This window comes from Nocardioides sp. REDSEA-S30_B4, assembly GCF_001627265.1.
In the GTDB taxonomy this organism is placed as follows: Bacteria; Actinomycetota; Actinomycetes; order Propionibacteriales; family Nocardioidaceae; genus Nocardioides.
The window spans coordinates 1-45,291 of record NZ_LUPI01000007.1 but is presented as its reverse complement, the minus strand read 5'-3'; the positions used below and the strand labels follow the sequence as shown (position 1 = coordinate 45,291).

Annotated in this window: 43 protein-coding genes and 1 pseudogene; 15 read left to right on the top strand and 29 right to left on the bottom strand. The window is 72.2% G+C overall.

Annotated elements, in window-relative coordinates; translation table 11 throughout:
- Nucleotides 1-266: 266 nt before the first annotated feature.
- The 4 genes from A6R01_RS01510 to A6R01_RS01495 all read right to left on the bottom strand — a co-directional run bounded on the left by A6R01_RS01510 (nt 267) and on the right by A6R01_RS01495 (nt 6,131).
- A complete protein-coding gene (locus tag A6R01_RS01510) occupies nt 267-3,143 on the bottom strand; it encodes a vitamin B12-dependent ribonucleotide reductase (protein WP_292602837.1) in 2,877 nt (958 codons plus the stop codon).
- 164 nt (nt 3,144-3,307) lie between these two features.
- The gene (nrdR, locus tag A6R01_RS01505) at nt 3,308-3,829 is read right to left on the bottom strand and encodes a transcriptional regulator NrdR (protein ID WP_292602834.1); all 522 of its coding nucleotides are present in this window, start codon (nt 3,827-3,829) and stop codon (nt 3,308-3,310) included.
- A gap of 370 nt (nt 3,830-4,199) precedes the next feature.
- A complete protein-coding gene (locus A6R01_RS01500) occupies nt 4,200-5,075 on the bottom strand; it encodes a bile acid:sodium symporter family protein (RefSeq protein WP_292602831.1) in 876 nt (291 codons plus the stop codon).
- Between the two features lie 90 nt (nt 5,076-5,165).
- A complete protein-coding gene (locus A6R01_RS01495) occupies nt 5,166-6,131 on the bottom strand; it encodes an ATP-binding protein (protein WP_292602828.1) in 966 nt (321 codons plus the stop codon).
- Between the two features lie 173 nt (nt 6,132-6,304).
- Between A6R01_RS01495 and A6R01_RS01490 the strand changes: the two genes are divergently transcribed.
- Nucleotides 6,305-6,652: a hypothetical protein gene (locus A6R01_RS01490; RefSeq protein WP_292602825.1), complete on the top strand. Its 348-nt coding sequence runs from the start codon at nt 6,305-6,307 to the stop codon at nt 6,650-6,652.
- Between the two features lie 257 nt (nt 6,653-6,909).
- Here A6R01_RS01490 and A6R01_RS01485 read toward each other — a convergent pair whose 3' ends face one another.
- Both A6R01_RS01485 and A6R01_RS01480 read right to left on the bottom strand, forming a co-directional pair.
- Nucleotides 6,910-7,272 (bottom strand): LysM peptidoglycan-binding domain-containing protein, encoded by a 363-nt coding sequence (locus A6R01_RS01485; protein WP_292602822.1) that lies wholly within the window; start codon nt 7,270-7,272, stop codon nt 6,910-6,912.
- A 211-nt stretch (nt 7,273-7,483) separates the two neighbouring features.
- On the bottom strand, nt 7,484-8,308 hold the full coding sequence (locus tag A6R01_RS01480; protein ID WP_292602819.1) for an SDR family oxidoreductase: 825 nt from the start codon (nt 8,306-8,308) through the stop codon (nt 7,484-7,486).
- A gap of 136 nt (nt 8,309-8,444) precedes the next feature.
- On the opposite strand from A6R01_RS01480, the gene lexA reads away from it, so the two are divergent.
- The 3 genes from lexA (at nt 8,445) to A6R01_RS01465 (ending at nt 12,388) form a co-directional block, all read left to right on the top strand.
- Entirely contained in the window at nt 8,445-9,176 is a 732-nt protein-coding gene (gene lexA / locus A6R01_RS01475) for a transcriptional repressor LexA (protein ID WP_292602816.1), read from the top strand.
- A 147-nt stretch (nt 9,177-9,323) separates the two neighbouring features.
- On the top strand, nt 9,324-11,078 hold the full coding sequence (locus A6R01_RS01470) for an alkaline phosphatase D family protein (protein ID WP_292602813.1): 1,755 nt from the start codon (nt 9,324-9,326) through the stop codon (nt 11,076-11,078).
- Nucleotides 11,078-12,388 carry an alkaline phosphatase family protein gene (locus A6R01_RS01465; RefSeq protein WP_292602810.1) on the top strand — a complete coding sequence of 437 codons (1,311 nt, stop codon included), beginning with the start codon at nt 11,078-11,080 and terminating at the stop codon, nt 12,386-12,388. The genes A6R01_RS01470 and A6R01_RS01465 overlap by 1 nt, the downstream gene beginning before the upstream one ends.
- A 220-nt stretch (nt 12,389-12,608) precedes the next feature.
- On the opposite strand, the gene A6R01_RS01460 is transcribed toward A6R01_RS01465, so the two are convergent.
- From A6R01_RS01460 to hflX, 3 genes are all read right to left on the bottom strand, one after another.
- On the bottom strand, nt 12,609-14,516 hold the full coding sequence (locus tag A6R01_RS01460; RefSeq protein ID WP_292602844.1) for an ATP-dependent DNA helicase: 1,908 nt from the start codon (nt 14,514-14,516) through the stop codon (nt 12,609-12,611).
- 131 nt (nt 14,517-14,647) lie between these two features.
- Nucleotides 14,648-15,373: an SGNH/GDSL hydrolase family protein gene (locus A6R01_RS01455; RefSeq protein ID WP_292602807.1), complete on the bottom strand. Its 726-nt coding sequence runs from the start codon at nt 15,371-15,373 to the stop codon at nt 14,648-14,650.
- Nucleotides 15,374-15,483: 110 nt separating this feature from the next.
- Complete coding sequence (gene hflX / locus A6R01_RS01450; RefSeq protein ID WP_292602841.1) at nt 15,484-16,845, bottom strand: GTPase HflX; 1,362 nt, start codon at nt 16,843-16,845, stop codon at nt 15,484-15,486.
- Nucleotides 16,846-17,096: 251 nt separating this feature from the next.
- Here hflX and A6R01_RS01445 point away from each other — a divergent pair, with 251 nt between their 5' ends.
- A complete protein-coding gene (locus A6R01_RS01445; protein WP_292602804.1) occupies nt 17,097-17,678 on the top strand; it encodes a nucleoside/nucleotide kinase family protein in 582 nt (193 codons plus the stop codon).
- Nucleotides 17,679-17,756: 78 nt separating this feature from the next.
- Here the strand turns inward: A6R01_RS01445 and A6R01_RS01440 are convergent, their stop codons facing one another.
- The 5 genes from A6R01_RS01440 to miaA form a co-directional block, all read right to left on the bottom strand.
- Complete coding sequence (locus A6R01_RS01440) at nt 17,757-18,533, bottom strand: SDR family NAD(P)-dependent oxidoreductase (RefSeq protein WP_292602801.1); 777 nt, start codon at nt 18,531-18,533, stop codon at nt 17,757-17,759.
- 187 nt (nt 18,534-18,720) lie between these two features.
- Nucleotides 18,721-19,548 (bottom strand): diaminopimelate epimerase, encoded by an 828-nt coding sequence (gene dapF, locus A6R01_RS01435; RefSeq protein WP_292602798.1) that lies wholly within the window; start codon nt 19,546-19,548, stop codon nt 18,721-18,723.
- Nucleotides 19,548-22,031, bottom strand: a complete 2,484-nt coding sequence (ggt, locus tag A6R01_RS01430) for a gamma-glutamyltransferase (RefSeq protein WP_292602795.1) — start codon at nt 22,029-22,031, stop codon at nt 19,548-19,550. The genes dapF and ggt overlap by 1 nt, the downstream gene beginning before the upstream one ends.
- 35 nt (nt 22,032-22,066) lie before the next feature.
- Nucleotides 22,067-22,642, bottom strand: coding sequence for a dihydrofolate reductase family protein (locus A6R01_RS01425; protein WP_292602792.1), 576 nt, complete (start codon nt 22,640-22,642; stop codon nt 22,067-22,069).
- Nucleotides 22,639-23,562 carry a tRNA (adenosine(37)-N6)-dimethylallyltransferase MiaA gene (gene miaA, locus A6R01_RS01420; protein WP_292602789.1) on the bottom strand — a complete coding sequence of 308 codons (924 nt, stop codon included), beginning with the start codon at nt 23,560-23,562 and terminating at the stop codon, nt 22,639-22,641. Before miaA ends, A6R01_RS01425 begins: the two co-directional genes overlap by 4 nt.
- 47 nt (nt 23,563-23,609) lie before the next feature.
- Here miaA and A6R01_RS01415 point away from each other — a divergent pair, with 47 nt between their 5' ends.
- From A6R01_RS01415 to A6R01_RS01400, 4 genes are read left to right on the top strand one after another with little or no spacing between them, the layout of a single operon-like run.
- Nucleotides 23,610-23,822 (top strand): antitoxin, encoded by a 213-nt coding sequence (locus A6R01_RS01415; RefSeq protein WP_292602786.1) that lies wholly within the window; start codon nt 23,610-23,612, stop codon nt 23,820-23,822.
- Nucleotides 23,819-23,989, top strand: coding sequence for a hypothetical protein (locus A6R01_RS01410; RefSeq protein ID WP_292602784.1), 171 nt, complete (start codon nt 23,819-23,821; stop codon nt 23,987-23,989). Before A6R01_RS01415 ends, A6R01_RS01410 begins: the two co-directional genes overlap by 4 nt.
- On the top strand, nt 23,986-24,465 hold the full coding sequence (locus tag A6R01_RS01405; protein WP_292602781.1) for an NUDIX domain-containing protein: 480 nt from the start codon (nt 23,986-23,988) through the stop codon (nt 24,463-24,465). Before A6R01_RS01410 ends, A6R01_RS01405 begins: the two co-directional genes overlap by 4 nt.
- 52 nt (nt 24,466-24,517) lie before the next feature.
- Complete coding sequence (locus A6R01_RS01400; protein ID WP_292602778.1) at nt 24,518-24,787, top strand: hypothetical protein; 270 nt, start codon at nt 24,518-24,520, stop codon at nt 24,785-24,787.
- A gap of 260 nt (nt 24,788-25,047) precedes the next feature.
- On the opposite strand, the gene A6R01_RS01395 is transcribed toward A6R01_RS01400, so the two are convergent.
- The 3 genes and pseudogenes from A6R01_RS01395 to miaB all read right to left on the bottom strand — a co-directional run bounded on the left by A6R01_RS01395 (nt 25,048) and on the right by miaB (nt 28,420).
- The gene (locus tag A6R01_RS01395) at nt 25,048-25,941 is read right to left on the bottom strand and encodes a DUF559 domain-containing protein (protein WP_292602775.1); all 894 of its coding nucleotides are present in this window, start codon (nt 25,939-25,941) and stop codon (nt 25,048-25,050) included.
- A 144-nt stretch (nt 25,942-26,085) separates the two neighbouring features.
- Nucleotides 26,086-26,811, bottom strand: a complete 726-nt coding sequence (locus A6R01_RS01390; protein WP_292602772.1) for a peptidase E — start codon at nt 26,809-26,811, stop codon at nt 26,086-26,088.
- Between the two features lie 27 nt (nt 26,812-26,838).
- A pseudogene (gene miaB / locus A6R01_RS01385) lies at nt 26,839-28,420 on the bottom strand (tRNA (N6-isopentenyl adenosine(37)-C2)-methylthiotransferase MiaB).
- A gap of 68 nt (nt 28,421-28,488) precedes the next feature.
- Between miaB and A6R01_RS01380 the strand changes: the two are divergent.
- From A6R01_RS01380 to A6R01_RS01360, 5 genes are all read left to right on the top strand, one after another.
- A complete protein-coding gene (locus tag A6R01_RS01380) occupies nt 28,489-30,039 on the top strand; it encodes a CehA/McbA family metallohydrolase (RefSeq protein ID WP_292602769.1) in 1,551 nt (516 codons plus the stop codon).
- A gap of 66 nt (nt 30,040-30,105) precedes the next feature.
- Nucleotides 30,106-30,879 (top strand): amino acid ABC transporter ATP-binding protein, encoded by a 774-nt coding sequence (locus A6R01_RS01375; RefSeq protein WP_292602766.1) that lies wholly within the window; start codon nt 30,106-30,108, stop codon nt 30,877-30,879.
- Nucleotides 30,880-30,970: 91 nt separating this feature from the next.
- Nucleotides 30,971-31,864, top strand: coding sequence for a glutamate ABC transporter substrate-binding protein (locus tag A6R01_RS01370; protein ID WP_292602763.1), 894 nt, complete (start codon nt 30,971-30,973; stop codon nt 31,862-31,864).
- A gap of 102 nt (nt 31,865-31,966) precedes the next feature.
- The gene (locus A6R01_RS01365) at nt 31,967-32,653 is read left to right on the top strand and encodes an ABC transporter permease subunit (protein ID WP_292602760.1); all 687 of its coding nucleotides are present in this window, start codon (nt 31,967-31,969) and stop codon (nt 32,651-32,653) included.
- Entirely contained in the window at nt 32,650-33,513 is an 864-nt protein-coding gene (locus A6R01_RS01360; protein WP_292602757.1) for an amino acid ABC transporter permease, read from the top strand. The genes A6R01_RS01365 and A6R01_RS01360 overlap by 4 nt, the downstream gene beginning before the upstream one ends.
- A 15-nt stretch (nt 33,514-33,528) precedes the next feature.
- Here A6R01_RS01360 and A6R01_RS01355 read toward each other — a convergent pair whose 3' ends face one another.
- The 5 genes from A6R01_RS01355 to A6R01_RS01335 form a co-directional block, all read right to left on the bottom strand.
- Nucleotides 33,529-34,014 carry a hotdog fold domain-containing protein gene (locus tag A6R01_RS01355; RefSeq protein WP_292602754.1) on the bottom strand — a complete coding sequence of 162 codons (486 nt, stop codon included), beginning with the start codon at nt 34,012-34,014 and terminating at the stop codon, nt 33,529-33,531.
- Nucleotides 34,015-34,056: 42 nt separating this feature from the next.
- Nucleotides 34,057-34,317, bottom strand: coding sequence for a metal-sensitive transcriptional regulator (locus A6R01_RS01350; protein ID WP_292602751.1), 261 nt, complete (start codon nt 34,315-34,317; stop codon nt 34,057-34,059).
- 149 nt (nt 34,318-34,466) lie between these two features.
- Nucleotides 34,467-34,844, bottom strand: coding sequence for a VOC family protein (locus A6R01_RS01345; RefSeq protein ID WP_292602839.1), 378 nt, complete (start codon nt 34,842-34,844; stop codon nt 34,467-34,469).
- Nucleotides 34,844-35,674: a methyltransferase domain-containing protein gene (locus tag A6R01_RS01340; protein ID WP_292602747.1), complete on the bottom strand. Its 831-nt coding sequence runs from the start codon at nt 35,672-35,674 to the stop codon at nt 34,844-34,846. Before A6R01_RS01340 ends, A6R01_RS01345 begins: the two co-directional genes overlap by 1 nt.
- 60 nt (nt 35,675-35,734) lie before the next feature.
- The gene (locus tag A6R01_RS01335; RefSeq protein WP_292602744.1) at nt 35,735-36,643 is read right to left on the bottom strand and encodes an alpha/beta hydrolase; all 909 of its coding nucleotides are present in this window, start codon (nt 36,641-36,643) and stop codon (nt 35,735-35,737) included.
- A gap of 116 nt (nt 36,644-36,759) precedes the next feature.
- Between A6R01_RS01335 and A6R01_RS01330 the strand changes: the two genes are divergently transcribed.
- The gene (locus A6R01_RS01330) at nt 36,760-37,248 is read left to right on the top strand and encodes a MarR family transcriptional regulator (RefSeq protein WP_292602741.1); all 489 of its coding nucleotides are present in this window, start codon (nt 36,760-36,762) and stop codon (nt 37,246-37,248) included.
- 4 nt (nt 37,249-37,252) lie between these two features.
- On the opposite strand, the gene A6R01_RS01325 is transcribed toward A6R01_RS01330, so the two are convergent.
- The 7 genes from A6R01_RS01325 to A6R01_RS01295 form a co-directional block, all read right to left on the bottom strand.
- Nucleotides 37,253-38,089 (bottom strand): patatin-like phospholipase family protein, encoded by an 837-nt coding sequence (locus A6R01_RS01325; protein WP_292602738.1) that lies wholly within the window; start codon nt 38,087-38,089, stop codon nt 37,253-37,255.
- Nucleotides 38,090-38,265: 176 nt separating this feature from the next.
- The gene (locus A6R01_RS01320) at nt 38,266-40,104 is read right to left on the bottom strand and encodes an ABC-F family ATP-binding cassette domain-containing protein (RefSeq protein WP_292602736.1); all 1,839 of its coding nucleotides are present in this window, start codon (nt 40,102-40,104) and stop codon (nt 38,266-38,268) included.
- Nucleotides 40,105-40,108: 4 nt separating this feature from the next.
- Complete coding sequence (locus tag A6R01_RS01315) at nt 40,109-41,092, bottom strand: 4-(cytidine 5'-diphospho)-2-C-methyl-D-erythritol kinase (protein ID WP_292602732.1); 984 nt, start codon at nt 41,090-41,092, stop codon at nt 40,109-40,111.
- A complete protein-coding gene (gene rsmA / locus A6R01_RS01310; RefSeq protein WP_292602729.1) occupies nt 41,089-42,012 on the bottom strand; it encodes a 16S rRNA (adenine(1518)-N(6)/adenine(1519)-N(6))-dimethyltransferase RsmA in 924 nt (307 codons plus the stop codon). The genes A6R01_RS01315 and rsmA overlap by 4 nt, the downstream gene beginning before the upstream one ends.
- 51 nt (nt 42,013-42,063) lie before the next feature.
- Nucleotides 42,064-43,191 (bottom strand): resuscitation-promoting factor, encoded by a 1,128-nt coding sequence (locus tag A6R01_RS01305; protein ID WP_292602726.1) that lies wholly within the window; start codon nt 43,189-43,191, stop codon nt 42,064-42,066.
- Between the two features lie 335 nt (nt 43,192-43,526).
- Nucleotides 43,527-44,453 (bottom strand): TatD family hydrolase, encoded by a 927-nt coding sequence (locus tag A6R01_RS01300; RefSeq protein WP_292602723.1) that lies wholly within the window; start codon nt 44,451-44,453, stop codon nt 43,527-43,529.
- Nucleotides 44,450-45,291: alpha/beta fold hydrolase (locus A6R01_RS01295; RefSeq protein ID WP_292602721.1), on the bottom strand; the 842-nt coding region annotated here is incomplete at its 5' end. The genes A6R01_RS01300 and A6R01_RS01295, both read right to left, overlap by 4 nt.

The window sequence follows — 45,291 nt, the reverse complement described above, 5'->3', positions numbered from 1 at the left end:
CAACCTCAACACCGGCTCTTCGGATCGGCCACTCCGGGGCCCGTCACGCCCCAGCCTAGAACGCCCCTGCCAGCCGTGTCTTGACACAGAGGGGAGCCAGAAGCGGACACTGGAGAAGCGACAGAGGGACCGGTGGCCTAGTGGCCTCCGGTCCCTCTGCTTGCAGTCTGCTAGCGGTGTCGCACCTTAATGAGAATCCGTCGCACTCTCGTGAGAATCCGTCTCAATGAAGTGAGAATGCTGTCGCATCCTGATGAGAACTGACATCAGCTGCAGCCGGAGGTGCTGCCGCAACCCTCACAGACGTAGCAGGAGCCGGCCGGGCGCATCTTGGTGCCGCAGGTGAAGCAGAGCGGGCTGTCGACCGCGGTGCCGGTCAGCTTCTCCATGAGCTCGGCGGAGGTATGGGCCTGCTTGACCTCGGCCTCGGGGGCCTGCTCGACCGCCGGTGCGGCCTTCTCCTCGATGGTGATGTCCACCGGGGCGCCCTTGTCGATCGGGGCGGACTCCACCAGCTCGGCGGCCGAGCCGGTCTCCTCGGTGGGCTCGTAGGAGCCGGTCTCGAGGTAGCGCTGGCGCTCCTCGGCCGAGTAGATGCCCAGGGCCTGGCGGGACTCGAAGGGCAGGTAGTCCAACGCGAGGCGACGGAACACGTAGTCCATCAGCGACTGGGCCATCCGCACGTCAGCGTCGTCGGTGAGACCGGCCGGCTCGAAGCGCAGGTTGGTGAACTTCGAGACGTAGGTCTCCAGCGGCACGCCGTACTGCAGGCCGATGCTGACCGCGATCGAGAACGCGTCCATCACGCCGGCCAGGGTCGAGCCCTGCTTGCCGAGCTTGAGGAAGATCTCGCCCAGCTCGCCGTCGTCGTGGGCACCGGAGGTCATGTAGCCCTCGGCGCCACCCACGGTGAAGGAGGTGGTGCGCGAGATGCGCGACTTCGGCAGGCGCTTGCGGGTCGGGGCGTAGACGACCTTCTCCACGATCTTCTCGACGACCTCGGCCTCGGCGTCCGCAGCGGCGTCGCTCTTCTTCGCCTTCGCGTCCGAGAGCGGCTGGCCGACCTTCGCGTTGTCGCGGTAGATGGCCGTGGCCTTCAGACCCAGCTTCCAGGACTGGAAGTAGATGTCCTCGACGTCCTCGATCGACGCGCTCTCGGGGAGGTTGACGGTCTTGGAGATGGCGCCGGAGAGGAACGGCTGGGCAGCCGCCATCATCCGCACGTGACCCATCGGCTTGAGGGCACGCACACCCATCGCGGTGTCGAAGATCTCGTAGTGCTCGGTCTTCAGACCGGGGGCGTCGACGACGTGGCCGTGCTCGGCGATGTAGTCGACGATCGCCTCGACCTGCTCGGGCTGGTAGCCGAGCTTCTTCAGCGCCCGCGGGATGGTCTGGTTGACGATCTGCATCGAGCCGCCGCCGACGAGCTTCTTGAACTTCACCAGGGAGAAGTCGGGCTCGATGCCGGTGGTGTCGCAGTCCATCATGAAGCCGATGGTGCCGGTGGGCGCGAGCACCGAGGCCTGCGCGTTGCGGAAGCCGTTGGTCTCACCCAGCGCGATCACGTCGGCCCACGCGGCCGTCGCCAGCTTGTGGGTCGCGGTGTCGTTGACGTGCAGGGTGCGCACCGAGTCGTTGGCGGCCTGGTGCTTGCGCATGACGCGCTTGTGGGCCTCGGCGTTGCGGGCGTATCCGTTGTAGGGACCGACCACGCCGGCGAGCTCGGCCGAGCGCTTGTAGGAGGTGCCGGTCATCAGCGAGGTGATGGTCGCGGCCATCGCACGGCCACCCTCGGAGTCGTAGCCCAGGCCCATGGCCATCAGCAGGGCGCCGAGGTTGGCGTAGCCGATGCCGAGCTGGCGGTAGTCGACGGTGGTCTGGCCGATCGACTCGGTCGGGAAGTCGGCGAAGCAGATGGAGATGTCCATCGCGGTGATGATGAACTCCACCGCCTTCGCGAACAGCTCGGCGTCGAAGGTGTCGTCGTCCTTGAGGAACTTCAGGAGGTTCAGCGAGGCGAGGTTGCACGAGGAGTTGTCCAGCGACATGTACTCCGAGCACGGGTTGGACGCGGTGATCCGCCCGGTCTCGGGGTTGGTGTGCCAGTCGTTGATCGTGTCGTCGTACTGCAGGCCCGGGTCGGCGCACTCCCACGCGGCGGTGGCGATCTTGCGCCACAGGTCGCGGGCGTCGACGGTCTCGATGACCTCGCCGGTCTTGCGGGCGCGCAGACCGAAGTCGGTGCCCTCCTCGACCGCGCGCATGAACTCGTCGCTGACGCGCACGGAGTTGTTGGCGTTCTGGTACTGGACCGAGGTGATGTCGTTGCCGCCGAGGTCCATGTCGAACCCGGCGTCACGCAGAACGCGGATCTTGTCCTCCTCGCGGGCCTTGGTCTGCACGAACTCCTCGATGTCGGGGTGGTCGACGTCGAGGACGACCATCTTCGCCGCGCGACGCGTGGCGCCACCGGACTTGATGGTGCCCGCGGAGGCGTCGGCACCACGCATGAAGGAGACCGGGCCCGAGGCGGTGCCGCCGGAGGAGAGGAGCTCCTTGGAGGAGCGGATGCGGGAAAGGTTGAGGCCGGCACCGGAGCCGCCCTTGAAGATGAAGCCCTCCTCCTTGTACCAGTTCAGGATCGAGTCCATCGAGTCGTCGACGGAGAGGATGAAGCAGGCCGAGACCTGCTGCGGGCTCGGGGTGCCCACGTTGAACCAGACCGGGGAGTTGAAGGAGAAGTACTGGTTGACCAGCAGCCAGGTCAGCTCGTGCTCGAAGAGCTCGGCGTCGGCGTCGGTGGCGAAGTAGCCGTGGTCGATGCCGGCCTTGGTGTAGGTCTTCACCACGCGGTCGATGAGCTGCTTGAGGCTCCACTCCCGCGCCTCGCTGCCCACCGCGCCGCGGAAGTACTTGGTCGTGACGATGGTCGAGGCGTTGACCGACCAGGTGGAGGGGAACTCCACGCCCTTCTGCTCGAAGACGGTCTCGCCGGTCTTCCAGTTGGTCTGGACGACGTCGCGGCGCTCCCAGGTCAGCTCGTCGTAGGGGTGGGTACCCTCGGTGCTGAAGACGCGCTCGATGACGAGGCCTGCTCCGGCCTTCGCCTGCGATCCTGCGCCGCTCACCGTCTCGGTCATGGTGGTGCTCCTCTGTTCCCGGTCTGAGGGGTGGGGTGGTGGGTCGTCGGTGGCCAGTCTCGGTCCGGCCACCGACAGTCGTGCTGCGCTGGTGCGCGGGTGGTGGGGAGAGGGATTGGTGCGCCCGGCAGGCAGCTTCCCCACTACCTGCCGGGCGGTCTGTGTCAGCCCGTGGGCTGAGGGGCGGGCTCGGGGTCTCGAGACGGTCGCGGGGCGACCTCCTCGACCGCCGAGGCCACGTCGCCGGTCTCGCGCAGCATCGCGATCTCGGCCTCGAAGTCCGCCGCGGAGCTGAAGGCCCGGTAGACGGAGGCGAAGCGGAGGTAGGCGACCTCGTCGAGGCGGCGCAGCGGGCCCAGGATGGCCAGCCCGACCTCGTGGGCGGGGATCTCGGCGGCGCCGGCGTTGCGCAGCGCGTCCTCGACCTCCTGGCCCAGGCAGGCGAGCTGGTCCTCGGAGACCGGTCGGCCCTTGCAGGCCTTGCGGACACCGGAGACAGCCTTCTCGCGGACGAACGGCTCGGTGGCGCCCGAGCGCTTGACCACGGTCAGCTGCATCAGCTCGACGGTGGTGAACCGTCGCTCGCACGTGGAGCAGGTACGCCGGCGGCGGATCGACCCGCCGTCCTCGGCGACCCGCGAGTCGAGCACCCGGGTGTCGGTGGCTCGGCAGTACGGGCAGTGCACAGCGAGGCTCCTTCACGTGATCGGATGGTCGAAACGGGTCGCGGGCGCGGCAGCGACACCCCTGGCTCAGGGGTGTGCAGTCGATGTGGAGATCGGGGCTCTCCCTGTGGAGAACCACGAGGGAGATGTGAGTCTTCCACCCCGGCTCTGTGAACTAGATGTGGATAACTACATCCGTGTAAGTACTAGATGTAGTGGGAACCGTACGCCTCGATCACTAGGCACGCAAGTGGACCGACGAGATTGACGTCATCTGGATCACACCCGTCGCAAAGCCGCAGGTCAGCGCCCTGTCGGCGCATCGAGTCACCGCCAGGACGGGCGTGTCGCGACCTTCACGGGAGGGCCGCAGACCGGCCAGGGGCGAGGGTCAGACACCCACCCGGTCGGCTCCGCGGACCCCGCGGGTGATGAGGAACCCGAACGCCGTCGCGAGGACGTACATGAGGATCGAGTAGACCGCGGCGGGGATCGCCACCTCGGTGCTGTCGAGCACCGAGAGGGCGATGGTCAGCGCCACGGTGGTGTTGTGGATGCCGACCTCCATCGAGCTGGCCACGGCCTGCGGCTGCTCGAGGCGAGCCAGCCGCGCGCCGGCGTACCCGAGGCTGAGGCTGAGCACGCACAGCAGGCCGGTGACCAGGCCCACCTGCCGCAGGTAGTCCCCGAGGTTCTCCCGCTCCCCCAGCAACGCACCCACGGCGACGGCCACGAGCACCACGATCGAGAAGACCCGCACCGGCTTGTCGGCACGCGCGGCGAACTCCCGCGACCAGCGGCGCACCAGCATCCCGACAGCCACGGGGACCAGCACGATGGCGATGACCTGCACGACCTTCGACCACTGCAGCCCCAGGTCGCCGTCGGTGTCGAAGTAGCCGATGGCCAGGTTGGTGACCAGGGGGATCGTCACGGCCGCCAGGACGGAGTTGATCGCCGTCAGCGTGATGTTGAGCGCGACGTCGCCGCGGAAGAGGTGGCTGAACAGGTTGGCGGTCGTGCCGCCCGGTGAGGCCGCGAGCAGCATCACGCCCACCGCCAGCAACGGGTCGAGGTCGAAGGCGACCACCAGGCCGAAGGCGATGACGGGCAGGACCAGCACCTGCAGCCCCAGGGCGACCACCACCGCGCGCGGGGTGCGCGCCACCCGTCGGAAGTCACCGACCTCCAGGGAGAGGCCGAGCCCGAACATGATGATCGCCAAGGCGATCGGGAGACCCACGCTGATCAGCACCGAGTCGTTCATCAAGACCTCCGCACGTGTGACTGGCGCCACAGTGAAGCACGGCCGGCGGCAGCGGGCCTCGCGACTCGACGGAGTCGGGCCTGCGGGTCGTCAGGGCGCGGAGTCCTCCGCGAGGTCGATGGAGAACCACACCGTCGTGCCGCCGGCGTCGTGCTCGGAGCCCCACCGGTCGGTCATCGCCTCCACCAGCATCAGGCCCCGGCCGTAGACCACCAACGGGTCCTCGCCATCCAGCGGGGCCACCACGTCGGCGCCCGCCCCGAAGTCGCGCACGACCACGGTCAGGACGGCCTCCTCGACCGAGATGCGCAGGTCCGCGACGGTCCGGGCATGGTGGACGGCGTTGGTGACGACCTCGGACAGGCACAGCTGGGCGGTCTCGACGATGTCGTCGTCGACGCCCCAGTGGCGCAGCTCCGCCGCCAGGAACGCCCGGGCCTCGCGCGGCGCGGTGGGCTCGGGCAGCAGGCGCAGGCTGGCGGTGCGTCCGGCGTGCTCCACCGCCGACCCGCCGTCCAGCACCTCCTCGAGCGCGTCGTCGGCGTGACCGGAGCGGCGGGCGCTCACCTCGTGCAGCGCCGCCGAGGTACGCCGGGCCAGGCCCTCGAGCTGCTCACGCTGCTCGGGTCCGAACTCCTGCGGCCGGTCGTAGAGCAGGAACAGCCCTCCGAGCCGGGCGCTCGCGCCCAGCAACGGGACGACCGCGGCCGCGACGTTGCCCGCCGCTGTCTCCTGCTCGGCCAGCCAGGGCCAGCGCTCCTCCAGCGTGGTGAGCGCGGCCAGGATCGGGCGGCCTGTGCGGACCACATCGTTGAGCGGCACATCGTCGTAGGCGTCGATGTGGCACCAGTCCAGCTCGGTCGGCGGCCCCTCGCCGCGGCGGACCGAGCAGAAGCGCAGCCGCCGCCCGCCACCCTCGGTCAGCGCCACCGCCACCCGCGCGACGTCCGGGAGGGCCACCAGGTCTGCCACCACTGCGCGCACCACGTCGTGGACGACGACGGCACGCTCGACCTCGACCTCGAGGTGGGCCATCGGGGCCTCGGCGTCGGACACGGCGCCAGGCTAGCCACGCGCACCATCCCCCCGACAGGGTCCTCCAGCCCGTCCAGCGGGCCGTTCGTCCCCCTCGCGCGCCCGTCGCGAACCCCCCGAGAACCCGGCCGTGAACCCGGCCGCCCCGGCGGTTCGGCCGCGTGACTCCTGGGGCCATCGGGAACAATGGCGCGGTGGCCGGGAGCACGGGGAAGCACGGATCGCACAGCGGCCCGCGCCCGGACCAGCCACACCGGACCCGGCGACTTCTCGTCCACGCCGTCGGCGTCACCGCGCTGGTCGTCGCCTGGGGATACCTCGTGTGGGCCGCCATCGACTTCGGCACCACCGCCCGCGAGGGCAGGGCCGCCGCCTGGTGGTTCCTGGCGCTCGCCTCCCTCGGCGCGATGGCCTGCCTCTTCGCCGGACTGATGCTCGCGGCTCGCCTGCTGCGCATCCTGGGGCTCGTGGCGCCCGCGGCCGCCCCGGGCGAGGACCCGGCGCCGCCACGACCCAAGGGGGGCAAGCGGGCCGCCCGCTGAGCATGTCGTCGCCCCTGCAGACGACGGGCGCCGGAAGGGTCTGACTGACGTCAGTCCCACCGTGAGGATCGCGGTCGAAGGTTCGAGCGCGAACCCGAAGGTCTGACTGACATCGGTCAGACCTTGCAACCCCAGACACCACCGAGGGGCGGGCCCGCCGTGGGCCCGCCCCTCGTCTTCCCCGTGGTTTCGCCGGCCGGGGTCGAATCGACCGGCGAAGTCTGGTGGCTGCCTGTGCTGCCGAAACGCTCGGTCGCTCAGCCGGCGGCCGGCACCCGCAGGCGCTGACCGGCGACGAGCATGCCGCTGTCGAGGTGGTTGAGCTGCTGGATCGTCGACATCATGTCGCGCACGTCGCCGCCCTCGGCCCGCGCCGAGGCGATGTCCCACAGCGTCACACCGGTGCCGACGACGATCGTGTCGGTGGGCACGGGCTCGCCCTTCTCCGAGGTCGCGACAGAGCCGCCGGCGAAGGCGACCGCGATCGCCACGGCCACCAGCAGGCCGACCACGAAGACGGCCAGGCGACCGCGGCGGGTCAGTCGGACGTGTCCGGCCGTCGAGGGCCCAGCGCCGAGGCGGGTCGAGGTGTGGACTGCGGGAAGGACCATGGTGCTCATCGGGATCTCCTGGGGAAGTCGGAGTGGGTCTGCGAACCGATGTCTACCGACGACCACCGACAGTCCCGATCAGGGAGGACCGGGAGGGCCTGGGGCCGACGGCTCGACCACCAGTTCGATCGAACACGTGTACGAGACTAGATCAGGTGTTCGAACGAGATCAAGGGGTCGAGCGAACAAATGTTCGACCCCCTCCGACGAGCAGCGCGGGTCAGCCCCGCCGCAGCGCCCGACGCCCCTGCGCCGCGAAGAGCGCGGTGCCCTTGGCGGCGACCCCTGGCGCCAGGGAGATCGTGCGCATCAGGGCGCCACGCCAGACCGGCACCGTGCGGACGACCCGGCCGGTGCCCACCAGTCCCACGGCCAGCTCGGCGATCTCCTCGACGGTCAGGATGCGACCACCGGAGTGGACCAGGGCCGCTCCGAGCCCCTCGGGGTCCTGCTCGTCGAGCATCGCCGTCTGCACCCCGTCGGGGCAGATCGCGTGGACCCGCACCCGGCGCGGCGACTCGGCCGCCACGGACATCGTGGCCGACACGGTGGCGGCCTTCGTCGCGGCGTACACGCTGTAGCCCGGCACCGGACCGAGCCCGGACAGCGAGGCGGTGTTGACGATGTCCCCGGAGCCGTCGCCGCCGGGGCCGGCGAAGGCCTCCAGCGCGGCGCGCATCCCCCACAGCACACCCAGGAGGTTGACCTCGACCAGGCGTCGCACCTGGTCCTCGGAGAGCTCGGAGAGGCGGCCGTCGTCACCGACCCCCGCGTTGTTGAACCACGCCGCCAGCCGACCGTGCCCGGCCGCTACCTCTGCGACATGGCGGTGTGCCGCCGGGTCGCGCACGTCGTGGGCCAGCCCGGCGACCGCCCCGATCTCGGCCGCGGTCGCCTGGACGGCGGCCGCGTCGACGTCGGTGACGACGACGGCGTACCCCTGTGAGACGAGGCGCTCGGCGATGCCACGACCGATGCCGCGTGCCGCGCCGGTCACCACCGCGCTGCGTCCGGTCGGGGCGGTGGGGACGGTAGGAGGCGTCATGGCCCGAGTGTGCTCGACACGCCGATTCGAACACATGTTTGATCACGGGATGGATCAGTCATAGCGTGGGCACACCACGACGCAGGCCGTGCCGCCGGGACCCGCTCCCCCGGTGGCCGTGACGAGGAGGACCCCCATGGCGACCAGCCACGACGACGCCGCCCCCGGCGTGAGCGCGCTCCCCGACGGCCCGCCCGACGCCAGCGGCCTCACCCCGCGCCAGACCAAGGTGCTCGAGACGATCCGCGACTCGGTGGCTCACCGCGGCTACCCGCCCAGCATGCGCGAGATCGGACAGGCCGTCGGCCTGACCAGCACCTCTTCGGTGGCCCACCAGCTCAAGGTGCTCGAGGAGAAGGGCTTCATCAAGCGCGACGGCAGCCGCCCGCGCGCCCTGGAGGTCTTCCTGCCCGAGTCGATGGCCGCCCGCCGTGCGATCTCCTCGGCCGGCGAGAGCTCTTTCGACGAGACCGGCGTCGGCGACACCCTGCCCGCCGCGTCCTACGTGCCGATGCTCGGCCGGATCGCCGCCGGCGCGCCGATCCTCGCCGAGGAGCAGGTCGAGGACGTCTTCCCGCTGCCCAAGCAGCTCGTCGGTGACGGCCAGCTCTTCCTCCTCGAGGTGCGCGGTGAGTCGATGATCGACGCCGCGATCTGCGACGGCGACTACGTCGTGATCCGCCAGGCCAACACCGCCGAGAACGGTCAGATGGTCGCCGCCATGATCGACGGCGAGGCGACGGTCAAGACCTTCTCCCGCAAGAACGGGCAGGTCTGGCTGATGCCGCACAACGAGGCGTTCGAGCCCATCGACGGCACCCACGCCACGATCCTCGGCATCGTCACCGCGGTCCTGCGCAAGGTCTGAGGGGTACGCCGGCGGCGGGTGGGTCTCGACGCCCGCTCGTCGCTGGCGCGCCTCGCACCTCGACCATCTCGCGACCCCCGGGTGAACGGACGGTGCTCACACCGTCGAAACCGTCACGAAACACCGGGCTGTGTCGTTGGATGGGGCGTGACCTCGACGAAGACCACGCCGACCACCCCCACCACGGCTCCCCCCGCCTCGTCCTCGCTCCCCCGCCGCACCGTCCTCGCGACCGGCGCCGCGGGAGCCGCCGCCGTCGGCGTGCTCGGCACCGGCGTACGCGCGGCCGACGCCGAGGAGTCCGGGCAGACCGGCGCCGCCGATCGCGGGAAGGCCGGTCACGAGGTCTTCCAGCACGGTGTCGCCTCCGGCGACCCGCTGCCGCGGCGCGTGGTCATCTGGACCCGCGTCACCCCCACGCCCTCGGCGACCCCCGGCTCGGGCAAGGGCAAGCCGGTCACGGTGACCTGGCAGGTCGCGAAGGACGCGAGGTTCAACAAGATCGTCCGCAAGGGCAGGTTCCGCACCAGCGCGGGTCGCGACCACACCGTCAAGCTCGACGCCAAGGGCCTCAAGCCAGGCAAGGAGTACCACTACCGGTTCATCGCCCTGGGCCAGAAGAGCCCCGTCGGGCGACTGCGCACCGCACCCCGCAAGCGGGCCGCACTGGACAACCTGCGCTTCGGTGTCGTGTCCTGCTCCAACCTCGAGGCCGGGTTCTTCACGCCCTACCGCGCCCTCGCAGCGCGCCAGGACCTGCACGCGATCCTGCACCTGGGCGACTACCTCTACGAGTACCCCACCAGCGGCTACGGCATGGGCCAGGACAACGTCGTGGTCCGCCCGCACGACCCGCCGCACGAGATGGTGAGCCTGGAGGACTACCGCCGCCGGCACGCCAGCTACAAGCTCGACCCCGACCTGCAGGCCCTGCACGCGCGCTACTCCTGGATCCTCACCTGGGACGACCACGAGGTCACCAACGACCAGTGGAAGGCCGGCGCGGAGAACCACGACGAGTCCGAGGGCGACTACAAGAAGCGGCGCGCCCGCGCCCACCGCGCGTACGACGAGTGGATGCCGGTCCGCATGGACGGCACCGCCGCGCTGGGCGACGGCACCCGTTTCTACCGCCGGATGCGCTTCGGCCAGCTCGCCGAGGTCTCCATGCTCGACCTGCGCACCTACCGCGACGAGCAGGCCGCCCTGCCCGGCGTCGACGCCACCGTCAGCGACCCGTCCCGCTCGATCACCGGCAAGAAGCAGATGGCGTGGCTCAAGGAGTCGCTGACGCGCGGCGACCACGCCCCGCAGTGGAAGGTGATCGGCAACCCGGTGATGATCGCGCCGGTCACCTTCGGCGACCTGCCCAACGACCTCATCGACCCGATCAACGACGTGACCGGCATCCTCCCCGCCGACGGGGCGCCCTACAACGTCGACCAGTGGGACGGCTACACCGCCGATCGGCGCGAGGTGCTCGGCCACATCCGCGACCACCAGGTCAAGGACGTCCTGTTCGTCACCGGCGACATCCACTCCGGCTGGGCCTGCGAGCTGCCGATGGACACCTCCACGCAGCCGCTCTACGGGGACTCCTACGGCGTGGAGTTCGTGTGCTCCTCGGTCACGTCCAACAACCTCAAGGACATCACCGGCGCCCCGCAGCTGACGCCGCTGGTGGAGACGGCGATCCTGGCCAACAACCGGCACATCAAGTACCTCGACTTCGACAACCACGGGTACTCCGTCCTCGACATCACCCCCGAGCGGGCGCAGATGGACTGGTACGTCATCGGCGCCCGGGACGACGCGAACACCTCGATCGAGTGGTCGACGTCGTACGAGACGATCGCCGGGACCGGCCGGGTCACCGCCGTCGACGCCCCCTTGGAGGCGTGATGTGCCAGGACGCCCCCCTCACCGGCTCCCCCGAGCGCGCCGCCCGGCGGCTCGAGGAGATCCGCGCCAGCCGTCGGACCGTCCTCACCGCCGCCGCGTCCGGCCTGGCGTTCTCCAGCGCTCTCGGCGCGGCTGCCCCGGCCGACGCCGCGAGCCCGAGGACCAAGAAGCGCTGCTACGTGCTGGTCACCGACGGCTGCCGCCCCGACGAGATCGAGCCGACCCTCACGCCCAACCTGCACGCGCTGCGCGAGGGCGGGATGTGGTGGCCGCGGGCGACCTCCATGCCGGTCATGGAGACGATCCCCAACCACGTGATGATGATGACCGGCGTGCGGCCCGACCGCTCGGGCGTGCCGGCCAACTCCTTCTACGACCGCGAGCTCGGCGAGATCCGCGACATGGACCAGCCCAGCGACATCCGGGTCAAGACGATCATCGAGCGGCTCAACAGGCGTGGCTTCACCACCGGCACGGTGCTGAGCAAGGAGTACCTCGTCGGCGTCTTCGGCGAGCGGGCCACCCACCGCTGGGAGCCCGAGCTCTACATCCCTGTCTCCGGTCACGCACCGGACCTGCTGACCTACAACGCGCTCACCTCGATGGTCGAGGAGCTCGACCCGCACCTGGTCTTCGTCAACCTCGGCGACATCGACCGGGTCGGCCACACCGACTTCACCGGCACCAACCTGCGGCTGCTGCGGCAGGCGGCGCTGCTCGACACCGACCTGCTCGTCGGGCAGTTCATCGACGGGCTGAAGTCCAGCGGTGCGTGGGAGCACTCGATGGTCATCGTCCTCGCCGACCACTCGATGGACTGGTCGATCCCCACCAACGTGATCACGCTGCAGGGCGCGATGGACGAGGACCCGCTGCTGGCAGGCAACGTCGTCATCGCCGACAACGGCGGCGCCGACCTCGTCTACTGGACCGGCCCAAAGGGCAAGCTCGACAAGGCGGTCAAGCGCATCCAGCAGATCGCCGAGGCGACATCGGGCGTGCTGAAGGCCTGGGACCGGCGTACGCCGTGGCTGCGGCTGGGCCCGGAGTCCGGCGACGTCGTGGTGTTCTGCCAGGCCGGCTGGCGCTTCTCCGACCCCAACCCGGTCACGAACAACCCGATCCCCGGCAACCACGGCCACCCCGCGACCCGGTCGATCCCGTTCTTCATCGGCGGCGGGCACCCCGCGGTCAAGGCCGGCAAGGTCTCCTCCGCCCACGCCCGCACCGTCGACGTGGCGCCCACCGTGGCGAAGTTCTTCGGGATGCGCACGCCGAAGAAGAGGTACGACGGCAAGCCCCGGATCTGAGGTCGACCACAGGAGCGGTGAGCCACCAACCGACCGGTCTCGGGGGTCGGTTGCCCACGCACCGCCCCACCACGGCCGCACCGGGAGCGGTGAGGCATCAACGGACCGACGGGCGCGGACGGTTGACCACGCACCGCCGCTCGATCATGACGTTCTGCAGGCCAGATAGCCGTTTCTCCTGCAGAACGTCGTGATCCCGGGCCCGCTGGCACCCCGCGGCTCAGCCGGCGGAGGCGGCGAGCCGCGTGAGGGCCTGGCGTACGACGGCGGGGTCGGTGGTCGTCCACATGGGCGGCAGGCTCGCCTTGAGGAAGGAGCCGTAGCGGGCCGTCGCGAGCCGCGGGTCGAGCACGGCGACGACGCCGCGGTCGGTGGTGGTGCGGATCAGGCGGCCGGCGCCCTGGGCCATCAGCAGCGCGGCGTGGGCGGCCGCGACCTGCATGAAGCCGTTGCCGCCGGCCTTGTCGGCGGCCTTCTGCCGCGCACTCATCAGTGGGTCGTCGGGGCGCGGGAAGGGGATGCGGTCGATGAGCACCAGCTGGCAGGTGTCGCCGGGGACGTCGAGGCCCTGCCACAGCGAGAGGGTGCCGAACAGGACGGTGTGGTGGTCCTCGACGAACTGCTTCGCCAGCTCGGGCAGCTGGGCGTCGCCCTGGGCCAGGGTCGTCAGGTGCGGCAGCCGTTCGCGGACCGCCTCGGCCGCCGCTTCCGCGGCCCGGCGCGAGGAGAACAGCCCCAGCGTGCGGCCGTCGGCGGCGTCGACGAGCTCGGCGATCTCGTCGAGCTGGGCCTTCACGAGGCCGTCGCGGCCCGGCGGCGGGAGGTGCCGGGCGACGTAGAGGATGCCCTGGCGGCCATAGTCGAAGGGCGAGCCCACGTCGACCCCGCGCCACGGCAGGACCCCGTCGCCCTCAGGGACCGACCCTCCGTCGACGACCCGCTCCGAGGGCTTGAGCCCCACGGAGGTGGCGACCGAGGAGAAGTCACCGCCGAGCATCAGCGTCGCCGAGGTCATCACGACGGTCTTGTCGGTGAGCAGCTTGTCGCGCATCTGGCCCCACACCTGCAGCGGCGCCACGCACAGCCGCGGCGCGGAGCGCTCCCCGCCCTCGGAGAGCCACAGCACGTCGGACTCCAGGTCGGCGGCCATCCGCTCGGCGACGGCGAAGACGTCCTGCACCGAGCCCTTGGCCTGCTGGCGCCCGGGGTCTCCGTCGCCCTCCCCCGGCTTCTCCTTCGGGAACGCCGAGACGCACGCACGGGCCGCGTCGCGCACCAGCTGCAGGGCGTCGCCGAGCTGCTCGGGCAGCACCTCGAACCGCCCCGGCGAGGCGGTCGTGATCGCGTCGCGCAGCGCCTCACCCGCGTCAGCGAGGTCGTCGGCGGGGTTGCTCGCGCCCTCCGCGGAGACGTGCTTGCGCGCGCGTCGCGCCGCCCGCTCCACGTCGGGGGCCGTGAGCTCGTCGGTGGCCGCCTGGGTCACCCGGGCGACGAGCTCGTGCGCCTCGTCGATCACGACGGCGTCGTACTCCGGGATCATCGGGACGCCCTCGATGGCGTCGATGGCCAGCAGCGAGTGGTTGGTGATGATCAGGTGCGAGCGGTGCGCCTTCTCCCGCGCGAGCTCGGCGAAGCACTCCTGGCCGAACGGGCAGCGCTGCGCGCCCAGGCAGTCACGATGGCCGACGGAGACCTGGCGCCACTCCCGCTCGGTGTGGCGAGGGGCGTTGTCGCGCTCGCCGGACCCGCCGTTCTCGGCGTCCTCCTCGGCCCACGCGCGCAGCTCGAGGACCTTCTGCCCCATCGACCCCTCGGGCAGCTGGACGAGCGCCCCCTGGTCGTCGGGCACGCCCTCGCGCACGCGGTGGAGGCAGGCGTAGTTGGAGCGACCCTTGAGCACGGCGTAGGAGGTGTCGACACCGTCCTGGCCCTTCATCGCCTCCATCAGCCGCGGCACGTCACGCTCGACGAGCTGGTGCTGCAGCGCGAGCGTCGCGGTCGCCACGACCACCCGCTTGTCGTGCAGCAGGGAGGGCACGAGGTAGGCCAACGACTTGCCGGTGCCGGTGCCGGCCTGGACGAGCAGGTGCTGGTCGTCGGCCAGCGCCCGACCGACCTCCTCGGCCATCTGCACCTGGCCCTCACGGGTGGCACCGCCGAGGGCGGTCACGGCCGTCTCCAGCACGGCGCTGACGCTGGTCCTCGGCTCACTCACGCCGAGCACCCTAGTCGCGGCCGGGGACGTTCCCCGCCTCGCCGTCAGGCGTCTGTGGACAACCTCACGGCCACCGCGTCACCGAACGCGGCGTGACCGGCCGGGGTGAGGTGCAGCAGGTCCGGGAGGTAGTCCAGCGACAGGTCGCTCACCGCCACGAACCGCACACCGTGCTCCGCGCAGAGCCGCTCGAGCACGCCCTCGACCCGCGGGACGTACGCCGACCGCGCCGGCGCGGCCGCGGGCCCGACGACGGTCAGCGGGTGGCCGTCGAGCTGGCCGAGGAGCCGCTCGAACCCTGCGGTGATCTCCGCCGCGGACATGTCCCAGTCGTTGAGGCCGCCCGCCACGACCACCGGCGTACCCGCGGGCAGCGGACGCAGCGCCGCCCTCGCCCGCGCCGCGAACGACACCTGCGGGCCGCAGCCCGAGGCGCCGGCGCTGAACCCGGAGCCGGAGAAGCCGGCGGTGTGCACGCGCCCGGGCAGCCGGACGGTCCAGGACCGGGTCGGCTCGTCGAGACCGAGACCGGCGGTCCAGGAGTCGCCGATGACCAGCAGGTCCTCCCCCGCCCCGGACACCGCGCCCGCGCGGGCCGCCGAGTCGGCGGCGAACGTCTCGCACCGGGTCGGCCCGGAGCCGGTCGCGCGGCCGGTCACGACGACCACCGACAGGGCCACGAGCACCGCGGCGAGCGCCACGACCGAAAGACGACGGTGCGGTCGCCCGCTCTGCTCCGCCGGCTCACGCCGCGCCCCCCGGAAGGCCATGGCCCCATGGTGCGGCCCGGGGCCGCCCCGGCGCAGCCGAAGACGGCGATCAGCGCCGAACCGTGACCGGATCGTGGCTGATGGCCGGGACTGGTGCTCAGGACTGGCGCTCAGGACTGGGGCGCGACGGCGTACTGCGCCAGCTCCCCGGCCAGCGACTCGCCCGCGCGACCACGGACCAGCGAGCCGTCCGCGGTGTGCTCGATCGACTCGATCTCGCCGGCGCGGTGGATCTTGTCGACGAGGTCGCCGCGGCTGTAGGGCAGCAGCACCTCGAACTCGATCGCCGGGCGCGGCAGCTCGGCCTCGACCCGGGCCAGCGCCTCGGCGATGCCCTGACCGGTCTTCGCCGACACCACGACGGTGTGCGGCTCGCGGGCCTGGAGGCGCGCGATGACCATCGGGTCGGCGGCGTCGGCCTTGTTGATGACGATCAGCTCGCGCACGTCGGTGGCGTCGATGTCGGCGAGCACCTCGCGGACCGCCGCGATCTGGCCCTCGGGGTCGGGGTGCGAGCCGTCGACCACGTGCAGCAGCAGGTCGGCGTCGGCGACCTCCTCCAGCGTCGAGCGGAACGCCTCGACCAGCTGGTGGGGCAGGTGCCGCACGAAGCCGACGGTGTCGCTCATCGTGTAGACGCGGCCGTCGGCGGTGGTGGTGCGCCGGGTGGTCGGGTCGAGGGTCGCGAACAGCGCGTCCTCGACGAGCACCCCGGCGGTGGTCAGCCGGTTGAGCAGGCTGGACTTGCCGGCGTTGGTGTAGCCGGCGATGGCCACGCTCGGGACCTGGTTGGCCTGCCGCTGGCTGCGCTTGGCGTCGCGGGTGACCTTCATGCCCTTGAGCTCGCGCCGGAGCTTGGCGATGCGGTCGTTGATGCGGCGGCGGTCGGTCTCGATCTTGGTCTCACCGGGGCCACGACCACCGATGCCGTCACCGCCGGCGGCACGGCCACCGGCCTGGCGGGAGAGGTTGCCACCCCAGCCGCGCAGGCGCTGCTTCATGTACTGCAGCTGCGCCAGCTCGACCTGGGCCTGGCCCTCCTTGGACTTCGCGTGCTGGGCGAAGATGTCGAGGATCAGCGCGGTCCGGTCGACGACCTTGACCTTGAGCCGGTCCTCGAGGTTCCTCAGCTGGCTGGGCGCGAGCTCGCCGTCGCAGATGACGGTGTCGGCGCCGGTCGCCCGGACGATCTCGCCGATCGCCTCGACCTTGCCGCGGCCGACGTACGTCGCCGGGTCGGGGCTCTGCCGGCGCTGGTAGATCGCCTCGAGCACCTCCGAGCCGGCGGTCTCGGCGAGCAGCGCGAGCTCGGCCATCGAGTTCTCGGCGTCCTGCGTGGTGCCCTCGGTCCAGACGCCCACGAGGACGACCCGCTCGAGCCGGAGCTGGCGGTACTCGACCTCGGTGATGTCCTCGAGCTCGGTGCGCAGTCCGGCGACGCGGCGCAGCTGGTGGCGCTCGGCGAGCTCCATCGCGCCGACCGTCGGCTCCTCGGGGTCGGGCTCGTCGGCGTACCCCGACTCGAACCCGTCGGCCCCGGCAGCGTCCTCGTCGGCGGGATCGTCCTCCCAGGCGTCGGTCTCCTCCAGCTCGTCGGCGAGCGAGAAGCCGTCGGAGAGGTCCGGGGCGGTGTCACGTGCGTTGCTCATATACCTCCAGAGTAGGTCTGTTCCAACGCCGCGGCGAACGGGTTTAGTCCCGCCTGCTCTGGCAGCCTGAGCAGATGGATCTCGACGCGCTGCGTGCCGGCTTCGACGGGCGGCTGCTCGGGCTGACCGGCGCTCCGGGCGTCGGGAAGTCGACGCTCGCGGCGCGGCTGGCGTCGGCGTGGGGCGCGGTCGTGGTGCCGATGGACGGCTTCCACATCGCCGACGTCGAGCTCGCGCGGCGCGGGCTGCTGGATCGCAAGGGGGCGCCGGAGACCTTCGACGCCGAGGGGTACGCCGCCCTGCTGGCCCGCGTGCGCGGCCGCGAGCCGCTGGTGATGGCTCCGAGCTTCGAGCGCGACCTGGAGCAGCCGATCGCCGGCGCGCTGCCGGTGCCGGGATCGGCGCCGGTCGTCGTGACCGAGGGCAACTACCTGCTGCTCGACGAGCCGCGGTGGCAGGCGGTGCGGGCCCAGCTGGACGCGGTGTGGCACCTGCGCGTCGATCCGGCGCTGCGCCGATCGCGCCTGGTGGACCGGCACGTGGCGTTCGGCAAGAGCCCGGACGAGGCCGAGGCCTGGGTGCGGGCCGTGGACGACCCGAACGCGGCGCTGGTCGAGGCGGCCGCCGAGCGGACGGACCTGGTCATCGACCTGTGACGGGCCCCGCACATGGGTCGTGCCCCTGAGCGGGCGCCATGGCGCGCGCTCAGGGGCACGACTCGGGTGCTCAGGAGCTCACTTGGGAGGCATCCGGATGCCGCCGTCGACGCGGATGACCTCGGCGTTCATGTAGGAGTTGATGATGGTCTCCACGACCATGCTCGCGAGCTCCTCGGGCTCGCCGAGGCGCTTGGGGAACAGCACGCTCTCGCCGAGCTTGGCCTTGAACGCCTCCGCCTGCTCGCCCTCGCCGTAGATCGGGGTGTCGATCAGGCCCGGGGCGATGGTGTTGAGGCGGATGCCGGCCGAGGACAGGTCGCGCGCGACCGGCAGGGTCATGCCGACGACGCCGCCCTTGGAGGAGGAGTACGCCGCCTGGCCGATCTGGCCGTCGAACGCGGCCACGCTCGTCAGGTTGGCGATGGCGCCACGGCAGCCGTCGGCGTCGGGCTCGTTGCGGCTCATGGCGGTCGCGGCGAGGCGGGTCACGTCGAAGGTGCCGATCAGGTTGATCGCGATCACCTTGCGGTAGGCCTCGAGGTCGTGGGCGGAGTCGAACTCGCCGTCGCGGCCGATGGTGCGCTGGGCCCAGCCGATGCCGGCGGAGTTCACGACCGCGCGCAGCGGGGCGATCGCGGTGGCGGCGTCGACCGCGGCCTTGATCTGGTCGGTGTTGGTCACGTCGACCTGCGCGAAGACGCCCTTGATCTCCTCGGCCAGGGCCTCGCCCTTGTCGGCCTGGAGGTCGGCGATGACGACGGTGGCACCCTTGGCGGCCAGCTGGCGGGCCGCGGCCGCGCCGATGCCCGAGGCGCCGCCGGTGACGATGGCGGTGGATCCGGTGATGTCCATGGCTCGGAACCTAGCGGGTGCCGAGACCTGCGTCACCCGCGGGTTGGCGATCGAGACAGTTCCACTGTCACGGTCCCTGGGGGTCGGGGGGTGGAAGGTTCGACTGATGACGGTCAGACCTTCGCGATCGCGGTCGAAGGTTCGACCGCACCATGCAAGGTCGGACTGACGTCAGTCAGACCTTCCCCTACAGATCGGTCTCCCCACGCGCCACGATCACGCCCGGCCCGGTCATCAGGATGCGCCCGGCCTCGGTCCACTCGATGCGAAGGGTGCCGCCGGGCAGGTCGACGGTGTACGCCGACCCGGGCCCGGTCCCCTCGCGACCCGCTCCGTCGCGCAACGCGGCGGCGACCGCGACCGCGCAGGCACCGGTGCCGCAGGAGCGGGTCTCGCCGGAGCCGCGCTCGTGGACGCGCATGGCGACGTGACCGGGGGCCACCGCCACGACCAGCTCGACGTTGACCCCGTGCGGGTAGACCGCGGGGTCGTGCTCCGGTGCGGTCAGCAGCGTCCCCACGGGCCCGGCAGGGTCGAGCGACTCCACGAACGCCACCGCGTGCGGGTTGCCCATGTCGACATGGGTGGCCGCCCAGGTGGCGCGGCCGATCGACACCGACGTCTGGCCGAGCACCTGCGGCTCGCCCATGTCGACGGTGATGTCCTCGCCGTCCACGACGATCGTCTTCACGCCGTCGCGCGTCTGCACCGGGATCGGCTCGTCGCCGGGCACGAGGCCCTCGGCGACCAGGTGCCGCGCGAAGACCCGGATGCCGTTGCCGCACATCTCCGAGACCGACCCGTCGGCGTTCCAGTAGTCCATGAACCAGTGGCCGTCCTCGCCGCGCACCACCCGCAGCACCCCGTCGCCCCCGATGCCGGCTCGCCGGTCGCACAGCGCGCGCACCCGCGCCGACCACGCCTCGGGCGAGAGCCCGCCGTGGACGGTGCCGTCGTGGTCGGGCAGCAGCACGAAGTCGTTCTCGGTGCCGTGCCCCTTGAGGAAGGGGTACATCAGTAGAGGCCCTCCGCGTAGGACGGGCCGTAGTAGGCGTCGAGCTCCTCGACGGGGCCGGCGCCCTCGACCTGCGAGGCGATCACCGCTCGCCGGGGCACCCGCGCCTCCGGCTCCCAGGTCTCGGGCTGCCAGAGCCCCGAGCGCAGGAACGCCTTCGCGCAGTGGAAGAAGACCTCCTCCACGTCGACGACCACGGCCAGCACCGGCCGGGCGCCGCGCACGGCCATCTCGTCGAAGAACGGCGCGTCGGTCACCAGCCGCGCACGACCGTTGACGCGCAGGGTGTCGCCGCGGCCGGGGATCATGAAGAGCAGCCCGACGTGCGGGTTCTGCAGGATGTTGCGGTAGCCGTCGGCCCGCCGGTTGCCCGGTCGCTCGGCGATCGCGACGGTCCGCTCGTCCAGGACGTGCACCAGCATCCCGGCCGGGTCGCCCTTGGGCGAGGAGTCGCACCGGCCGGTCGCGTCCGAGGTCGACAGCACGCAGAACGGCGCCGCCGCCAGCCACTCGCGGTCCACGTCGAGGAGGCGGTCGCGACCCTTGTCGCGAGCACGCGCGGTGGGCTCGCCGAGGAGCGCCACGAGCGCGTCGACGGAGTCCAGGGTCCGCCAGTCGGCGGTGACCCGGTCGGGGGCGGGAAGGGCGCTGCTCACCGTCCCACGGTACGCCGCTGGGCGGCCGCGCCCGGCACCAGCGCCGCCCCGTGGGCGACCGGCCGGGTCGCCTCCGGAGCGTCGGAACTCGATGCCGGTGGCGGCACCGATCTCCCCGCCGGGCAGGGTGGTCTCGCGCAGCAGGTGACCGAAGGGCTCGAGGTCGCCGCTCCACGTCTCCAGCCACGCCGGCTCGGCCTCGACCCAGACGGTGTTGCGCTGCGTGGCGCGCGGGGCCGCGATCGCGTCCTCGAGCGTCTCGCCGCGGTCGATGAAGTCGACGAGCAGCCCCAGCACCGTGGTGATGATGGTCGAGCCGCCCGGGGAGCCGAGGGCCACCAGCGGCTTGTCCTTCTCCGTCACGATCGTGGGCGCCATCGAGCTGCGCGGGCGCTTGCCCGGCTCGACGCGGTTGGGGTCGCGACGCTTCCAGGTGAGGCTGAAGTCGGTGAGCTCGTTGTTGAGCAGGAAGCCACGACCGGGCACCACGATGCCCGACCCGCCGGTCTGCTCGATGGTCAGCGTGTAGGACACGACCGTGCCCCAGCGGTCGGCGACGACCAGGTGCGTGGTCTCGGTGTTCTCGTGGTCCTCGGCCTCGACCGCGGCGCGCTCGCCCTCGCCGGCCGGCTCGCACCGGCCGTCGTAGAGGCTGACGTCGCCGGGCTCGAGCGGCTTGGGCGTGGCCTGGGCCATCGACACCGCGCAGAGCCGCTCGTCGGCGTACTCCTTGTCGAGCAGCGCCTCGTCGGGCACCTTCACGAAGTCGCGGTCGCCGACGTGGGCGTTGCGGTCGGCGAACGCCAGCGCCCCGGCCTCGAGGACCGCGTGCTGGACGCGGTCGTCGGTCCAGCTCGACAGGGGCAGCCGCTCGAGGATCGCCAGCGCCTGGCCGACGGTGCTGCCGCCGCTGGAGGAGGAGCCCATGCCGTGGACCTTGAAGCCGCGGTAGTCGAGGGTGATCGGCTTGCGCACGCGCACGTCGTAGGTCTTGAGGTCCTTCCCGCGCAGGTGGCCCGGCGGCACCGGGAGGTCGCCCTCGAGGACCGGCGGCGCCTTGACGGTCCGCACGATGTTGCGGGCGACGCTGCCGCGGTAGAAGAGCTTGCCGCCCTGCCGACCCAGCTTGTCGTAGGTCTTGCCCAGGCCCGGGTTGCGGAAGGTCGAGCCGACCGCGGGGACCTCGCCGTCGGGCAGGAAGAGCGCGGCGGTGGAGCGGACCTGCGCGAACCGCTCGGCGTTGGCCTCGACCTGGTCGGCGAAGGTCTGGTCGACCTCGAAGCCGTCGCGGGCCAGCTCGGCCGCCGGGCGGAGCAGCGAGCGCAGCGACCGGCTGCCCCAGCGGTCCAGGGCCTCCTCCCAGGTGGCGACGGTGCCGGGGGTGCCGACGGACAGCCCGCTGGTGACGAGCTCCTCGAACGGGTAGGGGTCGCCGGTCGCCGGGTCGAGGAACATCGTGCGCTCGGGCGACGTCAGCGGCGCGGTCTCGCGTCCGTCGACGGTCAGCACCTTGCCGGTCCTGCCGTCGAGGCGCACGAGGTAGCCGCCCCCGCCGACGCCCGCGCTGAACGGCTCGGTCACGCCCAGCGCTGCCGCCGTCGCGACCGCCGCGTCGACGGCGTTGCCGCCCTGCTCGAGGACCTTCAGCCCGATCCGGGTCGCCTCGGGGTCCACCGACGTCACGGCCCGGGCGGCGGTCTTCGACGGCGCAGTCTCGGACGGCGCGCTCTCGGACGCAACGGCCGGGTCGGCGACCGCCAGCGGCGCCAGGCAGAGCGAGGCGAGAGCCGGGACGAGGACCAGGGGGGCGCGACGCGGGATGCGCATGGGGAGCCTTTCGGGCGGGCGGCGTACGGCCGACCCTAGGCTCCGCGCGGGCCCACCACGTCGTAGGTCGCGCAGACGAACACACCGTGTGGGGCCAGCTCGACCAGCCTCAGGTCGAACGGTCGCGGGAACAACGGCCGACCCGCCCCCAGGGTCACGGGCGCGATCGAGAGCATCAGCCGGTCGAGGTGCCCGGCCTCGGCGAAGTCGGCAGCAAGGCCTCCCCCGCCGACCACCCAGACGTCCTTGCCGTCCGCCGCGGCGACCATCTCCTGCCACACCGGCTCCACGTCACCCTGCACGAAGCGCACGTCGGCACCCTCGATCGCGGGCAGGTCGCGGTGGGTGAACACCCAGGTGGGCTGGGAGTAGGGCCACGCGCCGGGGTCGCCGCCCGAGGGCTCGCCGCCACCGCCGGACTCCAGGTGTGCCCGCACCCACTCGTAGGTCGTCGCACCCATCGCCAGCGCACCGATGCCCTCGATGAACGTGGCGTAGTCCAGCGGCCCGCCCTCCTCGTGCTCCTGGCTGAGGAGCCACTCCAGCGAGTCGTGCTCGTCGGCGATGAACCCGTCGAGCGTGGTGGCGGTGTAGAAGTGCGCGCGCGTCATGCCCCCATCACAGCGGAGACCTCCGACAGTGCGCGAGCGACGCGGTCGGGATCGTCGAAGCGCACCCAGCGGATGCGCGGGTCCTTGCGGAACCACGCGTCCTGGCGCCGCGCGAAGCGCCGGGTCGCGACGACGGTCCGCTCGCGCGCCTCGTCCAACGACAGCTCCCCGGCCAGGTGGGCGGCGACCTCGGGGTAGCCGATGGCACGGCCCGCGGTACGCCCCTGCGCGAGCCCCCGCTCCAGCAGCCGCGCCACCTCCGCGACGAAGCCGGCCGCGAACATCTCCTCGACGCGTTGCGCGATGCGGGCGTCCAGGGTGGGCCGGTCGATGTCGACGCCCACCTGGACGGTGCGCGGGTCGACGTACTCCAGGCGCGGCAGCGTGGCACTGAACGGGCGGCCGGTGAGCTCGAGGACCTCGAGGGCGCGCACGACGCGGCGACCGTTCTCGACCAGGATGCGCGCTGCCGACTCGGGGTCCACCTCGGCCAGCCGGGCGTGCAGCGCCGCCGACCCCACCTCGGCCAGCTCGGCCTCCAGCCGCGCCCTCACCTCGGGATCGGTGCCGGGGAACTCGAACTCGTCGAGCACCGCCCGCGTGTAGAGCGCCGACCCGCCCACCAGCACCGGCGTGGCGCCGCGGCCGCGCAGCTCGGCGATCACCGCACGCGCCTGTCCCTGGAACTCCGCCACCGTCGCCGGCTCGGTCACCTCGAGGGTGTCCAGGAGGTGGTGCGGGATGCCCCGCCGCTCGTCGGGGGGCAGCTTGGCGGTGCCGACGTCCATGCCCCGGTAGAGCTGCATCGCGTCGGTGTTGACGACCTCGCCACCCAGCGCCTCTGCCAGGTCGAGGGAGAGCCCGGTCTTGCCCGCGGCGGTGGCCCCGACCACCGCGACCACCGGAGGGAGAGGGCTCATGTGGCTAGTGTGGCAACAGGTTCCGATCCCGAGCACCGGAGGTGGCCATGGGCTTCCTGGACAAGGCGAAGAAGCAGCTGACCGACGCGGTCGACAAGCACGGCGACAAGATCGGCGACGGTCTCGACAAGGTCGCCGCCGAGGCCGACAAGCGCACCGGCGGCAAGCACACCGACAAGATCGAGCAGGGCGTGGCCAAGGCCAAGGACGGCCTCGACAGGCTCGACGGCCGCAACGACGACATCGCGGACGACAAGTGACCGCGCCGATCCCCGAGGAGCGCGACGGCGAGCCGCTGCCCACGCAGGGCACCCCGCCCGGCGAGCACGACTCCGACCTCCCCGACGGCTCGCCCGCCCCCGACTCCCCCGTGGAGGAGGAGCAGGAGCGCAACGCCGAGACCACCGAGGACCAGCCCTCCCAGTGACCGGCATCGAGGACAGGTTCGTCGTCGTGCCGGCGGCCTACGTGCTGCTGCTACGAGGTGAGGGACCCGGGACCGAGGTGCTCCTCCAGCTGCGGCAGGGGGTCGACTTCATGGACGGCCACTGGGCCTCTGGCGCAGCCGGTCACGTGGAACGCGGCGAGACGGCGTACGACGCGGCGAGGCGGGAGGCCCGCGAGGAGCTCGGCATCGGGGGGCTCGAGCTGGAGCACGTGACCTCGATGCAGCGCACCGCCGGCGGCGAGCCGATCGACGAGCGCATCGACTTCTTCTTCACCTCCCGCACCTGGAGCGGCGAGCCGCGGGTGACCGAGCCGGAGAAGTCCGGCGGCATCCGCTGGGTGCGCCTCGACGACCTCGACTCGCTGCCCGGTCCCGTCGTCCCCCACGAGCGGGTGGTGCTGGATGGCCTGCGGACGGGCAGCCTGGGGGCGTACTCGACGCACGGCTTCGACTGACCCACCCGAGGGACCGGTCGCGGCCCGCGGCCGGACGACGCAGGAGGGACCCATGACCGAGCAGGAGAACACGGAGACCGAGGAGGACCTCGGCCCGATGCCCGAGCCGGAGGCCGAGTCGCCCCAGCTCCACCCGGGCGGCACCGACGCGGTGCTGGACCGGGTCGAGGCACCGCTGGTGCCCGACCTCTCCGCTGAGGACAACCCCGCCACCGAGGCGAGCCCGAGCGAGACCCGTGAGGGCGAGGACACCAGCACCAAGGCCACGCGCAGCGAGGAGGACGCCGGCGACGGCAACCACCCCGAGGAGTCCCCGGCATGAGCAGCGAGCGACGCATCGACCCCGCCACCGGCCGGGAGCCCGACGACCCCCGACACTCCGCTACACCGGCCCCGGCGAGGCTCCCGGCGACGCCCCGCCCGAGCAGTCCGCCGGCGGCGAGGAGACCAACCCCGAGGGCGTCGCCCCCAAGGCCGGCTACCCGTCGAAGGATCCGCGCTCGGACGAGAAGCCCTACGAGCCCGGGCACTGAGCCCCGCCGACGTAGCCGGACGGACCGAACGGTCCGTCGCCGCAGCGGATCAGGCGGCGCGGCATCCCGCGCACAGCTGCTCGGTCCGTGCGGCTACGACCGCCTCCAGGACGGCCCTGACCCGCTCGGGGTGGAACATGACCTCCTCCCAGGAGAACCGCAGCACCAGCCACCCGGCGGCGACCAGGGCGTTGTAGCGGTTGGCGTCGCGGTGCAGCGCCGCACGGTCGCCGTGCCACTCGAAGGAGTCGGCCTCCAGCACCACCTTGAGCCGCACGTCGGTCAGGTCGGGGCGGCCGAGGAGGTGCGGGTCCCGAATGGTCACCTGCGGCTCGACGTCGAGGCCGACCACCTCCAGGCAGATCGCCCGCAGCGCCGACTCGAACGGGTTGGCGGCCCGGCCGTCGGCGAGCGCCGCCGTCCGACGCGCTCGGGCCGCCCCGGGCCCGCGCAGGTCGCGCGTCAACGCCTGCAGGCGCGCCGGCGGATAGCCCTCGCGGAGCGCCGAGTCGGCGACCGCGAGCGCCTCGGCGAACGGCAGCGTCCGCAGGCAGTCGGCCAGCGTGCGGTCGGGGCTGGTGCGGTCCCCGTCGACGTCGTCGGGGCCGAGGTCGGTGCGGTGCATCGTGATCGATGCGCGCCGTTCGGCACTGAGCCGGCGGTCCTTGGGGAGCGTGACGTCCGGCCGCTCGGGGTCTGAGAGGACACCCCAGCCCCAGGCCTGGGCGGCGGTGCGATGCGAGAGCACGCCGCTGACCGCCGCGGCTGCGGCTCGCGAGGCGTCGAGTGCGGGCCCGGCGTAGGTCCCGCGAGCCAGGACGACGAGCCGACCAGCGGTCAGCGCGGCATCGACAGCAGCGCGACCGCACGCAGCGATGAGCTTCTCCCGCCTCGCGACCCCACCGAGCCGGGCGAGAGCCTCTTCGACGGTCGGCTCGTGCACCCGCACACCATGCACCGCTCCAGCCTCGGGCACGGCTGTCTCTCCACAGGCACGTAGACGGACGGACCGAAGCGCGCGGTGGGACCAGCGGACAGCCTCAACGGATCCGCGGAAGCCGCGTACGGTCCGTCCGGCTACGCATTCTCAAAGGCGGACGACGTCCAGCTCGGTCTCGACGGCCCGGTCCCCGTCCCGCTCGACGAGGTAGGCCCCGGCGCCGGCGCGCTCGGTGTAGGCGCCGACCATCTCGGTGCCCTGGTACAGCACGCCCGCCCCGTCGTCGGTGGCGTAGCCGGTGGGCAGGGTGCCGTCGGCGACGAGGGACTGGAACAGCGGGCGGCGCTGCTCCTCGGAGTCGTAGTGGACGCCGTTGGAGAACGGCAGCAGGCCCAGCCCGTCGGTGATCGGGCGCAGCGTCGGGCCGAAGGAGTCGGTGGTGCCGCCGGCGTGCCAGCAGATGGAGCCGGCGGAGACGCCGGTGAGCACCACGCCGGCCTCCCACGCGGCGCGCATCGCCTCGTCGACGCCGTGCAGCCGCCACATCGCCAGCAGCCCGGCGACCGAGCCGCCCCAGACCCACACCACGTCCTGCTCGAGCAGGTGGGCGGTGATGTCCTCGACGTTGGGCATCGTGAACAGCTGCAGGTGGCTGCCGTGGAACCCGCGCGCCTGGGCGGCGGCGTAGAAGTCACGCACCAACGCCGGCGAGTCGCCGCAGGCCGTGCCGAGGAAGCACACCTTCGGCGCGCGGCCCTCGACGCCGGACAGGTCGACGGCGAGGTCGGTCAGCGGACCGACGCCCCAGCTGATCCGGTCGGCGGCGCCGACGCCGCCGGAGGTGGCCAGGATGGTGGGCTGGTCGGCAGGCACGCCGGGGACTTTACGTTGGCCGGTCCCTCAGCGGCGGGCGGGTGCGTCCGGCAGCGGAGCGGGCACGCCGACCGACGGCATCCCCAGCCCGACGCCGGTCTGCTGCGGGCCCTCGGTGCGGGCCTGCCACGCGTCCCCGGAGCGGGTACGACGCACCGACAGCACGCGGTCGGCCACCAGGTGGTGCGGCGCGGCGTAGGTGATCTCGACGGTCACCATGTCGCCGGGACGGGGTTTCGAGACGCTCGCTGGCGCTCGCTCCTCAACCGCCGACCCGCCACTCGCTGGCGCTCGCTCCTCAACCGCCGACCCGCCACTCACCGGCGTCAGCTCCTCGACCGCCGTGTCGTCCCAGGCGAAGTGGACCAGCCGGTTGTCGGGGGCCCGCCCCGAGAGCCGCTGGGTCTCGGTGTCCTTGCGGCCCTCGCCCTCGGCGACCATCAGCTCGACGGTGCGACCGACGAGCTGCTTGTTCTCCTCCCAGGCGATCTCGTTGACGAGGTCGACCAGGCGGCCGTAGCGGTCCTTCACCACCTCGGGAGGGACCTGGTCGGGCAGCTCGGCGGCGGGGGTGCCGGGGCGCTTGGAGTACTGGAAGGTGAAGGCGCTGGCGAAGCGCGACTCCCGCACCACCCGCATCGTCTCGAGGAAGTCCTCCTCGGTCTCGCCGGGGAAGCCGACGATGATGTCGGTGGTGATGGCGGCGCGCGGGATCTGCTCGCGGACGCGCTCGAGGATGCCGAGGTACTTCGCCGAGCGGTAGGAGCGGCGCATGTCCTTGAGCACCTTGTCCGAGCCCGACTGCAGCGGCATGTGCAGGCTCGGCATGACGTTGGGCGTCTCGGCCATCGCGTCGATGACGTCGTCGGTGAACTCCGCCGGGTGGGGACTGGTGAAGCGCACCCGCTCCAGGCCCTCGATCTCCCCGCACGCGCGCAACAGCTTGGAGAAGGCCTGCCGGTCACCGAACTCCACGCCGTAGGCGTTGACGTTCTGACCGAGCAGCGTGATCTCGGAGACGCCCTCGGCGACCAGCGCCTCGATCTCGGCGAGGATCTCACCGGGGCGGCGGTCCTTCTCCTTGCCGCGCAGCGCGGGCACGATGCAGAAGGTGCAGGTGTTGTTGCAGCCCACCGACACCGAGACCCACGCGGCGTACGCCGACTCGCGCTTGGTCGGCAACGTGGAGGGGAAGACGTCGAGGCTCTCCAGGATCTCGACCTGGGCCTCCTGCTGCACCCGGGCGCGCTCCAGCAGCACCGGCAGCGAGCCGATGTTGTGGGGTGCCGAAGACGACGTCGACGTACGGCGCCTTGCGGGTGATCGTGTCGCGGTCCTTCTGCGCAAGGCAGCCGCCGACGGCGATCTGCATGCCGGGGTGCTCGGCCTTGACCGGCGCGAGGTGGCCGAGGTTGCCGTAGAGCTTGTTGTCGGCGTTCTCGCGGACCGCGCAGGTGTTGAAGACGACGACGTCGGCCTGCTCGCCGGCGGGGACGCGCGCGTAGCCCGCGTCCTCCAGCAGCCCGGAGAGGCGCTCGGAGTCGTGGACGTTCATCTGGCACCCGTAGGTCTTGACCTCGTAGGTGCGGGGCTGCGCGACGGTGCTCATGACAGTCCACAAGGGTACGGCGGGTGGCCCGGGCGTCCCGAATCCCGCGCTGCCTCGTTGGGCACTGCGTGTGCACCTGTCCCCTGACCCGTCGCGGTCTGCTGGCCGGCTCCACCGGGGTCGTGACGACCGCGGCCGTGGCGCGCTTCGAGCCGGCGGCGGCCGGGCAGAGCCGCACCGAGACGTTCACCGGCACCTTCACCGGCGTGGGCACGCCGGACTGGCACTACCTGCCGGTCGAGGTGCCGCGCGGCGTCCGCGAGATCGAGGTGTCCTACGCCTACGAGAAGACCGACACCGGCCTGGGCTTCAGCGCCAACGTGATCGACCTCGGGATCTTCGACCCCAGCGGGCACGACCTCGGCGACGCGAGCGGCTTCCGCGGCTGGTCGGGAGGGGCGCGGGACCGGTTCCGCATCAGTCGCCGCCGGGCGACCCCGGGCTACCTCGCCGGGCCGATCACCCCCGGCACCTGGCACGTCGTCCTGGGTCCCTTCGCGGTGGTGCCGCCGGGCGTCGACTACGAGGTGACGGTGACGCTGCACTTCGGCCGTGACCGCCGTCGGTTCAAGCCCGAGCCCGCGCCGCGACGCGTGAAGGGCTCCGGGCCCGGGTGGTACCGCGGCGACTGCCACCTGCACACCGTCCACTCCGACGGCCGCCACACCCAGCGCTCGCTGCTGGCGCTGGCCCGCGAGGCCGGCCTGGACTTCATCGGCTCGACCGAGCACAACACCTCCTCCGCCCAGCTCACCTGGGGCCGGCACGTTCCCGACGACTTCCTGGTCATCCCTGGCGAGGAGGTCACCACCCGCGCCGGGCACTGGCTCGCGCTGGGCCTGCCGGCGGGCACCTGGATCGACTGGCGCTTCCGCCCCGAGGACGACGAGCTCGCGACGTTCACCGAGCGGGTGCGCGGCGTCGGCGGGCTCGCAGTCACGGCCCACCCCTTCTCCCCCGGCCCGGGTTCGACGTGGGGCTTCGACCCGACGTACGCCGACATGGACCTCGTCGAGATCTGGAACGGTCCCTGGACCCTCGACGACCAGACGGCCGTCGCGGCGTGGCACGCGATGCTGGTGGCCGGCCGCTACGTGCCGGTGATGGGCAACAGCGACTCCCACCACGAGGGCCAGACCGTCGGGCTGCCGCAGACCGTCGTCCGCGCGGCGTCGCTGTCGACCAACGCGGTGGTGCGCGGGCTCCGCGGCGGGCACGCGTGGATCGCCGAGTCCAGCGCGGTGGACCTGGCGCTCGAGGCGAGCCTGGGCGACCGGACCGCCGGCTGCGGGGAGGCCCTCGGCGCCGGTCCGACCGACCTCGTCGACGTACGCCTCGCGGTGAGCGGGGCGCCCGGGTGCCTCGCCCAGGTGATCGGCCCGGTCACGCCGCTGGCCGGCGCGCTGACCGACGAGGACGGCGCCGCCGAGGTCGCCGTGCAGGTGCCGGCCGGGCTCGCGCCCTTCGTCCGCGCGGAGGTACGCCGCACGGACGGTGAGCCCGAGCTGAACCCACTCGCCGGGGTGCCCGGCCTGGCCATGGTCGCCCTGACCAACCCGGTGTTCCTGGGGGCGGTCCCCGGGGCCGCGACCCGGGACCGGCCGCTGATCGTGACCTGATCGCGACCCCAGGTCGCGCCCGCAGGCGTGGCAGCGGCCCAGAACTTGTGGCTAGGGTGCTGGACCATGACGCAGTCCGATGCGGCGGGCAGCACGGCCGCCGGTGATCCCCTCGTCGTCCTCGACCACGTCGACAAATGGTTCGGCGACCTCCACGTCCTGCAGGACATCGAGCTCACGATCCACCGCGGCGAGGTGGTCGTGGTCATCGGCCCGTCCGGCTCCGGCAAGTCCACCCTGTGCCGCACGATCAACCGGCTCGAGACGATCGACAAGGGCTCGATCAGCCTCGACGGGCAGCCGCTGCCCGCGGAGGGCAAGGAGCTCGCGAAGCTGCGTGCCGAGGTCGGCATGGTCTTCCAGAGCTTCAACCTCTTCGCCCACAAGACCATCCTCGAGAACGTCACGCTCGGCCCGATGAAGGTCCGGGGCGTGAAGAAGGCCGACGCCGAGAAGCGCGGCCTCGAGCTGCTCGACCGCGTGGGCATCGCCCACCAGGCGCAGAAGTACCCCGCCCAGCTCTCCGGCGGCCAACAGCAGCGCGTCGCGATCGCCCGCGCCCTCGCGATGGACCCGAAGGTGATGCTCTTCGACGAGCCGACCTCCGCCCTGGACCCCGAGATGATCAAGGAGGTCCTCGACGTGATGGTGGACCTCGCCAAGCAGGGCATGACGATGGTCGTGGTCACCCACGAGATGGGCTTCGCCCGCACCGCCGGCGACCGCGTGGTCTTCATGGCCGACGGCGCGATCGTCGAGGAGAACACCCCCGAGGAGTTCTTCACCAACCCGCAGTCCGATCGCGCCAAGGACTTCCTCGGCAAGATCCTGAAGCACTGACCCAGCACTTCCGGGCGGGCCCGTCCCACCCACCAGCGACGTACGACTGACTCGACACCCGTCGACTCGGAGAACGAAAGGGAGAGAAGGAATGCGCGTACTCAGGTTCCGCGCCGCGGCTGCGGCGCTCCTGCTGGCCGGAGGTCTCGCGGCCTGCGGCGATGCCGGCAGCGACACCGAAGGCCGGGACGTCCAGGCCGAGGAGGTCGACGCGAGCAAGTTCGAGGAGGGCTCGCGGATGGCGGAGATCGCCGAAGCGGGCACCATCAACGTCGGCGTAAAGTACGACCAGCCCGGCTTGGGCTTCAAGGGTGCCGGAGACGACATCCCCAGCGGATTCGACGTCGAGATCGCCAAGATCCTCATCGCGGACCTCGGTATCGATCCCAGCGACACCAGCAAGGTGAACTGGGTCGAGACCATCTCCGACAACCGTGAGCCGTTCCTGCAGTCGGGCAAGGTCGACCTGGTGCTGGCGTCGTACTCGATCACCGACGACCGTCGCAAGGTCGTCGGTCAGACCGGGCCGTACTTCATCACCGGCCAGCAGGTGCTCGTCCCGGCCGACTCCGACGTGGAGTCCATCGACGACCTGAAGGGCGAGGAGGTCTGCTCGGTGACCGGCTCGACCTCGATCGATCGCATCAACGAGGCCGGGGCCAAGGGCGTCGGCTACGACTCCTACAGCGAGTGCGTCCAGAAGGTCCTCGACGGCACCGTGTCGGCGATGTCGACAGACGGATCGATCCTGGCCGGCTTCGCCGCTCAGAACGAGGGTGAGCTGAAGGTCGTCGGCGACGAGTTCTCCGAGGAGCGCATCGGTGTCGGCTACTCCCAGGACGAGCCGGAGATGTGCGAGTGGATCAACGGCGTGCTCTCCGAGGCGTTCGACGACGGCTCGTGGGCCGAGGCCTTCGAGCTGACGCTGGGCCCCTCGGGCGTCGAGACCCCGGAGCCGCCGGCCCTGGACGACTGCCCCGCCTGACCCGGCTCGGGCAGTTGAGCAGAACCATCGCGTCGTAGCCGGTCGGCGGGGGTCCTCGCCCCCCGCCGGCCGCTCGACCACCTCAGAGAAGGAGCGGACCTGGTGGCCGTCCTCGACAACTTCGACCTCTATCTGCGGGCTTTCGGCTACACGTTCTTCCTGTTCGTGGTCGCCGGGCTGCTCTCGCTGCTGTTGGGGACCGTTCTCGTGGCCATGCGTGTGGGTCCGATCGCGGTCCTGCGCTGGGCGGCGACGACGTACGTCACCCTCGCGCGGAACACACCGCTGGTGATCGTCTTCGCCTTCTTCTCCTTCGCCGCCCCCGTCCTGGGCATCACCTTCAACTGGCTGGATGTCCACATCGGACGCTTCGACTTCACCGCCTTCTTCGGCGCCGCCGTCGTGTCCCTCACCCTCTACACCTCCTCCTTCGTGTGCGAAGCGCTCCGGTCAGGCGTCAACGCCGTGCCGCTGGGCCAGGCAGAGGCCGCCCGAGCGATCGGCCTGCCCTTCGGCGGGGTGATGACCCAGGTGGTGCTCCCCCAGGCGTTCCGCGCCTCGATCCCGCCCCTGGCCAGCGTCCAGATCGCCCTCATCAAGAACACCTCAGTGGCCGCCGTCTTCGGCGTTGCCGAGGCAACCGCACAGATGCGGGCCTTCACCAACGACTTCGCTTCGGAGAGGACCGCGATCTTCATCGCCTTCGCGCTCGGCTACATCGTCATCGTCGAGCTCTTCTCAGCACTCTCGCTCCTGCTGGAGCGGCGCTACCGGGCGGCTGCGGCATGAGCGCCGGAGTGCTCTTCGACGCCCCCGGGCCGCGGACCATCCGTCGGCACCGCATCTACACCGTGGTCGCCGGCCTAGCCGTGCTCGCGGTCCTGGCCTGGATCGTGGGGTCCCTCTACGACGACGGGCAGTTCGCCTACGACAAGTGGGAGGTCTTCCTGACCCCCAAGTACCTCCAGGTGCTCCTGGTCGACGGCCTGCTCAACACCTTGAAGATGGCGGCGCTGGCGATCCTGTTCGCCGCGGTCGTCGGCTTCGCCCTGGGTGTGGGCAAGATGTCCGAGCACCGCTTCGTGCGCTGGCCCTCCTGGCTGGTCGTGGAGTTCTTCCGTGCCATCCCGGTGCTGCTGCTGATGGTCTTCGCCTGGTACTTCATCGGGATCAACAGCGAGAGCGCCTCCTTCTGGGCCGTCGTCATCGCCCTGGCGCTCTACAACGGTGCGGTGCTGGCCGAGGTGCTGCGCGCCGGCGTCAACGCCGTCCCGAAGGGGCAGCGCGAGGCGGCCTACGCCGTGGGACTGCGCAAGACGCAGGTGATGAACATCGTGCTGCTGCCGCAGGCGGTCAAGATCATGCTGCCCTCGATCATCAGCCAGTGCATCGTCGCCTTGAAGGACACCGCACTCGGGCAGTACGTGCTGGCACCGGGCCTGACCCGCGTCTACAAGCAGATCTACCTCGAGTTCGACAACCGCATCCCGACGATGATCGTCGTGGCGGGCCTCTACATCGCGGTGAACCTCTTGCTGACCATCCTTGCCACCTACGCCCAGAAGAAGTTCGTGGGCGAGAAGAACCCGATCGACCTCACGCGCGCCGGCAACATGGACGGCGGCCAGAACACGGGTGGCGCAGCCTGACCGGTGGGGCAGGACCTACTTCTTCGGGCTGATCCAGAGGTTGATGGTGCCCTCGACGACGGTGGTGCCGTCGTCACGGACGCCCTTGACGCGCACGGGGAGGTCGTAGCCGGCGCCGAGGTCGGCGGTCCACTGCTCGGGGTCGGTCTCCGCGACGCAGGTGATGTCGCTGGTGGCCTTGGCGGTGTAGCCGACCTCCATGCCCTTGGGGATCCAGCGCCGGTCGCTCGGGATGGTTGCCTCGGCGAGCGCACCCATGGCGGCCTCGAGTCCGTTGCACAAGGCGATGGCGTGGACGGTGCCGATGTGGTTCTGGACCGCACGGCGCTTGGGGATGACCAGCTCGGCGTGGTTGGGCTCGAGCACGGTGAAGCGCGGGCGGATCGAGGAGAAGTACGGCGCCTTCTGGCCGAAGACGAGGCTGAAGACGCGGGTGCCGACGCTGCTGCCGACCACCGGGAGGGTGCTGGCGGTGCGCCACATGGAGAGGACCTGGCTCATGACCGGGATGCTACCGGTCGGTAACCCTGGCCGCCACGGGTCTCAGGACAGCGACAGGAAGTGCTTCTCGTAGGCGTCGAGGTCGGCCTCGCTGACGGCACCTCCAGTGACGAGCGCCTGGCGCAGGTCCTGGGTGACCAGGGCGAAGCCGGCGCGGTCCAGCGCCTTGGAGACGGCCTTGAGCTGGTTGAGGACGTCGTCGAGCTCGCGGCCCTCCTCGATCATCCGCAGCACGCCGGCCAGCTGGCCCTGGGCGCGCTTGATGCGGTTGACGACGGGGGCGAGGTCGCGGGCGTGGTCCATGCTCGGAGGCCGGCCTTTCGGGGGGATGCTGGCGACCTCGTGGGTCGCCGTGACGTGTGACGCGTCGCCCGGCCCGGCCTCCGAGTGTGGCCCGGCGTGGTCACGCCGTGGCAGGTCGACACCGGTAGAACGCCCGACACCCCAGGGGGTTACGCCCCCCGGGGGATGGCGAGCAGCTCGACCCGGTTCCCGTGCGCGTCGTGGGCGTGGCAGCGCTCGTGGCCGGGGAAGGTCGCCCGATCGGTCCAGTCCACCTCGAAACCGAGGTCTCGGAGCCTCTCGGCCGTGCGGGCGAGCTCCTCCGGGTCGTCCAGCAGCAGCGCCGGGTGCGCGCGGCGCGCCGGGACGAACGGCTCCTCGACCCCCACGTGCACCTCGACCGCTCCCCCGCGGAACCACGCCCCGCCCCGGGCCGCCAGCACCGACGGCTTGGCCACCTCGACCAGCCCCATGCCCTCCACCCAGAACCTCCGCGCACCCTCCTCGCCACCGGCCGGGCACGAGAGCTGCACGTGGTGCAGCCGCATCACGCCGGCACCCGCGCGACCGCGAACGCCCGCCGGAAGGGCAGCACGACCCGCCCGTCCCGGGGTGGGTACGCCGCCCGCAACCGCCTGCGCAGCTCGCCGGCGAACTCCTCGCGCGACCCGGCCGGCAGCGCCTGCAGCGTCGGGCGCGCGCCGGTGCCGGAGATCCACTCGAAGACCGCATCCTCGCCCTCCAGGACGTGCAGGTAGGTCGTCTCCCACGCGTCGACCTCGCACCCGAGGTCGGTCAGCGCCTCCAGGTAGGCCATCGCCCCTGGCGACCACGGCGAGGCCACCCCGGCCGTGTGCGCCGCGTAGGGCGCCTCGGCGGCCAGCTCGCGGCGCAGCACGTGGCTGGGCTCGTCGAAGTTCGCCGGGACCCCGATCGCCAGGACGCCGCCCGGCGCGACCCTCCCGACCATCGCGGGGAGCAGGTCCAGCGGGTCGGGGAGCCACTGCAGCGTGGCGTTGGTGACCAGCACGTCCGACCTCTCCCCCGCCCTGGACCCCGGCCACTCCGGCGCCGCCAGCCAGTCGCGCAGGTCCGCGACCTCGTAGGTCTCTCCGGCGCCCTCCGAGCCATCCCCGGGCCCGCCGACCCGGTCGCGCGCGGACGCGATCATCTCGGTGCTCGCATCGACCCCGTGGAGCCTGGCGCCGGGCCAGCGCCGGGCAAGCAGCCCGGTCAGGTGGCCGGGGCCGCAGCCGAGGTCGACGACGCTCGCCACCGCCCGCCCGTGGGGGTCGGGCACCCGCGCGAGCAGCTCGACGAACGGGCGCGTGCGCTCGTCGGCGTACGAGAGGTAGGTGGTGGGGTCCCAGGTGTGCACGGCGCCTCCAGATATCTTGACGTCAAGACATCTTCAGCGTGCGCCGGAAGTGTCTTGATGTCAAGAGACTTCGGTGAGGAACCCCCTGACCAGCGCGTTCACCCGGTCCGGGCGCTCGAGCTGGAGGAAGTGCCCCGCGCTCGGCACCACCTCGACCCGACAGGTCGTCGGCGCGACCTCGGAGAGCCGGGTCGCGAACCGAGCGCTGAGGCAGCCGTCGCGGGCGCCGTGCAGGTGCAGCAGCGGCACCGTCGGCATCGCGAGCCAGGAGTCGGCGAGGTGGGCGTACGTCGCAGGCAGCCGCCCCTGCCGCGGGGCCGCCCGGTAGTAGTCGATCGCGGCCCGGCGGTGGGCGCGGTCGGGCAGGGCGGCGGCCAGCAGCTCGAGGTCCTCGCCGGGGTCGTAGCCCGGCGACCAGCTGCGCCACAGCCGCGCGACGTGGCGGGAGAAGACGCGCTCGGGCAGCACCGGCAGTTGGTGGAACACGGTGTACCAGCTCATCAGCGCCTGCTGCGCCAGCAGCCCGGCGTCCCCCACCCCCTGCGGCACCAGCGCGGGCACCGGTGGGACGGCCATGCTCACGATCGCGGAGTACGGCGACGCCTCGGCCGCCCCGACGCCGTTGGCCGTGATCGCGCCCCAGTCGTGCCCCACCAGCACCGCGCGCTCGTCACCACCGAGGGCCGCGTGCAGGGTGATCGCGTCGTGGCACAGCGCCGGCACGTGGTAGCTGCCGTCGGGGGCGAGCCCGGTCGGGGCGTAGCCGCGCAGGAACGGCGCGACCACCCGCCAGCCGTCCCGCGCCAGCGCGGGCCCGAGGTGCCGCCAGGTGTGCGCGGTGTCGGGGAAGCCGTGCAGCAGCACCGCCAGCGGACCGTCGTCGGGCCCCCAGGTCAGCGCCTCCACGTGCAGGCCGTGGGGCAGGTCGAGGCTGAGGGTCCCGGGCGCGGGCGTCTCCGACGAGGGCACGGGCCGAGCCTAGGGTCCCCGGCCGACCCCCGCCCGACCCCAGCCCGGAACCCGTCTGTGCGTCGGCCGGGAACCACAGTCTCTTGACGTCGAGAATCTCGATGTATCCTGGCGCGATGCGGGACGAGGTCGACGAGCTGGTCGAGGCATGGGCGCGCGAGCGCACCGACCTCGACCTGGGTCCCGTCGCCGTCTTCAGCCGCATCAGCCGGCTCTCCCGTCACCTCGACCTCGCGCGGCGGGCGGCCTTCGCCGCCCAGGGCATCGAGTCGTGGGAGTTCGACGTGCTCGCCGCCCTGCGACGTGCCGGTGCGCCGTACGAGCTCTCGCCGGGCAAGCTGCTGCGCGAGACGCTGGTGACCAGCGGGACGATGACCAACCGGGTCGACCGGCTGGTCGCGCGCGGCTACGTCGAGCGCAACCCCGACCCCGACGACCGGCGCGGCGTGCTGGTGCGGCTCACGCCCGAGGGCAAGGCCGCCGTCGACAGCGCGTTCGACGCCCTGCTCGAGGCCGAGCAGACCTTCCTGGCCGACCTCCCCGAGCGCGATCGCGCCACGCTGGCCGACCTGCTGCGGACCCTGCTCGCGCCGTTCTCCGACTGACCCCTCAGGCAGCAGCCGGGAGACGGGTGCGCAGCGCAGCGGTGGCCGCCTCGTGGCCCATCGCGACGTGCTCGGCGGTGCGCGAGAAGTCGTGCATGCGGATGCCGAGGTCGGGGGCGGTCAGGTGGACGACCTCGACCCCGGGCATGTCCACGCTCGGACGCACCCGCATCGACACCGCCAGGCTGGCCAGCAGGACGTCGATGGGGGTGCGCACCCTGCGCAGCCGGGCGGGCACGCTCGCGTCGAGCACGATCACCCGGGTCGGGGCCAGCGAGGGAGCGCCGGCCACCGGCACGAGGTCGGCGATGCCGCCGTCCACGTGGGTCTCGGGACCGTCCGGGCCGGTGAGCCGGATCGGGTCGAAGATGCTGGGCAGCGCCGTGGAGGCCATCAGCAGCGTGTGGAGGTCGCCGGCGTCGTGGTAGACCGCCTCGCTGGTCTCCAGCCGGGTCGTGACCACGCGCAGCGGGGTGGGGAGGTCCTCGAGCCGCTCGTGCTGCGCCCAGGTGCGCACCAGGGTCTGCAGGCCCGAGGAGGAGTAGAGCGAGGCCGGGTGCCGTACGACGTGGCCGATCCGGGTCCAGTGGCTGCCCGGGAACACGTCACGGGTGGTGATGCCCGCCCAGTGCCGGCCGAGCTCGTCGACGCGGTCGGGCAGCTCGTCGGGCTCGGAGCCGGCGAGGAACGCCGCGTTGAGCGCACCCACCGAGGTGCCGACATACGCCGCCGGGCGGATGCCCGCCTCGACGAGGGCCTTCATCATCCCGACCTGGACGGCGCCCCGGGAGGCACCTCCGCTGAGGACCAGCACGTCCCTCGTACCCATGAGCTCCTGCATCACGCCTCCTCGGCCGGGACGGACCTCCGTGTCCGTCTGCCCCTCTCCGATCGGCAGGGACCCCGCTCACCTGACCCCTCCGGGGGTCGGCGGCGCAGGTCTGGCCGCGCGACGGGCGGCATGGCCCGTTCGGGCCATCCCTGGTGAACCGGGGCTGATCCGGGGCTGATCCGGGGCTACTCCACCGCCTCGGCGGCCTCGAGCCACTCCATCTCGACCTCGTCCTTCTCCGCCGACAGCTCACCGAGCTCCGCGGAGATCTCGGCCAGCCGCTGGTGGTCGGAGGCGTGCTCGAGGACCAGGGCGTTGAGCTCGGCCTCGCGCGCGGCGATCCGCTCGAGGCGCTTGTCGAGGCGGGCCAGAGTCTTGCGCGCGGCCCGCTCCTCGGCCGACCCGGCCTTCGCCTTGGGTGCCGCCGCTGCGGGTGCTTCCTGTCCTCCCTGCCCTCCCTGCGTCGAGCCGGCGTGTTGATACGCCGGCTCGGCGGGCGTCGAGCCGGCGGAAGGATGCGCCGGCTCGGCGAGGAGGGCGGCGCGACGCTCGAGGTACTCCTCGACGCCGCCGGGCAGCATCGAGATCTGCCCGTCGCCGAGCAGCGCCCAGGTGGAGTCGGTGACCCGCTCGAGGAAGTAGCGGTCGTGGGAGACGACGACCAGCGTGCCCGGCCAGCCGTCGAGGAAGTCCTCGAGGACGGTGAGGGTCTCGATGTCGAGGTCGTTGGTCGGCTCGTCGAGCAGCAGCACGTTGGGCTCGTCAAGCAGCAGCTTGAGCAGCTGGAAGCGGCGCCGCTCGCCGCCGGAGAGGTCGCCGAGCCGCGCGGTGAGCCGGTCGCCGGTGAAGCCGAAGCGCTCCAGCAGCGAGGTCGCGGTCATCTCCTTGCCGTCGAGGGTCTTCGACACCCGTCGGATGTCCTCGACCGTGGCGAGGACCCGGGCCTCGGGGTCGACCTCGTCGATCGCCTGCGTCAGGTGCGCCAGTCGCACCGTGCGCCCGTGCTTGACCCGGCCCGCGTGCGGCAGCACCGCGCCGGAGACCAGGTTGAGCACGGAGGTCTTGCCGGCGCCGTTGACGCCCACGATCCCGACCCGGTCGCCCGGCCCGAGCCGCCAGGTGGCGTGCGAGAGCAGCCGGCGCTCCCCGCGGACGAGGTCGACGTCCTCGAGGTCGACGACGTCCTTGCCGAGCCGCTGGGTCGCGAACCGCTCGAGCTCGAGCCGGTCCCGCGGCGGGGGCACGTCGGCGATGAGCGCGTTCGCCGCGTCGATGCGGAACTTCGGCTTGGAGGTCCGCGCCGGCGGTCCGCGGCGCAGCCAGGCCAGCTCCTTGCGCACGAGGTTCTGCCGACGGAGCTCCGCGGCCGAGGCCTGGCGCTGCCGCTCAGCCTTGGCGAGCGTGAACGCGGCGTACCCGCCCTCGTAGACGTCGACCTGGCCGTCGTGGACCTCCCAGGTCCACTGGCACACCTCGTCGAGGAACCACCGGTCGTGGGTGACGACCACGAGCGCCTGGTCGCGGGTGCGCAGGTGCGCGGCCAGCCAGGCGACCGCCTCGACGTCGAGGTGGTTCGTCGGCTCGTCGAGCACCATCAGGTCGTGGTCGCCGAGCAGCAGCGCGGCCAGGGAGCAGCGCCGCCGCTCGCCGCCGGAGAGCCCGGCCACGGCGCGGTCGAGCGGAATGCCGGCCAGCAGCTCCTCCACCACCTCGCGGGTGCGGGTCGCGGCGGCCCACTCGTGGTCGGCCATGCCGCCGAGGACCGCCTCGCGCACGCTGTGGGAGTCGACGAGCTCGTCGCCCTGGTGGAGGTAGCCGACCAGCAGGCCGCGGCGGCGGGAGACGCGGCCGGAGTCGGGCTCCTCGAGGCCGGTCATCACCTCCAGCAGCGTGGTCTTGCCGTCGCCGTTGCGGCCGACGATGCCGATGCGATCGCCCTCCCCCACGCCGAGGGAGACCTCGGAGAGCAGCGGGCGCACGCCGTAGGACTTCGAGACGAGCTCGAGGTTCAGCAGGTTCGACACGGGCTCAGCCCACCGGCCCGCCGTCGTAGGAGACCACGTGCACGCCGGAGACGGGCGCGGGCACGGCGACCGTGCGCGGGTGCCCGGCGGCGTGCATCGCGGCGGTCACCTCCCGGGCGTGGTCGGCGTCGCTGCACAGCAGCAGCACCGTCGGGCCGGACCCCGACAGCAGGCACTCCATCGCGCCGGCCTCGTAGCCGTCGTCGAAGGTGCGCACGAGGTCCGGGCGCAGCGACAGCGCCGCCTCCTGCAGGTCGTTCTGAAGCTGCCCCGGCAGGGCGATCAGGCTCCCCTCGGCCAGGCTCATCAGCAGGTCCGGTGGCAGGAACGGCTCGTCGAGGACGGTGAGGTCGCTCAGCTCGTCGAAGGCGCGGTAGACCTCCGGCGTCGACAACCCGACGTCGCTCCCCACGACCACCCACCACCACGAGCCGGTGTCGGGCAGCGGCTCGACGACCTCGCCGCGGCCGGTGCCACCCGCGGTGCCACCGAGCAGCGCGAAGGGTACGTCGGAGCCGAGCGTCGCCGCGATCGCCAGCAGGTCCTCGTCGCTGGTCTCGAGCTCCCACAGCCGGTCGAGCGCCACGAGGGTGGCTGCCGCGTCGGCCGACCCTCCGGCCATGCCCCCGGCGACGGGGATCGACTTGTGGATCGTGATCGCGGCCGCGAGGTCGAGCCCGTGGTGCTCGACCAGGGCGCGACCGGCACGGATCGCGATGTTGTCGGTGTCCAGCGGCACGACCCGACCGGCGTCGGGCACCGCGTCGGAGGCGTCGGGGTCGGCCAGCAGGCCCTCGAAACGCACCTGGACGTCCCACTCGTGCCACGTCGAGACGGTGACGTCGTCGTAGAGCCCGACGGCCTGGTAGACGGTCGCCAGCGGGTGGAACCCGTCCTCGCGCGGCGCCCCGACCCCCAGGTGCAGGTTGATCTTCGCCGGCGCCCGCACCGTCACCCGGCGCGGGTCGTGGATCATCGCCTCGCTCACGCGCGCTCCTCCCGCTGCTGGTCCGGCTGCTGGTCCGGCTGGTCCGGCTGCTGCTCAGACGACTGGGGCAGCGCCTCGGCGATGCGCACGAAGTCCTCGACGGTCAGGGACTCCCCGCGCGCCAGCGGGTCCACGCCGGCCGCGGCCAGGGCGGCGTCGACGTCGGCGGCGGGCGCCACCGCGCGCAGCACCCCGCGCAGCGCCTTGCGCCGCTGGGCGAAGGCCGCGTCGACGATCGCGAAGACGCGCTCGCGGGGCACGGTCGTGCTGGGCGGCTCGCGGCGCGTCCACGCCACCAGGCCCGAGTCGACGTTGGGCGCCGGCCAGAACACGTTGCGGCCGATGGCCCCGGCACGGCGGACGTCGGCGTACCACGCGGCCTTGACCGACGGGACGCCGTAGACCTTGGAGCCGGGCTTCGCCGCGAGCCGGTCGGCGACCTCGGCCTGCACCATCACCAGACCGCGCTCCAGCGAGGGCAGCAGGGCCAGCAGGTGCAGGAGGACCGGGACGGAGACGTTGTAGGGCAGGTTGGCGACCAGGGCGGTCGGCGGCGGACCGGGGAGGTCGGTGACCTTGAGGGCGTCGCTGAGCACGACCTCGCAGCGCTCGGCGACGGCGGGCGCGTGCTCGGCGAGGGTCCGCGGCAGGCGCGAGGCCAGCAGCTCGTCGAGCTCGACGGCCACGACCCGGTCGACGACCTCGAGCAGGGCCAGGGTCAGCGACCCCAGGCCGGGGCCGACCTCGACCACGACGTCCTGCGACCCGACGCCGGACTCGCGCACGATGCGGCGCACGGTGTTGGGGTCGATGACGAAGTTCTGCCCGCGCTGCTTGGTGGGGCGCAGGTCGAGCTCGGCTGCGAGCTGACGCACCTCCGCCGGCCCGAGCAGCCTCGGACCGGCGGAGGTGTCTGACATGGGTGCCAGGCTAGTGGGCAGCGCTCAGCGTCCCGTCATCGTGACGGTCCCTCAGCGCGGCAGGCCCAGCTTCGCGGCGCAGCCCGGCCACGCGCCGTACCCGCCGCGGGCGTTGCGCAGCTTGGTCGCGATCGCGATCTGGGTGGCCCGCGAGGCGGTGTGCGGGTAGCCCGGGCCGCCGTAGGCGCGCCAGGTCTGCAGGTTGAACTGCAGGCCGCCGTAGTAGCCGTTGCCGGTGTTGATGGCCCAGTTGCCGCCGGACTCGCACTGGGCGAGGCGGTCCCACACGGTGCTGCCGCCGGCGAAGTTGGGGGCCGCGACCTGGGTGCCGACCTTCACGATGCGGTCGACCGGCTCGCGGAGCACGGTCGCCTTGTGGACCTTGCGGACCGAGACCTCGCCGTTGCGGAGGAAGACCTTGTAGACGACGTCGCGCAGACCGGCGCGGCCCTCCTGGACGACCTCGCTCTGGCCGGCGGGCATGGAGGAGTCCTTGCGCTCGATCGTGTCGAAGGCGATCGACTCGCCGTCGACCTTCTTCTTCTCGACCTGGACGTCGGTGAAGACGATCTTCTCGCCGCCCTTGAGACGCTTGCCCGCGCGGAGGTTGATCTCGTCGCGCTCGTGGATCTTCACCCCGACGGCCTCGAGGGCGTCGGCGACGGTGGCGACGGTGAGCGTGCGCTTCTTGGCCTTGCCGCCGGCGATGACCAGGGTCACCTTCTTCGGCGTGGTGACCTCCAGGGTCGCGCCGGAGCGGTCCAGGTCGCCACCGCGGGAGAGCGAGAGGTCGGCGTCGCGGAAGCCGCGGCCGATCTCGGAGAGGGCGGAGTCGATGTCGGTGGCGTAGACCCAGTGGGTCTGCTCCTCGCCGTCGACCTCGAGGGTCAGCGGCTTGGCGTACTGCACGGTGATCGCGCTGCCGTCCTCGACCGCCTCGTCGCGCTGGGGCGCCACCAGGTCGCGCTCGCCCAGCTCGACGCCCTCGGCCGCGAGCACGTCGGCGACGGTCTCACCGGCGGCGGAGACCTCGCGGGTCTCGCCGTCGACCGTGAGCGTCACGGTGCTGGCCAGGGCGGAGTAGCCCAGGGTGGTGCCGGCGACGGCCAGGACCACCGTGGCGATGAGTCCGACCATGACCGCGCGGCTGCGGGCGAGGGTGGTGATGGTGCTGCGCACACTTCTCCGAACGTCGTGCTGTCCGAGCCTCGAGCGTCTGCGCGCACCCGCGTCGCAGACCGGGGGCGGTGGCCACCGGACGGCGGGCGCGGGGGATGTCAGCCGGCCTGGTGGACCGGCTGGGAGCGCCGACGGAACCTCTCGATCCCGGCTGTCGAGTACCCAGGAAAACAAGGATCCGGACGCCGCGCCAAGTCAACGAGCACAAACGTGTCGAGGCTCTCCCCGGGTTCCAGACCACCTCGGGACGGTTCCTCAGGAGGCCTCTCACGCCGCTGACCTGCGGTTTGTGACGGGTGTGGCGACTCGGACCCTCCCGTCAGGCGGTCAGCCGGTCACCAGTGCCCTCCGAAGGCCCGGTCGGTGGTGGCGTCGATGGCGACGCACAGCTCGCCGAGGTCCTCCCCGCGCACCTGCGCCATCGTCCGGACGGTGAGCGGCACGAGGTAGGAGGCGTTCGGGCGACCCCGGTAGGGCGTCGGCGTGAGGTACGGCGCGTCGGTCTCGACCAGGATCCGGTCCTGCGGCGCCATGGCCAGCGCCTCGCGCAGCGGGTCGGCGTTCTTGAAGGTCACCGTCCCCGCGAAGGACAGGTGCGCGCCTCGGTCCAGGCAGGCCCGGGCGAAGAGCGCGTCGCCGGAGAAGCAGTGCATCACCCACCGCTCGGGCGTCCCCTCGGAGTCGAGCACCCGCAGCACGTCCTCGTGGGCGTCGCGGTCGTGGATGACCAGCGTCTTGTCGAGCCGCTTGGCGAGGTCGACGTGCCAGCGGAAGGACTCCTCCTGCGCGGCGCGGCCCTCGTCGCCGGTGCGGAAGTGGTCGAGGCCGGTCTCGCCGACGGCGCGGATCTTGTCGTGCGCCTGCGCGAGGGCCTCGATCTCGGCGTACGCCGCCTCGAGGTCCCCCGACGCCGCCAGCCGCGGCGCCTCGTTGGGGTGCAGCGCGACCCCGGCGACGAGGGCGTCGTAGGTGGCCGCCGCCTCGACGGCCCACCGGGCGCCGGGCAGGTCGCAGCCGATCTGCACGATCCGCGGCACCCCGACGGCGGCGGACGCGGCCAGCGCCTGCTCGGTGCTGAACCACTCCCCCTCGGAGTCGGCGATGTCGAGGTGGCAGTGGTTGTCGACGACGGGGTGCGGCAACGGGTCGGGCGCCGGCGGTCGCTCGCGGTCGCGCCGCGCCCCCGACCTCTCCTCGGTCGCCGCGCGGCTGCGGGTGGGGCCCTGCGTCGGGTCCTGGCCGGCAGCATTCGTGCCGCTCACGAGCCGAGCACCCGCTCGAGGATCGCCTCGGCCGCGGCCTCGGGGGCCTGCGTGGGGATCCAGTGGGTGACGCCCTGCAGCACGACGAGCTCGTAGGGCGCGTCGACGTAGCGCGGCGTGGCGTCGACGGGCGCGCGGCAGATGGCGGCGTCGCCGTCGCTCCACACCAGCGTGGTGGGGACGGTGACGCGGCGGCCGAGCAGGCTGCGGTCCATGAACGGGATGCCGCGGTACCACCCGAGCCCGCCGGGCAGCGCGCCGTCCTCGACGATCTCCCGACGGAAGCGGGCGACCTCGTCGGGGGTCATCCCGAAGCCGCCGCCGAGCAGCCGCTCCATGAAGCCGCCCTCGTCACGGGCCAGCCGCTCGGGGAGGCGCGGGACGTTGAAGGCGGCCATGTACCAGGACTTCAGGCCCTGCCGGGAGGTGAACCACGAGCGCATGAACGCCTCGGGCTGCGGCACCGACAGCGCGGTCAGGCTCGCCACCCTGCTCGGCTCGAGCATCGCGGCGACCCACGCGGTGGCGGCGCCCCAGTCGTGGCCGACCAGGTGGGCGCGCCCACCGGCGGCGTCGACGACCGCGAGGGCGTCGCGGGCGAACTCCTGCACCGCGTATGCACGCCGACCCCTCGGCCGGGCCCGGGGCGCGTGGCCGCGCTGGTCCACGGCGAGGGTGCGCAGGCCCTGGGCGTGCAGCAGCGGGGCGACCAGGCGCCAGGACGTGGCGCGCTCGGGGAAGCCGTGCAGCAGCACGACGGGCTCGCCGTCGAGCGGCCCTTCGTCGATCAGGTCAAGGGTCAGGCCGTCACGGGTGACCTCGGTGACCCTGTGCGGGG

What these genes read in the sequence shown, in the direction of transcription:
- A6R01_RS01350 (WP_292602751.1), bottom strand. Translation starts at nt 34,317, where the DNA reads ATGGACCACGCCCGCGACCTCGCCCCCGTCGTCAACCGCATCAAGCGC.
- A6R01_RS01370 (WP_292602763.1), top strand. Translation starts at nt 30,971, where the DNA reads ATGCGCGTACTCAGGTTCCGCGCCGCGGCTGCGGCGCTCCTGCTGGCC.
- A6R01_RS01460 (WP_292602844.1), bottom strand. Translation starts at nt 14,516, where the DNA reads ATGGCCGAGGAGGTCGGTCGGGCGCTGGCCGACGACCAGCACCTGCTC.
- A6R01_RS01465 (WP_292602810.1), top strand. Translation starts at nt 11,078, where the DNA reads ATGTGCCAGGACGCCCCCCTCACCGGCTCCCCCGAGCGCGCCGCCCGG.
- A6R01_RS01500 (WP_292602831.1), bottom strand. Translation starts at nt 5,075, where the DNA reads ATGAACGACTCGGTGCTGATCAGCGTGGGTCTCCCGATCGCCTTGGCG.
- A6R01_RS01445 (WP_292602804.1), top strand. Translation starts at nt 17,097, where the DNA reads ATGGATCTCGACGCGCTGCGTGCCGGCTTCGACGGGCGGCTGCTCGGG.
- A6R01_RS01345 (WP_292602839.1), bottom strand. Translation starts at nt 34,844, where the DNA reads ATGCGGCTGCACCACGTGCAGCTCTCGTGCCCGGCCGGTGGCGAGGAG.
- A6R01_RS01325 (WP_292602738.1), bottom strand. Translation starts at nt 38,089, where the DNA reads ATGCAGGAGCTCATGGGTACGAGGGACGTGCTGGTCCTCAGCGGAGGT.
- dapF (WP_292602798.1), bottom strand. Translation starts at nt 19,548, where the DNA reads ATGTACCCCTTCCTCAAGGGGCACGGCACCGAGAACGACTTCGTGCTG.
- A6R01_RS01355 (WP_292602754.1), bottom strand. Translation starts at nt 34,014, where the DNA reads ATGAGCCAGGTCCTCTCCATGTGGCGCACCGCCAGCACCCTCCCGGTG.
- rsmA (WP_292602729.1), bottom strand. Translation starts at nt 42,012, where the DNA reads ATGTCAGACACCTCCGCCGGTCCGAGGCTGCTCGGGCCGGCGGAGGTG.
- A6R01_RS01375 (WP_292602766.1), top strand. Translation starts at nt 30,106, where the DNA reads ATGACGCAGTCCGATGCGGCGGGCAGCACGGCCGCCGGTGATCCCCTC.
- miaA (WP_292602789.1), bottom strand. Translation starts at nt 23,562, where the DNA reads ATGAGCCCTCTCCCTCCGGTGGTCGCGGTGGTCGGGGCCACCGCCGCG.
- A6R01_RS01440 (WP_292602801.1), bottom strand. Translation starts at nt 18,533, where the DNA reads ATGGACATCACCGGATCCACCGCCATCGTCACCGGCGGCGCCTCGGGC.
- A6R01_RS01485 (WP_292602822.1), bottom strand. Translation starts at nt 7,272, where the DNA reads ATGAGCACCATGGTCCTTCCCGCAGTCCACACCTCGACCCGCCTCGGC.
- A6R01_RS01455 (WP_292602807.1), bottom strand. Translation starts at nt 15,373, where the DNA reads ATGGCCTTCCGGGGGGCGCGGCGTGAGCCGGCGGAGCAGAGCGGGCGA.
- A6R01_RS01415 (WP_292602786.1), top strand. Translation starts at nt 23,610, where the DNA reads ATGGGCTTCCTGGACAAGGCGAAGAAGCAGCTGACCGACGCGGTCGAC.
- hflX (WP_292602841.1), bottom strand. Translation starts at nt 16,845, where the DNA reads ATGGAGCTCGCCGAGCGCCACCAGCTGCGCCGCGTCGCCGGACTGCGC.
- lexA (WP_292602816.1), top strand. Translation starts at nt 8,445, where the DNA reads ATGGCGACCAGCCACGACGACGCCGCCCCCGGCGTGAGCGCGCTCCCC.
- A6R01_RS01480 (WP_292602819.1), bottom strand. Translation starts at nt 8,308, where the DNA reads ATGACGCCTCCTACCGTCCCCACCGCCCCGACCGGACGCAGCGCGGTG.
- A6R01_RS01400 (WP_292602778.1), top strand. Translation starts at nt 24,518, where the DNA reads ATGACCGAGCAGGAGAACACGGAGACCGAGGAGGACCTCGGCCCGATG.
- A6R01_RS01360 (WP_292602757.1), top strand. Translation starts at nt 32,650, where the DNA reads ATGAGCGCCGGAGTGCTCTTCGACGCCCCCGGGCCGCGGACCATCCGT.
- A6R01_RS01330 (WP_292602741.1), top strand. Translation starts at nt 36,760, where the DNA reads ATGCGGGACGAGGTCGACGAGCTGGTCGAGGCATGGGCGCGCGAGCGC.
- A6R01_RS01510 (WP_292602837.1), bottom strand. Translation starts at nt 3,143, where the DNA reads ATGACCGAGACGGTGAGCGGCGCAGGATCGCAGGCGAAGGCCGGAGCA.
- A6R01_RS01425 (WP_292602792.1), bottom strand. Translation starts at nt 22,642, where the DNA reads ATGACGCGCGCGCACTTCTACACCGCCACCACGCTCGACGGGTTCATC.
- ggt (WP_292602795.1), bottom strand. Translation starts at nt 22,031, where the DNA reads ATGCGCATCCCGCGTCGCGCCCCCCTGGTCCTCGTCCCGGCTCTCGCC.